We start from the raw sequence: 57,671 nt of genomic DNA on the forward strand, positions 1-57,671 counted from the left end.
TCCTGAAGACCTTCGGCATCGACCACTCGAACCCGCCGATGCCGCCGGCACAGCAGGAGGCCGAACTCAACACCCTCCTCACAGACATGCGCTGACGGGCCCGACCGGCGGCGACTTCCCTGAAGCCGCCGCCGATCACGCTCTCGTCGACATCGTGATCGCCCTCCCCGAAGGGGTCGGGGTCGTCGATGACGCAGATGCGAGCGCCGGACTCGGGCACGCGAAGCGGTGGACGTCCCCGAGAGGTCGTTGCGTTCGACCTTGCGCCACAAGAAAAGATCACGGACCGCAACTCCTCAGGTTGGGCCCGGAGCGTGAACCCCGGTACTCGCGAACCAGGGACGGCGGCACACGGTGGCAGTGGACCAACCGGTAGACCTGCGCACTGATCCCGAATCAGGGCATGAGCCCATCGGCGTCCGAGAAGGAGAGTTCCACCAGCCCGTAGTCCCGGCGCAGCGGCTCCTTACCTGGATCGTCGAGGTAGTCCGGCCCCGCCGTGGCTTCCCATGCGCCGGGCCCGGATCCGATTCAGAACCCGAGGACGTCGCAGTCAGTGGCGACGTGAGTGTAGAAGTCCTGATCAGACACCCGCTGATCTCCTTGGGTCGGGGCAGCATGCAGACCAAGCCATAGCGAGAACACCAGTGCGAAGCCGGGAAACGGGTGTGGTGGCCGATCGGGCTCAGTCGTTGCGGGACAGCACTCGCCACGGCATCCGACTGGACCCGTCGGACACGCCCTGGTTTCCAGGGGTGGTGTTCCGTCTCGCTGAAGGTTGAGCAGCCTCATCGAATCGTGCGTGCCAGATGCTGCTGAAAGTCGAAGGTAGCGGCGGGTGAGCTTGCGGCGCCCTTGGCATCGGCGGGGATCCGGGCCTGCTCTCGGCATGCCCTGGTTCTCCCCCGGCGGAGCTCGGTGCGCCCGTCCGACCCGTCTTGCCGGCGTTGATTTCGCCTGGTGCTGGTTTCCGCTCCCCGCGCGGGACGGCCGGCCCCCTGGGCGGGAGCCAGGTGCCCCGAGGCTTTTGGCTGCAGGGTCGGCCTCTTGTGTCGTGCGAGGAGTTCGGCGACCGCCCCCTTGGCGAGCCCGGTCACAGTCTGTGACGAAGCTTCCTGACTGGGGCGAAGCGGTGCATCGAGCCGACCGTGACATCAGCCCCTGACCGCAACGTATGGGCCTTGCGGTCCGAACGGCCGTGGTTCGCTCGCAAACCGGCCTGGGGCGAGGAGAGTTGGAGCGCGGTCGTACGTGCCGGCGGGCACAGGGGGCCGACGGCGGCGACCCGGCCGGTTCGCTCCGGGCCGACGGCTGATAGAACGTTGCAGGTCACACCGGAAGACCTCGGGGCGGCCGGTTGCCCGGTCGGTCCGGATCGTTCACCAAAGGATCGAGCATCGTGTCTTCTCGTCGAGTCGTCGTCATCGGTGGCGGGGTCATGGGCTCGTCCGCCGCGTGGCGGCTTGCTGCCCGGGGTGACCGCGTCACCCTGCTGGAGCGCTTCCCGCCCGGCCACGACCGGGGCAGCTCGCACGGCACCTCGCGGATCTTCCGGCTGGCCTACGCGGACCCCTTCTACGTCGGTCTCGCCGTGCGGTCGCTGCCGCTGTGGCGGCGGCTGGAGCAGGAGACGGGACGGCAGGTGCTCACCCTCACCGGAGCCGTCGACCACGGCCCGGCCGCCACGACCGAGGCACTGTACGAGACGCTGACCGCCGCCGGACGCCCCGCCGAGCGGCTGGCCCCGGAGGAGGTCGCCGAGCGCTGGCCGGGGCTGCGCGCCGACACCGGTGCGGTCTTCCACCCGGAGGCCGGACGCCTGCACGCCGACGAGGCGGTCACCGCCTTCCAGCAGGCGGCGCGGGCGCACGGAGCCGAGGTCCGGCACGGCGTCCGGGTGACCGGGCTGTCGGTGCACGGCGACGCCGGGGTCCGGGTGGTCACGGACACGGAGGAGGAACTGCGCGCCGATGCCGTCGTGGTCGCGGTCGGCGGCTGGGCGCCCGGAATGCTGGGCGGCGGTACCGCTCCGCTGGTCGGCGGCGTGCCGGTGCTGCGTGTCACCCAGGAACAGCCCGCGCACTTCCCCGCCAAGGACGCGCTCACCTGGCCCAGCTACATTCACCACCCGGGCGCCGCGCTGCCCATGGACGGCCTCACCGCGGACGGGGTGTACGGACTCGGCAGCACCGACGGCGTCAAGGCGGGCTTCCACGGCGTCGGCCCGGTCGTCGACCCCGACCGGCGCGACCGCACCCCGGACGCCGCGATCCTGCGAGAGCTGGCGGCGTACGCCGAGCGCTGGCTCCCCGGCGTGGACCACACCGCGCCCGAGGCCGTGACCTGCTTGTACACCACCACCCCCGACCATGACTTCGTCATCGACCGGCAGGGCCCGGTCACCGTGCTCGGAGGGTTCTCCGGGCACGGCTTCAAGTTCGCGTCGGTCATCGGCGAGCTGGCGGCCGCGCTGGTACGCGGAGAGCCCGGACCGAGCCGGTTCGCACTCGGACGCCCGCGTCCCACGAGCCACTGAGCCGTCCCCGAGGAAGGGGCACCTCCCACCGCTTTTCTCCGGCGCAGGGCAGGACGAACCGGCCACTTGTCCCGTCCCGCCGCGCCCGCGCACCGAGGATCTGCCCTCGCCACGGTGTCCGGTCATGGCGACAGGCGTTGTGACCTGCGGTGTGGCAAAGTGCCAACCGTCTTGCTGATTTCGTGTCTCCAGCTGCTGGAGCTACTTGGCACAGGTGCAGGTCACGAACGTTGTCCCGGTGTCAACCACCGAGCCTGGTCACACGCGTGCGGCGAAGACCGGCAGGACCTGGTCACAGCCGTGCGGCCGTGCGGACCAGGCCGGCCAGGGCGACGGAGCGGCTGTGCGCGGGCCAGACGATGTGGGTCACGACGGGAGGCGCGTCGGTCAAGGGCACGGCCGTGTGCTCGGCCCACAGCCAGGAGCGGGCGGAGTCGGGGACGACCGCCACGGTGCGTCCGAGGGCGATCAACTGGGCCAGTTGCGTCTGGTCGTGGATCTCGGGGCCCGGGCCGGGTGCGTAGGTGCCGTGGCTGGGCCAGCGGGCGAGCGGCAGATCGGGGACGTCCCCGACATCGGCCAGGGACAAGGTCTCGCGGGCGGCGAGCGGGTGCCCGGCGGGCAGGACGGCGACCTGCCCCTCGGTCGTCAGCGCCTCGCTGTCGAACCCCGCGAGGGAGTTCCACGGCGTGTGCATGAGCGCGACATCGGCGCGTCCGTCGCGCAGCAGCTCCTCCTGCTCGCAGATGCCGCACGGCAGCACCTCGATCTCGGCACCGCCGGGCTCGGCCGCGTAGGCGTCGAGAAGCTTCCGCAGCAGTTCGTGCGACGCGGCGGCCTTCACCGCGAGGACCAGCCGACCGCGGGAGCCGCCAGGACTGTCGGCACCGCCGGCGCGCCGGGTGCGGCGAGCGGCGGCAGCGGTCGCGTCGAGGGCCGCCCGGCCCTCGTGCAGCAGCACCTCTCCGGCACCGGTCAGGCGGACACCACGGCGGTTGCGCTGCAACAGGCAGACCCCGAGGCGCCGTTCGAGCTGCTGGATCGCCCGCGACAGCGGCGGCTGGGCCATGCCGAGGCGCTCGGCGGCGCGCCCGAAGTGCAGTTCCTCGGCGACGGCCACGAAGTACCTCAACTCGCGGGTCTCCAGGGCGTCCACGGCCGCAGCATACGCGGTGATACCCGGCAGGTATGACAGGACACCGTATCGGTGTTGGCCGCGCCACTCGTGCGCGAGCCAACATCGTCAGCATGAGCGAAACGATGATCGCGCTGGTGACCGGCGCGAACAAGGGCATCGGGTACGAGATCGCGGCCGGGCTGGGCGGCCTCGGGTACCGCGTGGGCGTGGGAGCCCGCGACGCCGCCCGACGCGAGACCGCCGTCGGGAAGCTGCGCGCCGCCGGCGTGGACGCGTTCGGGGTACCGCTGGACGTGACCGACGACCGGAGCGTCACCGATGCCGCGGAACTGGTCGAACGGCTGGCCGGGCGCCTGGACGCCCTGGTCAACAACGCCGGCGTCTCGGGCGAGATGGACCCGGGGTGGGTGCAGGACCCGACCGCGCTCGACCTGGAGGTGCTCCGCGCGGTCGTCGACACCAACGTCATGGGTGTCGTCCGGGTCACCAACGCGATGCTGCCACTGCTGCGGCGCTCGGCCTCGCCGCGCATCGTCAATGTCTCCAGCAGCGTCGGTTCCCTGACCCGGCAATCGGACCCGGACATCGAGATCGGCCCGATCATGGCGGCCTACGCGCCGTCGAAGTCGTTCCTCAACGCCCTCACCGTGCAGTACGCCCGGCAGTTCGCCGGTACGGACATCCTGATCAACGCCGCCTGCCCGGGCCTGGTCGCGACCGACTTCACGGGCTTCCAAGGGCCCCGTACCCCTGAACAGGGCGCGGCCACGGCGATCCGGCTCGCCACCCTGCCCGACGGCGGCCCGACCGGTTCGTTCTTCGAGGACGACGGCGTCGTCCCCTGGTGAGCACGGACCCGCCGTGGCTTCCGCGGAAACCGGATGCACCGAGAACCCCGGGCCGAACGTTCTCATCGAACCCGGCAACCCCGCAGCTCAGCACGGGATCCACGGATCGCCTCACCTCACCGCCGCCTCCCCGAAGGGGATATGGGCGATATCTGCCGTAAACCCTTTTTGACTCCTCCGCGCCGCCCGACGCACCGAAATGCAACCGTCAGTTGATCCCCAACACCATGGCGAGGGACACTGTCCGGCGGATGCGTGTTCCCGACCGAGCGGCACTCGCCTCGGTATCCTCCCGTGCAGGTCGTCGGAGGCCATTTGCCCAAAGATTACTGGGCAGTTGACCTCGGGGTTTCGTGGTAGCGTCCTTGTTCGGAGGGACAGTGCAACCTGAAAGGGAAATCGTGAACACGGAGAAGATCGCCGCTCGCCGCCTCTCGCTGGAAGAGGTGACGAAGCTCGGCGTGAAGGACAGGCTCTTCATTTCCGCCGACACGGCAGAACTCAAGCTTCCCGGCTGCTATGTCCCCGCTTTTCTGACCAAGTCCGGTGAGGATTTCGAGGGCGGCTCGATCACGGCGAGAACCGTATTCCAGGAAGAGGTCTCCTGCCTTCCCGACGACGAGAACGAAGCCGGAATCTACTTGGCCGACGAGAACGGCTCGGTGACCATCGAGGTTCTCCAGTCCGCCGGTGTCGTGCTGGACCTGGCGCTTTTCGTCCCCGGTGGGGACAAGGGGGCCCTCACGGCCCTTTACGCTGCGGCCCGGCAGGCGTTCGGCGCCGACATCGTGCAGATCTGGCGCCAGGGCCTCAAGGAGGTTCCCGACGTCAAGGTCGACATCTTCGAGGAGCAGATTCCCCGGGGGCGCAAGGCGGGCGAAAGTCCCAAGCGTGACCGTCGCGCGATCGACACCTACCCCACCCGTGCGGACTTCATCGAGTTCTCCGCGGGATGGAAGCCGGTCGTCGAGATTCACAAGCCGGTCGTCGACGACACCCCGACCATCTGAGGCGGCGTCATCTCTCGTTCTCTGCCTGAGAGATCGCCGAGAACGCGTGCGCCGGACCCGGTCGACTCCTGAGTGGCCCAGGGAGCCGTCGGAAAACAACTCACGAAAGCCGAAGCGCAGGGCTTCGGCGTAGTCGAGTGACGTCCACCGCGCACGCGGTCGGGCCGAGGACGACGCCCAGCGCGTGCCGCACTCCTCGCCAGCCGGGTCCGGGCCGGGGAAGGACGCGTCCGGCCGGCCGGCTGGTGTCCGGCGACCGCGCGGGGCACACTTCGGGCATGGCGTCCCGAGGCACACCCGACCCCGGGCTCTTCGGCCCCGCGTCCGTGACCTGGCAGATGCACGGCGACCCCATGATGTGGGTGGCCGGCGTCCGCGCGCTCTACCTCCAGGCACTGCATCCGCGCGCGGTGCGCGGGGTCATGCAGAACTCCACTGTGTTCGATCGTGAAAAGAGTGGCCGGCAGGACGCCTGGGGCCGGCTGATGCGTACCGCCGACTTCGTCGGCATCACGACGTACGGCACCACCGAGGCCGCCGAGAAGGCCGGCGCCCGGGTCCGGAAGATCCACGCCAGGCTGACGGCGACCGACCCGGAGACCGGCGAGCGGTACGGGGTCGACGAGCCCGCGCTGCTGCTGTGGGTGCACTGCGCCGAGATCGACTCCTATCTCCACGTCCTGCGCCGCTCCGGCTTCCCGCTCACCGACGCCCAGGCCGACCGCTACATCGGCGAACACCGCGTCGGCGCCCGCCTGGTGGGCCTGGACCCCGACGCCGTACCCGCCGACCGGGCCGAGCTGGCCGCGTACTTCGCGCGGGTGCGGCCCGAGCTCGCCGCCGGGCCCGAGGCGCGCACCGTGGACGACTTCCTGCTGCGCCCGCCGACGCACCCCCTCCTCGTCCCGGCGCGCGAGGTGCTGTGGCGGCGCGTGGCGGACCTGGCGTACGCCTCCCTGCCGCCGTACGCCCACACGCTGTACGGCAGACCGGTCCCGCGGCCCGCCACCGTCACCCGCCGGCTGCGTGCCACCGGCACCCTCCTGCGCTGTGTTCCCGCACGTCTGCGCTGGCAACTCCCGCCCCAACACGTCCTGCGCGCCATGGCCCGCCTCGGCCCCGCCGCGCGCCCGGCACCGTACAAAGTCGGACGATAGGCCGCCATACTGGACGAGCCAGGGGAGGACGGGGCGAACGGGGGCGACCGTACGCGATGGCGGAGACCAGACTGATCCAGGGCCGGTACCGACTGCTCGACGTGATCGGGCGCGGCGGCATGGGCGAGGTGTGGCGTGCGCGCGACGAGTCGCTCGACCGGCACGTCGCCGTGAAGTGCCTCAAGCCGCGCGGTCCGGCGCACGACGCGACCTTCACCCGGGTGCTGCGCGAGCGGTTCCGGCGCGAGGCCCGGGTGGCCGCGGGCCTCCAGCACCGCGGGGTGACCGTCGTCCACGACTTCGGCGAGTCCGACGGCGTCCTCTTCCTGGTCATGGAGCTCCTGGAGGGGCGCGACCTGGGCCGGCTGCTGGAGGACGACGGCCACCGGCCGCTGCCGGTCGCGGACGTCGTGGAGATAGCCGACCAGGTGGCCGCCGCGCTCGCCTACACACACCGCCAGGGCATCGTGCACCGCGACCTGAAGCCCGCCAACATCGTCCGGCTCACCGACGGCACCGTGAAGATCTGCGACTTCGGCATCGCGCGGCTGGGCCACGACATCGGCTTCACCTCCCGGCTGACCGGCACCGGCATCGCCATGGGCACCCCGCACTACATGTCGCCCGAGCAGATCGGCGGCGACGAGGTCGACCGGCGCAGCGACCTGTACTCGCTCGGCTGCGTGCTGTACGAGATCGCCACCGGGGCGCCGCCGTTCGACCTCGACGACGCCTGGGCGGTCCTCATCGGCCACCGCGACACCCCGCCCCGCCCGCCGCGCGAGCACCGCGCCGAACTGCCCGGCTACCTGGAGCGGATCATCCTCGACCTGCTCGCCAAGGAACCCGGACAACGCCCCGGCGACGCCCTCGAAGTGGGCCGCCGGATCGCCGCGGGCCGCACCCCGGCGGTGTACGTGCCGACCGTGGTGACCCCCCGTCCGCCGCTGCGGACGCCCGAGCCGGCCGCCCGCGAGCCGCGCCTGCCGTCCTGGACCCGGGGCATGACCACCGGCCACAAGGCGACCGCGGCCGGGCCGCGTCCCGTACTCCCCGACGCCGGGGCCGCGCTCACCGGCGAGTGGATCGCGCGCCCGGTCACCGGCCGACCCGCCCAGTCCCGACAACCCGCCCCGTCCCGGCCCGCGCAGCCCCAACCCGTCCTGCCCCAACCCGTCCTGCCCCGGTCCGTGCAGCCCTCGCCCGCCCAGCCCCGGCCCGACGCGGCGCCCGCCGCGGACCGCGAGACCCTCACCGCCCTCGCCGGGCGCCACGGCACCGGGCTCGGCCTGGGCCGCCTCGGCCGCTGGACCGAGGCGGGCGAGGTGCACCGCGCGGTCGCCGCCGAACGAGAACGGCTCCTCGGCCCCGACCACCCCGACACCCTCGCCAGCCGCTACGAGCTCGCCTTCACCCTCAGCCGCACCGGCCGCGCCGCCGACGCGCTGCGCGAGTACAAGCAGGTCGCCGCGGCCCGCACCCGGGCGCTGGGCGCCGACCATCCCGACTCGCTCGCCGTGCGCCAGGAGATGGCCTACGTCCTCGGACAACTGGGCCGTCACTTCGACGCGCACCAGGTCTACCGCGCGGTGCTCGCCGCCCGGGAGCGGACCATGGGCCCGGACCACCCCGACACCCTGCGCTGCCGCCACAACCTCGCCTTCAACCTCAGCCGGCTCGGCCGTCCGCAGGACTCCTACCGCATGGCCCACGAGGTCGCCGCCGCCCGTGCCCGGGTGCTCGGCCCCGACCACCCGGACACCCTGGTGACCCGTTACGAGGTCGCCTACGCGCTCGGTCAGCTCGGCCGCTGGCCGGAGGCGCTCCAGCAGTACCGCGAGATCGCCGAGGCCCGTGCCCGGGTGCTCGGCCCCGACCACGCCGACACCCTCGCAGCCCGGCACGAGATCGGCATCAGCCTCGGCCGGCTGGGCCGCAGCGCGGAGGCGCTCGTCCTCTACCGCGAACTCGCCGAGGCCCGCGCCCGGGCGCACGGCCCCGCCCACGCCGAGACCCTCCGCGCCCGCCACGGCCTCGGCGTCAACCTGGGCCGCCTCGGCCGCTGGGAGGAGGCCCTCGCCGAGGCCCGGGACGTGTGCGCGATCCGCGAGCGCGCGCTGGGCCCGGACCACCCCGACACCCTGGTCAGCCGGCGCGAGGTCGCCGTGGGCCTGGGCTGGCTCGGCCGCTGGCCGGACGCGCTGGCCGAGTACCGGCAGGTGGCGTCGGCCCGCGAGCGCGTCCTCGGCGCGGACCACCCCGACACCCTCGCCAGCCGCAACGACGAGGCCCACTGCCTGGAGCAGCTCGGACGCTCCGCGGAGGCGGTGGAGCTGTACCGGAGGGTCGCGGTGCTGCGTCAGCGGCAGGCCTCGGACGGCCGCTGACCCCGGCGTCCGCCCTCTGGCCGACCGGGATCACCTCGTGTTTCCTGGGATCATGCCTGCTCTCGAGGGACATCACAGCGGACGGCGCGGTTACGACGCCGTGATCGTCGGCGGAGGACACAACGGCCTGGTCGCCGCCGCCTACCTGGCCCGGGCCGGACGCTCCGTGCTGGTGCTGGAGCGACTGGAGCGCACCGGCGGCGCCGCCGTCTCCACCCGCCCGTTCACCGGCGTCGACGCCCGGCTCTCGCGCTACTCCTATCTGGTCAGCCTGCTGCCGAAGAAGATCGTGCGCGATCTGGGCCTGGACTTCCGGGTGCGCGGGCGGACCATCTCCTCGTACACCCCCGTCGAACGCGACGGACGGCCCACCGGGCTGCTCGTCGGCGGCGGCGAACGGCGCAACCGCGAGGCCTTCGCCCGGCTGACCGGCGGCCCGCGCGAGTACGAGGCCTGGCGGCGCTTCTACGCCATGACGGGCCGCGTCGCCGAGCGGGTCTTCCCGACCCTGACCGGCCCGCTGCCCACCCGCGAGGAACTGCGCCGCCGGGTCGACGACGAGGACGCCTGGCGGATGCTGTTCGAGGAGCCCATCGGGGTCGCCGTCGAGAAGCACTTCGCCGACGACCTGGTCCGCGGGGTCGTCCTGACCGACGCGCTCATCGGCACCTTCGCCGACGCCCACGACCCCTCGCTGAAGCAGAACCGCTGCTTCCTCTACCACGTGATCGGCGGCGGCACCGGAGCCTGGGACGTACCCGTCGGCGGCATGGGCGCCCTGACCGACGCGCTGGCCGCGGCCGCCCGCCAGGCCGGCGCCGTCCTCGCGACCGGGCACGAGGCGCTGCGCATCGCCACGGACGGCCGGACGGCCCAGGTCACCTACCGCACGGCGGACGGCGAGGGGGTAGCCGAGGCCCGGCACGTCCTGGTCAACGCATCCCCGCAGGCCCTCGCGGCCCTCACCGGCGACACCCCGCCGACCCCCGCCGAGGGCGCCCAGCTCAAGGTGAACATGCTGCTCAAGCGGCTGCCGAGACTGCGGGACAGGTCCGTCGACCCGCGCGAGGCGTTCGCCGGCACCTTCCACATCGCCGAGGGCTACGAGCAACTGGCCGCCGCGCACGCCCAGGCCGCCGCGGGCGAACTGCCCACCGTCCCGCCCTCCGAGATCTACTGCCACTCCCTCACCGACCCGACGATCCTCGGCCCGGACCTGGTCCGGCAGGGCTACCAGACCCTCACCCTCTTCGGCCTCCACACCCCGGCCCGCCTGTTCCAACAGGACAACGACGCCGTACGGGCGGAGCTGCTGAGGTCGACACTGGCCCAGCTCGACGCGCACCTGGACGAACCGCTCACCGACTGCCTCGCCGTCGACGCCGACGGACGCCCGTGCCTGGAGGCGAAGACCCCGTTGGACCTGGAGCGCGACCTGCGGCTGCCCGGGGGCAACATCTTCCACCGCGACCTGTCCTGGCCGTACGCCGACGAGGGCACCGGCCGCTGGGGTGTGGCGACCCGGCACGCCAACGTGCTGCTCTGCGGGGCCGGCGCGGTGCGCGGCGGCGGAGTGAGCGGGGTGCCCGGCCACAACGCGGCGATGGCCGTGCTGGAGGAGGGGACCGACTGACCGCCTCGACGGCAGACATTAGGGTCGGCGGATGGACCTGACAGCCTTACGACTGGAGGCGGCCGCCGACGCGACGGCTCCCGCGCTCCTGCTGCGCCCCTGGACCGCCGCCGACGCGCCCGCCCTGGTCGAGACGTACCGGGACGCGGCACTGCGCCGCTGGACCACCGGCGCGGTGGACGACGAGGAGGGCGCGGCGAGCTGGGTGCGGGAGCAGGGACGCGGACGGGTGACGGGGGAGCGCCTCGCGTTCGCCGTCGTCGAGCGCCGGCCGGACGGCACCGAAGGCGCGCCCGCGGGCCATGTCGTGCTCAAGCGGCCCGTGGCCGGCGCGCCCGGTGCCGAGGTCGGCTACTGGACCGCGGCCTCCGCCCGGGGCCGGGGCCTGGCGCCCCGGGCCCTGGCCGTACTGGTGGACTGGGCGTTCGCCGCCTTCGCCGAGGACGGGCTGACCCGGCTCGAACTCCTCCACCAGCAGGACAACACCGCCTCCTGCCGCGTCGCCGAGAAGGCCGGGTTCGCCTTCACCGCCCTGCTGCCCGCGGCTCCGCCCGCCTTCCCCCTCGACGGCCATCTGCACACGGTCGTACGCGCGGCCCGGCAGGAAGACCGGGAAGCGGCGCGGCCGGACGACCGAGAAACGGCGCGGCAAGAAGCCCGAGAAGCGGACCGGCGAGAAGCCCGAGAGATCTGACGGGAAATCAGGCAGGGATCCGGCAGGGCTCCATAGAGAACTGACGGAGCATCAGAAAAGGTCTTCCGTCGGCAGGGCGACTGCGGCATCCTGCGCCCATGCAGACGGAGCTGAGCAGGAAACTGGGAGTCGAGCACGCCGTCTTCGGCTTCACGCCGTTCCCCGCCGTGGCCGCGGCCATCAGCAGGGCCGGCGGCTTCGGGGTGCTCGGCGCGGTCCGTTACACCGCCCCGGACGACCTCAAGCGCGACCTCGACTGGATCGAGGCGCACATCGGCGGCCGGCCCTACGGCCTCGACGTGGTCATGCCCGCCAAGAAGGTCGAGGGCGTGACCGAGGCCGACGTCGAGGCGATGATCCCCGAGGGGCACCGCCGGTTCGTCACGGACACCCTCGCCAAGTACGGCGTGCCCGAGCTGGCCCCGGGCGAGCCCTCCGGCTGGCGGATCACCGGCTGGATGGAACAGGTCGCCCGCACCCAGCTCGACGTCGCCTTCGACTACCCGATCCGGCTGCTCGCCAACGCCCTGGGCTCACCGCCCGCGGACGTCGTGGCCCGCGCCCACGACCGGGACGTGCTCGTCGCCGCGCTGGCCGGCAGCGCCCGGCACGCCCGCAAGCACCAGGAGGCGGGCATCGACATCGTCGTCGCGCAGGGGTACGAGGCCGGCGGCCACACCGGGGAGATCGCCACCATGGTGCTGACCCCCGAGGTCGTCGAGGCCGTCGCCCCGCTGCCCGTGCTGGCCGCCGGCGGCATCGGCAGCGGCGAGCAGGCCGCCGCCGCGTTCGCGCTCGGCGCCCAGGGGGTGTGGCTGGGGTCCCTGTGGCTCACCACCACCGAGGCCGACCTCACCTCGCCCGCCCTGACCCGCAAACTGCTGGCCGCCGGCTCCGGCGACACCGTCCGCTCCCGGGCCCTGACCGGGAAACCGGCCCGTCAGTTGCGTACCGAATGGACCGACGCCTGGGACGCCCCGGACGGACCCGGCACCCTCCCCATGCCCCTCCAGGGGCTGCTCGTCGCCGAGGCCGTCTCCCGCATCCAGAAGTACGAGGTCGACCCGCTGCTCGGCACGCCCGTCGGCCAGATCGTCGGCCGCATGAACAGCGAACGCGCCGTCCAGGACGTCTTCGACGACCTCACCCGCGGCTTCGAACGGGCCGTGGACCGCATCGACCGCATCGCCGGAAGGAGCGGCCGGACATGAGCACACCTCCCGTCGGATTCTGGGCCCAGGCCACCGCCGACCCCGACCGCACCGTCCTCGTCGCCCCCGACGGCGAACAGTGGACCGCCGGCCGTCTGCACGCCGCCGCCAACCGGCTCGTACACGGCCTGCGCGCCGCCGGACTCGGACGCGGCGACTCCTTCGCGGTCGTCCTGCCCAATTCGGCCGAGTTCTTCGTGGCCTATCTGGCCGCCTCCCAGGCCGGGTTCTACCTCGTCCCGGTCAACCACCACTTCGTCGCACCCGAGATCGCCTGGATCGTCGCCGACTCCGGCGCCAAGGTCCTCATCACCCGCGAACGGTTCGCCGGCCCCGCCCGGCAGGCCGCCGACGAGGCCGGGCTGCCGGCCGCGGGCCGGTACGCCCTCGGCACGGTCGAGGGCTTCCGCCCGTACGCCGAACTCCTCGACGGACAGCCGGAGTCGGCGCCCACGGACCGCACCCTCGGCTGGGTCATGAACTACACCTCGGGCACCACGGGACGCCCCCGCGGCATCCGGCGCCCGCTGCCCGGCAAGCTCCCCGAGGAGTCCTACCTCGGCGGCTTCCTCGGCATCTTCGGCATCCGGCCGCACGACGGCAACGTCCACCTCGTCTGCTCACCGCTCTACCACACGGCCGTCCTCCAGTTCGCGGGCGCCTCCCTGCACATCGGCCACCGGCTGGTGCTGATGGACAAGTGGACGCCCGAGGAGATGCTCCGCCTCATCGACACCCACCGGTGCACCCACACCCACATGGTCCCGACCCAGTTCCACCGGCTGCTCGCCCTGCCCGAGCAGGTCAGAAGGTCGTACGACGTCTCCGCCATGCGGCACGCCATCCACGGCGCCGCGCCCTGCCCCGACCACGTCAAGCGCGCGATGATCGACTGGTGGGGGCACGCGGTGGAGGAGTACTACGCGGCCAGCGAGGGCGGCGGCGCCTTCGCCACCGCCGAGGACTGGCTGAAGAAGCCCGGGACCGTCGGCAAGGCCTGGCCGATCAGCGAACTCGCGGTCTTCGACGACGACGGCAACCGGCTGCCGCCCGGCGAACTCGGCACCGTCTACCTGAAGATGAACACCGGCGGCTTCGCGTACCACAAGGACGAGGCCAAGACGCGCAAGAACCGCATCGGTGACTTCTTCACCGTCGGCGACCTCGGCTACCTCGACGAGGACGGCTATCTCTTCCTCCGAGACCGCAAGATCGACATGATCATCTCGGGCGGGGTCAACATCTACCCGGCCGAGATCGAGTCCGCCCTCCTCGCGCACCCCGCCGTCGCCGACGCCGCCGCCTTCGGCATCCCGCACGACGACTGGGGCGAGGAGGTCAAGGCAGTCGTCGAACCGGCCCCGGGCCACGAGGCCGGCCCCGACCTCGCGGCCGCCCTCCTCGACCACTGCGCCGGGCGGCTCGCCGGCTACAAACGCCCGAAGACCGTCGACTTCGTCGCCGAGATGCCGCGCGACCCCAACGGCAAGCTCTACAAACGACGGCTGCGGGACCCCTACTGGGAGGGGCACGCGAAGAAGATGTGACCGGCCCCGGCTCCCGCCCCGGACCGCGGGTCCGGGAGCGGACCGGGGCCGGGCGCTTGACCTCCTTCTTCCGCCGACCGAGGATCAGGTCCCATGACGCCTGGACATGGGAGCACGGTCGACGGGGTGCTGCGGCGCAGCGCCCGCCGCACCCCGGCGCGCGTCGCGGTGGGCTACCGCGACCGCACCTGGACCTACGAAGAACTCGACACGGCCGTCTCCCGCGCGGCGAGCGTCCTGCTCGACCAGGGCCTCGCCCCGGGCGACCGGGTCGGCGCCTACGGCCACAACTCCGACGCCTACCTGATCGCCTTCCTCGCCTGCGCCCGCGCGGGCCTGGTGCACGTACCGGTCAACCAGAACCTGACCGGCGACGACCTCGCCTACATCGTCGGCCAGTCGGGCAGCGCGCTGGTCCTCACGGACCCGGACCTGGCCGCGCGCCTGCCCTCGGGCGTACGCACCCTGCCGCTGCGCGACAGCGACGACTCCCTGCTGGCCCGGCTGGCCGCGGCGGCCCCGTACGACGGCCCCGAGCCGCGCGCCGAGGACCTGGTGCAGCTCCTCTACACCTCGGGGACGACGGCGCTGCCCAAGGGCGCGATGATGACCCACCGGGCGCTGGTCCACGAGTACCTGAGCGCGATCACCGCCCTCGACCTGAGCGCGGGCGACCGCCCGGTGCACTCCCTGCCGCTCTACCACTCGGCGCAGATGCACGTGTTCCTGCTGCCCTACCTGGCGGTCGGCGCGACGAACGTCATCCTCGACGCGCCCGACGGCGACGAGCTGTTCGACCTGATCGAGTCGGGCCGCGTGGACAGCCTGTTCGCGCCGCCGACGGTGTGGATCGGCCTGGCCAACCGCCCCGACTTCGCCACCCGTGACCTCGGCGGTCTGCGCAAGGCCTACTACGGGGCGTCGATCATGCCCGTCCCGGTCCTGGAACGGCTGCGTGAGCGCCTGCCGAAGCTCGGCTTCTACAACTGCTTCGGCCAGAGCGAGATCGGCCCGCTGGCCACCGTCCTCGCCCCGGACGAGCACAAGGGCCGGATGGACTCCTGCGGCCGTACGGTCCTCTTCGTGGACGCCCGGGTCGTCGACGAGGACGGCAAGGACGTGCCCGACGGCACGCCCGGTGAGATCGTCTACCGCTCCCCGCAACTGTGCGAGGGCTACTGGGACAAGCCCGAGGAGACCGCGGAGGCCTTCCGCGACGGCTGGTTCCACTCCGGCGACCTCGCGGTCCGCGACGCCCACGGCTTCTTCACGGTCGTCGACCGGGTCAAGGACGTCATCAACTCCGGTGGCGTCCTGGTCGCCTCGCGGCAGGTCGAGGACGCCCTGTACACCCACGACGCCGTCGCCGAGGTCGCCGTCGTCGGCCTGCCCGACGAACGCTGGATCGAGGCGGTCACCGCGATCGTGGTGCCGCGCGGCGAGGTCACCGAGGCCGAGCTCGTCGCCCACGCCCGCGAGAAGCTCGCCCCCTTCAAGGCGCCCAAGCGGGTGCTGTTCGTCGACAGCCTGCCGCGCAACGCCAGCGGAAAGATCCTCAAACGCGAGCTGCGGGACCGCTTCCACGCCCCCGTCACAGCCCCGGCAAATTCTTCGACAGACGGCCGGCCGGCTGGCAGACTTCACACATGATCTACGGAATCGAGTCCCACCTCACCCGGTGAGCGCGCACGAAGAGCGCAACGCGCTCACTCCGCCGACCGCCCTGTACGACCGACTGCTGCACCTGCTGCGCGAGTCCGCCGACGGGGTCCCGTCCCGGCGCGGCTACTCCCTGGCCCGGGAGACCGTGACAGGTGAGGACCCGCTCTCCCGGGAAGAGGCGCCGAGTGCCGTCCGGGAAGCACTCAGCCCGCTTCCGGACGACCCCGCCACCCTGCACCGCCGCTTCGAACGACTCGGCGTCCAGGATCGCGACAGGCACCTGATCGAGTTCATCGTGGTCGGGCTGCCCCTGCCCGCCGAACAGATCGATGCGGCCCGCACCCTGGCACGGCGGCTGACCCGCACCGGTACCACGGTGTCCACCGTCACCGCGGGCATCGCCCTGCTGGGCCGCGTCGGTGAGCCCGAGGACGTCCCGTATCTCTCCGTTCTCGGCCTGTCGCGGGATCTCACCGGCTCGGCGGTGAAGGTGCTCGACATCCTCGATCGCCGGTCCGCCGCCGTCCTGTGGCTCGCGGTCCGCGCCGGCCGCGACCAACTGCGACCACTCGTCCGCGCCCTGTGGACGGACGACCGGCAGGCCGTGCTGCCGGAGTTGATCGCGCTGCCTGTCTCGCCGCGCTTCGTCGGCAGCGCGATCGCCCGCCGGATCGCGGAGGCCTCCCGGCTGTCCGGCCTGCTCGACCAGCACCCCGCCGACACCCGCCTGCTCGCCCGCGCGGGTCGGCTGCTCGTCCGGATGGGGTGCTCGTGCGACGATCCGACCGAACTCCTCGCCTACCGCGACGCGCTCCGCGTGTACGACGGCGTCGTCGGCCGAGCCGGTCTGCTGCCGCCCACGCTCGACAACGCAGCCCTGCTGCTGTCGCTCGCCCTGGACCTGAGCAGCGGCACCGGCCTGCTGTTGGAGTGGCCGCCCGGGCGGCGCGAGGCACTGCTGGAATCGCTCGGACGGCTGCTGGCCGAGCCCCGATGGACGTCGGCGGGCGCCACCGGAGGCGAGGCGGTGCAGCGGCGGCGAGCCGACTGGATCCTCCGCACCGGACGACGGCCGTTCAGGCACCCGGCCACGCCCGACAGGTTCCGCATCGAGGTGGTGACGGGTGACCCCGCGGACCGGGGATCTGTCGAGACACGTGTGCTCATCGACGGCCGTCCGGTGGTCCCGGCCGTGTTCGGCCACGGTCCCGCCCACAGCCCCGATCATCTGCTGGACGAAGGCCGGCTGCGGGCGGGGGAGGAACCCCGGGAGGTGCAGCTCGCGGAGGCCGGCTGCACGGAGGGGTGCTGCGGCGCGCTCTACGTCACCATCCGGCGCGACGCGGACCAGGTGGTCTGGGAGAACTGGCGGCAGACCATGACGGGCTCCCGCGATCCCGCGGCCGAGCTGCCCACCTACCGGTTCGACGGCGCCGCCTACGACACGGAGATCGCCAGGGCGGAGACCGACTGCGCCTGGTCCTGGCGGGCCCGCACCGTCGCCCGCCTGATCAAGACGGGGCTGATCGAGGACCCGGAGCTGCTGAGCCGATGGGACGCGAGCCGCGGCTGGATCAGCAGCGGCTTCGACGACCCCGACACCGCCGTGGTCACCTTCTCCTACCTGCCGGGGTCGGCGTCCGGCCGACCGGAACGACCCGACAGTGCCCTTCAGTTCCGCTGGGTCATCCCGGACGACGGCACCCCGCCCGAGGCACAGGCCGCCGCCGCGCTGCGCCGCCTGGCCGAAGAGGACCCGAAGTCCTACGCACAGGTGTGCGGCGGCAGCCGCCAGCGTGCCGAAGAACTCGGATTCCCCTGGCCCGACAGCACCTGACCGACCGCCCCCGTCCCGGTGGGCGACGGGTCGAGCGTGGTACCCGGGCATGGAGCTGCCCGGCCCTGGGGGGAGTACCGAGACCCCTCGCGTTCGGCGGTCAGGACGGCTGGACCCGGTCGAAGACGGCGAGGGCTTCGGCGGGGTCCGTGCTCACGAGGCGTTCCAGGCCGGCCGTCGTGATCTCCGCCCACCTGCCGGCTCGTGCCCACATCCGTTCCTCGAAGGCGCGGACGGCGTCGTCCGGATCTCCGGGACCGGTGACGATGGCCTCGGCGAGTTCGGCGCCTTCCAGCATCGCGAGGTTCGCGCCCGCCCCCAACGGGGGCATCAGGTGGGCGGCGTCGCCCAGCAGCGTCACCCCGGGGACGTGGGTCCAGGTGTGGGACACGGGCAGGACGTGGATGGGGCGGTGGACGAAAGCGGTGCCGCGGCGGAGGAGGTCGAGGACGGGAGCGGCCCAGCCGTCGAACAGCGCCAGCAGGCTCGATCGCACGGCTTCGCCGTCGGCCGGGTCCAGGTTCGTGTGCCAGTCCAGTGGCGCGCGGAACTTGGCGTACACCTTGACGTGGCCGCCGCTGTTGCGCTGGGCGACGAGGGAGCGGTTCACGCCGTACACCGCCACGGAACCGTCGCCGATCAACCGGGCGAGGTCGGGGTGGCGGGTGTCGACGTCGTCGAGGGAGGTCTCGACCGAGGTGACGCCCGTGTAGTGCGGCGTCACCGGCGAGACCGCCGGGCGGGTCCGCGACCAGGCGCCGTCCGCGCCGACCACGAGGTCGAACGTCTCCTGTCGCCCGTCCGGGAAACGGACCAGTACGCCGTCCCGGGTCCCTGGCACCACCTGTGTCACGCCCCGCCCCCACCGGACGTCGAGAGGGCCGAGCAGCAGGTCACGGAGCTGCCCGCGGTCGATCTCGGGATTGGCCCGGTCGTCCGGCCGGGGGCGCCAGTCGCGCAGGACGGTCCCGTCCGCGTCCAGGATGCGCATGGCCTGCCCCTCGGGACGGGACAGCGCCTGGAATTCCGCCAGCAGTCCCGCTTTGTCCAGCGCGAGCTGGCCCAGCCCTTCGTGCAGGTCCAGCGTGCCGCCCGGGGGGCGCGCGTCGGGGGAGGGATCGCGTTCGAGGACGGTGACGGGGTGATCGTGGCGGTGCAGGACACGGGCGAGGGCAAGGCCGGCGGGGCCGGCTCCGACTACGGCGATACGGCATCTCATGTCGATACACTGTATTGATCCGATGCGCTGCATCGCAACAGTACGATGTGCCCATGACTGTGTGGGACCGCCCGGAGCCGCCGACTCGCCCCGTGCCGCTCGACCGGGAGCGGATCGTGGCCGCCGCCGTCGCGCTGGCCGACGAGGGCGGGCTGGAGGCGGTGTCGTTGCGCAAGGTCGCCGCGCGGCTGAACGCCGGCCCGATGCGGCTGTACGGATACATCGCCACCAAGGAGGAGCTGTTCGACCTCATGCTGGACGAGGTCTACGCCGAGATCCTCCCCGCCGAGCAGCCCGGTGACTGGCGGGAGGCGCTGCGCGTCCTCGCCCACCGCACCAGAGGGGCCGCTCTCCGCCACGAATGGCTGGCCGACCTGCTCGGCCGCCGCCCGGCCATGGGACCGAACGCCCTCGCCGTGGCCGAGGCCACACTGTCCGCCCTCGACGGCCTCGCCGACATCGACACCGGCATGCGAGCCGTGGAGACCGTCAGCGCCTACTACATCGGCGCGATCAGGCGCGAGATCACGAACCTGCGGGCCGAGCGCGCCACGGGTCTGTCCAAGCGCGACTTCCAGCGCGCCTCCGGCCCACATCTGACGAAGATGCTGGCCACGGGCCGCTTCCCGGCACTGGCCAAAGCCGTGTACGACGGCACGGACGTGGACGCCGAGACATCCTTCGCGACCGGTCTGGACTGGGTCCTCGACGCCGTGGCCGCCAAACTCCCCGGGCCACCGGCGTGACGCCCGGTTCTTGCGGCATGTGGCCCCAGACCCTCTCCGTGACGGATCGGGGCACCGGGTAACGGGAAATGCCTTGCGTCCGGCCGCCGCACAGGATGAGGATCCCGGCCATGCCGACCTTCGCCGCGCCCGACGGGACCGAACTCGCCTACCACGTAAGGGGCGAGGGCGAACCGCTCGTCGTGCTGCCCGGCGGGCCGATGCGGGCGTCCGGGTACCTCGGCGACCTCGGCGGGCTGACCGAGCACCGCCGTCTGATCCTGCTCGATCTGCGCGGCACCGGAGACTCCGCGGTGCCGGCGGACCCCGCGACCTACCGCTGCGACCGCCTCGTGGACGACGTGGAGGCGCTCCGGGTCCATCTGGGACTGGAGCGGATGGACGTGCTGGCCCACTCGGCGGGCGGCAGCCTGGCGATGCTGTACGCGGCCCGGTACCCGCGGCGGGTGGCACGGCTCGTGCTCGTCACCGCCACACCGTGGGCGCTGGGGCGGCCGGCGACCGTCGAGCACCGCCTGGCCGCGGCCCGGCTGCGCAAGAGCGAACCGTGGTTCGACCGGGCGTACCCGGTGTTCGAGGCATGGCTCGGGGGTGACGAGGCGGCCGACGAGGACCTGACGGCGTTCGCCGGGTTCTTCTACGGACGCTGGGACGACACCGCCCGTGCCCATGTGGCCGCACTGGACGGCCAGGTGAACGACGCCGCCGGGGACGTCTACTTCTCCGACGGCGCCTTCGATCCGGTCGCCACCCGGCGGGCGCTCGGCGGGGTCACCGCGTCCGTCCTGGTCCTCGCCGGCGAGGTCGACGGCGGCCCCCGCCCCGAGCTCGCCAGGGAGGCCGCCGAGGCCTTCGCGGACGCCGAGTTCGCCGTACAGCCCGGCGCCGGGCACTATCCGTGGCTGGACGACCCGGAGTGGTTCACGGGCCGGGTCACGGCGTTCCTCGACGGCCGTCGGGCCGCCGGGCCGTCGGCGCGGCGGTGAAGCCGGGGGTGTGGTGGGTTCACCGGTCTTCCGCCACCGCCACCTCGCGCGCCCAGCGGTAGTCCGCCTTGCCGCTCGGTGAGCGGCGGACGGTTTCGGTGATCACCAGTTGGCGCGGGATCTTGTACCCGGCGAGATGGGCGCGGCAGTGGGTCTGGATGTCCTCCAGGGACGGCCGTGGTGCCCCGGCGCGCAACTGCACCACCGCCGCCACGTGGCTGCCCCAGCGCACGTCCGGCACCCCGGCCACCAGCGCGTCGTACACGTCGGGGTGGGACTTCAGCGCCTGCTCGACCTCCTCCGGATACACCTTCTCGCCCCCGGTGTTGATGCACTGCGAGCCGCGGCCGAGCACGGTGACCACGCCCTCCTCGTCGACGGTCGCCATGTCGCCAAGGAGCACCCACCGTTCGCCGTCCTTCTCGAAGAAGGTCTCGGCGGTTTTCCGCGGGTCGTTGTAGTAGCCGAGCGGGACGTGTCCGCACTGGGCGACCCGGCCGATCTCGCCGACGGCGATGGGCTCGTGCGTCGCCGGATCCACCACCTGGGTGCGGGAGTTGACGCGGATACGGAAGCCGCGCCCGGGCCCCGAGTCGGCAGTCGCCGTGCCGTTGAAGCCGGACTCGGAGGAGCCGAAGTTGTTCAGCAGCATGACGTTCGGGACGAGTTCGGTGAACTGCCTGCGCACGGTGTCCGACATGATCGCGCCCGACGAGGAGACGCTGAACAGCGCCGAGCAGTCCGTGCCCTTCATGGGCCCGCCGAGGGCGTCGATGAGCGGGCGCAGCATCGCGTCGCCGACCAGCGACATGCTGGTGACCCGCTCCCGCTCGACCGTCCGCAGCACTTCCTCGGGCACGAACTTGCGGTGCAGCACGATGCGTTGGCCGAAGTTGAAGCCGATGAACGCGGTCAGGGTGGAGGTGCCGTGCATGAGCGGCGGGGTGGGGAAGAACGTGATGCCCGCGCTGCCCGCCGCGACGCGCTCCGCGAGCTCGTGCGGTGCGCGCACCGGCTCGCCGGTCGGCGCCCCGCCGCCGAGCCCGGCGAAGAACAGGTCCTCCTGGCGCCACATCACGCCCTTGGGCAGGCCCGTGGTGCCGCCGGTGTAGATGATGAACTGGTCGTCGCCCGACCGGGCGGGGAACCCGCGGCCGGGGTCGCCCGCGGCCTCCGCCTCGCCGAACGGCACGGCCGCCGGGTCCGTCCCGGGCGCTCCGTCCGCCGGCGCCCCGACCCGCAGCAGGTGCCGCAGCCCCGGCGCCCGGGGCAGCGCCGCAGCCACCCGGTCGGCGAACTCCGCGTCGAAGACCAGCGCCACCAGGTCGGCGTCCCGGTAGAGGTAGGTCAGTTCCTCCTCCACGTACCGGTAGTTGACGTTCACCGGCACGATCCGCGCCTTGAGGCACCCGATCACCGTCTGGAGGTACTCGACGCCGTTGTAGAGGTGCAGCCCGAGGTGCTCGCCCGGGCGGATCCCGGCGGCGACGAGATGGTGGGCGATCCGGTTGGCCGCCGCGTCCAGCTCCGCATAGGTCAGCCGGCGTTCCGCGCCCGTGCCCGGGTGGTCGACGTACACCAGTGCCTCGCGGTCCGGCACCACGTCGACGACCGACTCGAACAGGTCGGCAAGGTTGTACTCCACCGTTCCTCCTGACCCCGGGGGTGCCTGGCATCCGACGGTTCGCCGGTCATCAGAGCAAAGGGCGGGGCAACTGGGAAGGGCTCGCACCAAGAAATCTGACTACCTGTCAGAAAACCCTTGAAGTGCCTCCTCCGCTCCTGCAACCTGTTCTCGTTCTCGAGAGGGGAGATGGGCGATGGGTGGGACGGAACACCTCACCGTGCGGCGCGAGGGCGCCACACTCGTGCTCACGCTCAACCGGCCGGACGCCAGGAACGCGCTCTCGCTGGGGATGCTCGTCGGCCTGTACGACGGCTGGATCGAGGCCGACGAGGACGACACCGTCCGCTCGGTCGTGCTCACCGGCGCGGGCGGCTCCTTCTGCGCCGGGATGGACCTCAAGGCCCTGGCCGGGCAGGGGATGGACGGCGAACGCCACCGCGACCGGCTCACCGCCGACCCCGACCTGCACTGGAAGGCGATGCTGCGCCACCACCGCCCGCGCAAGCCGGTGATCGCCGCCGTCGAGGGCTACTGCGTCGCGGGCGGCACGGAGATCCTCCAGGGCACCGACATCCGGGTGGCCGGCGAGTCCGCGACCTTCGGGCTCTTCGAGGTCAGGCGGGGCCTGTTCCCGATCGGCGGCTCCACGGTCCGGCTGCAACGCCAGATCCCGCGCACCCACGCCCTGGAGATGCTGCTCACCGGCCGCCCCTACACCGCCCGGGAGGCGGCCGCCATCGGCCTGATCGGACACGTCGTCCCCGACGGCGCCGCCCTGGAGAAGGCCCTGGAGATCGCCGAACTGGTCAACTCCTGCGGCCCGCTCGCCGTGGAGGCCGTCAAGGCCTCGGTGTACGAGACCGCCGAGATGACCGAGAGCGACGGGCTCGCGGCCGAACTCAAGCGCGGCTGGCCGGTGTTCGACACCGCCGACGCCAAGGAAGGCGCCCGCGCCTTCGCGGAGAAGCGGCCGCCCGTCTACAAGCGCGCCTGACCCGCGCCCCCGTCCTGCGCGCCCCACCCGTGCGCCCGACCTGCGTGCCCGGTCCGTGCGTCCGACCCCGCCGAGGAGAGAGCCGCCATGCCCGAAGTCCTCAAAGCCCCGCTCGCCGTCGAGTTCCCCTTCACCCGCTCCCTCGGCCCGGTGCAGAGCGCCTTCCTGACCGGACTGCGCGAACGCGTGGTCCTCGGGGTGCGCACGGTCGACGGCCGCGTCCTGGTGCCGCCCGTCGAGTACGACCCCGTCACCGCCGACGAGATACGCGACCTCGTCGAGGTCGGCGCCACCGGCACGGTCACCACCTGGGCCTGGAACCACGAACCCCGCCGCGGCCAGCCCCTCGACACCCCCTTCGCCTGGGTGCTGGTCCGCCTGGACGGCGCCGACACCGCCCTGCTGCACGCCCTGGACGCCCCCGGCCCGGACGCCGTGCGCACCGGCATGCGGGTCCGGGTCCGCTGGGCCGCCGAACGCACCGGCGCCATCACCGACATCGCCTGCTTCGAGCCGTACGACGGCCCCGCCGAGGAGGCGAGCACACAACCGGCGCCGCACACCGGGGAGTTCGAGGACGCTGTCACCGGCATCGTCGCCCCCGCCCGCCTCGACTACACCTACACCCCCGGCCGCGCCCAGGCCGCCTACCTCGACGCGCTCGGCGGGCGGCGGACCGTCGGCGAGCGCTGCCCGTCCTGCCGGAAGGTGTACGTCCCGCCCCGGGGCGCCTGCCCCACCTGCGGCGTCGCCACCGCCGAACGCGTCGAGGTCGGCCCGCGCGGCACCGTCACCACCTTCTGCATCGTCAACATCAAGGCCAAGAACCTCGACATCGAAGTCCCCTACGTCTACGCCCACATCGCCCTCGACGGCGCCGACCTCGCACTGCACGGCCGCGTCGGCGGCATCCCCTACGACCAGGTGCGCATGGGCCTGCGCGTCGAACCGGTGTGGACGCCCGACGCCCGCTTCCCCGACCACTACCGGCCCACCGGCGAACCCGACGCGGACTACGACACCTACAAGGAGCTGCTGTGACGCGCGCACCGGGCCCGCGAGGCCGCGAGATCGCCGTCGTCGCCTTCGCCCAGACAGACCACCGGCGCACCACCGACGAGCTCTCCGAGGTGGAGATGCTCATGCCCGTCCTGCACGAGGTGCTGGACCGGACCGGCCTGAAGACCGCCGACATCGACTTCACCTGCTCCGGCTCCTGCGACTACCTGGCCGGCCGCGCCTTCTCCTTCACCCTCGCCCTCGACGGCGTCGGCGCCTGGCCGCCGATCTCCGAGTCGCACGTCGAGACGGACGGCGCGTGGGCGCTGTACGAGGCGTGGACCAAGCTGCTCACCGGGGAGGCCGACACCGCACTGGTGTACTCGTACGGCAAGTCCTCGCCCGGCTCGCTGCGCGACGTGCTGACCCGGCAGCTCGACCCGTACTACGTCGCGCCGCTGTGGCCGGACTCCGTGGCCCTGGCCGCCCTCCAGGCGCAGGCGCTCATCGACGCCGGCGACACCGACGAGTCCGCGCTCGCCGCCGTCGCCGCCCGCAGCAGGACCGCCGCCGGCGCCAACCCGCACGCCCAGCTGCGCGGCCCGGTGCCGCACGGCGGGCACACCGTGCGTCCGCTGCGCACCGGGGACTGCCCGCCCGTCGGGGACGGCGCCGCCGCCGTGATCCTCGCGGCGGGGGAGCGGGCGCGGGAGCTGTGCGCGCGGCCCGCCTGGATCCGCGGCATCGACCACCGCATCGAGGCGCACGGCCTGGGCGTGCGCGACCTGACCGACTCGCCCTCCGCCCGGCTCGCCGCCGAACACGCCGGGGCCTTCGAAGCCCCGGTCGACACCGCGGAGTTGCACGCCCCGTTCACCTCGCAGGAGGTGGTGCTGCGCAAGGCGCTGCGGCTGGACGAGCGGGTGCGCGTCAACCCCTCCGGCGGGGCGCTCGCCGCCAACCCGATGATGGCCGCCGGACTGATCCGCATCGGCGAGGCCGCCGCCGCCGTCCACCGGGGCGAGTCCGACCGGGCGCTCGCCCACGCCACCTCCGGCCCCTGTCTGCAACAGAACCTGGTCGCCGTACTCGAAGGGGATCCGCGATGAGCAAGGAGCCCGTGGCCGTCGTCGGGATCGGCCAGACCAAGCACGTGGCGGCCCGCCGGGACGTGTCGATCGCCGGACTGGTCCGCGAGGCCGCCCTGCGCGCCCTCGCCGACGCGGAACTGACCTGGGCCGACATCGACGCCGTCGTCATCGGCAAGGCGCCCGACTTCTTCGAGGGCGTGATGATGCCCGAGCTGTACCTCGCCGACGCGCTCGGCGCGGTCGGCAAGCCGATGCTGCGGGTGCACACGGCCGGCTCCGTCGGCGGGTCCACGGCGCTGGTCGCCGCGAACCTCGTCGCGGCCCGGGTGCACACCACCGTGCTGACCCTCGCCTTCGAGAAGCAGTCCGAGTCGAACGCCATGTGGGGCCTGTCCCTGCCGATCCCCTTCCAGCAGCCGCTGCTGGCCGGGGCGGGCGGGTTCTTCGCCCCGCACGTACGGGCGTACATGCGCCGCAGCGGAGCCCCCGACACGGTCGGCTCGCTGGTCGCCTACAAGGACCGGCGCAACGCGCTGAAGAACCCCTACGCCCATCTCCACGAGCACGACATCACGCTGGCGAAGGTCCAGGCCTCGCCGATGCTGTGGGACCCGGTCCGCTACTCGGAGACCTGCCCGTCCTCCGACGGCGCCTGCGCGATGGTCCTCACCGACCGGGCCGGCGCGGCCCGCGCGCCCCGGCCGCCCGCCTGGATGCTCGGCGGCGCCATGCGCAGCGAACCCACCCTCTTCGCCGGCAAGGACTTCGTCTCCCCGCGGGCCGGCCGGGACTGCGCCGCCGACGTGTACCGGCAGGCCGGCATCGCCGACCCGCGCCGCGACATCGACGCCGTCGAGATGTACGTACCGTTCTCCTGGTACGAGCCCATGTGGCTGGAGAACCTCGGCTTCGCCGAGGAGGGCGGCGGCTGGAAGCTCACCGAGGCGGGCGTGACCGAACTGGACGGCGACCTTCCGGTGAACATGTCGGGCGGGGTGCTGTCCGCCAACCCCATCGGCGCCTCCGGCATGATCCGCTTCGCCGAGGCGGCCCTCCAGGTGCGCGGCCAGGCCGGGGAACACCAGGTGGACCGCGCCCGCAGAGTGCTCGGCCACGCCTACGGGGGCGGATCCCAGTTCTTCTCCATGTGGCTGGTGGGGGCGCGACCCCCGGACGCCTGAGAACGGGACCGCGGGCAGCGGCCGAAAGGCGCCCGAAGGTCCCTCTTGCGTGGCCTGTCGGCCGTGGGAACCGGTCGCTAGGCTGGCCCGCGGACGACGAACCGGGAGGAGCACGGACGTGGCCGAGAGCACCATCCAGATGCAGCCGCTCGCGGGCTGGGACAAGCCGGAGCTGGACCTCAGCAATGCCGAGTGGCAGTCCAGCAGTCGAGGCCGAGGGGATGTTCAGATCGCTTTTGTCGAGGGATTCATCGCCATGCGCAACAGCGGCCGCCCGGAGAGCCCTTCCCTGATCTTCACACCGGCCGAGTGGGGCGCGTTCGTGTCCGGCGCGCGGGAAGGGGAGTTCGACCTCACCTGAACCGCGGGCCGATCCGGGCGTGTCGCACCCGTTTTTCCGGACACGCGACCTGCTGTGCCGTCCTGGGGCCGATGCCTGAGCCAGGCTGGCCCCAGGAACGGGAAGGTCGTATTCCGGAGGTGAGGAACCATGAGCGCCCTGCCGGTCATCGCGGCGGTCGACGGCTCGGACGACAGCATGCGCGCCCTGGAATGGGCCCTCGACGCGGCCCGCAGACGGGCGGCACCGCTGCGGGTGGTCCATGTGCGGGAGTTCGCCGCCTGGGTGCCGGCCGCCGTCCCGGTGGCCGCCCCGCCGACGGCGGAGGACCCCGTTCTGGCCCAGGTCCGGGACTTCCTGGCCGAACGCGCCGACCTGCCGGAGACGGAGTACGTCGCCGTCGACGGCGCCACCGGGGCCACGCTGCCCGAACTGGGCTCGACCGCCCAGCTCCTGGTGCTCGGCTCCCGGGGCCGCGGCGGCTTCGCCAGCCTGCTGCTCGGTTCCAACGGGCTGGCCGCCGCCCGCGACGCCGCCTGCCCGGTCGTCGTGGTGCCCCGGCCCGACCGCCAGGTCGACGACGCGCCGCCGACCGCCCCCGGGCCCCGGGTGGTCGTCGGCCTGAACGTGGACGGCCCCGACGACGCCACCCTCGCCTTCGCCTTCGCCGAGGCGGAACTGCGCGCGGCCCGGCTCCAGGTGGTCGCCGCCTACGCCTGGCCGATCCAGATCTGGGGGACGCCCGGCGAGATCCTTCCGGCGGTGGTCGAGCAGGGGGCCGTGGAGAGCGAGACGCGCACCCTCGCGGAGGGCTTCCTCGCCCCGCACCGCGAACGGCACCCCGACGTCAGGGCCGAGACGTACGTACCGCCCGGCGACGCGGCCGGGCACCTCGTCGCGGCCTCCAAGGACGCCGACCTCCTGGTCGTGGGACGCCACCGCCGCCGTCTCCTCGTCCCCGGCCATCTGCTGGGCTCCGTCACCCACGCCGTCCTGCTGCACGCGGCGAGCCCCATCGCGGTGGTGCCGCCCGCGCCCGCGGAGGAGTGACGCGGGCCGCGTACGGGTTTGGTGCGAACGTACTCTCGATCTCCCCCCCCGTACGGGTGTCGGTCCGGCGGCCGGCCCCGCCCCGTACGGAGGTCGGCCCGGCGGCCGGCCCCGCCCGGTACGCACCGTCCGGCCTCGCCCGCCCGCCGTCCACGACCTCCCCCGACGCCCTTCCCGGACGGCCTCCCCGACGGTCGCCGCGCCGGGCGGCCCGGAGGCTCGAACGAGCCGATCGGGCCGCAGTCGTGCAGCGTCCGTACACCATCCCGCGCGACACCGCCCGGACACCGCGACGGCTTCCACGGGTAATGCTCAAGGGCGGGCCGTACCCGCCCCGCAAGGCGTACGCTGAGCTGCCTGTAGGTCACGGTGCGCGCCCGCTCCCCGCGCGGGTAGATCATCGTGACAGGGGGTGCAACCATGGGGCAGTACTTCGCGCGCGGCAGAAGGACTCTCTTCGAGCGTGAGAGTGAACTCGCCGCCGTCGACGAGGCGTTGGGAGAGCTGACCGGCCTGCGCGCGGACGGTGCCGAACCGTCCGACCGGCCGCGTGGCGCCCTGCTTGCTTTCGCCGGACACGCGGGCATCGGCAAGACCACCCTCCTCGCCGAGGTACGCCGCCGAGCCGTCGCCCGCGGCTGCACGGTGCTCTCCGCCCGTGGCGGGGACCAGGAACAGCGCGTCGCCTTCCACGTCGCCCGGCAACTGCTCCAACCGCAGTTCGCGGGCATGGCGGAGACCGAACTGCGGTCCTCGCTGGGCAGTTGGTACGACATCGTCGGACCCGCGCTCGGAATCTGCGCCCCCACCGAAGGCGCCCCGCCCGACCTCCAGGGTCTGCGCGACGGGCTGGACTGGGTGCTCACCCACCTCGCCGTCCAGCGTGCCCCGATGGTCCTCCTGCTCGACGACGCGCACTGGGCCGACCCCGAATCCCTGGGCTGGCTGGCCGCGTTCGCCCCGCGCGCCGAGGAACTCCCGCTCCTGGTCGTCGTCGCCTACCGGCCCGACGAACTCCCCGAGCACGCGGAGTCGTTCCGCCGACTGCCCGGCCGCGCCGGCGGCCGCCCGCTCGATCTGGAGCCGCTGAGCGCCGCAGCCGTCGCAGGACTGGTCCGCGAGGCGGTCGGCGGCCACGCCGACGACGCGTTCTGCCACGAGTGCTGGGCCGTCACCGCGGGCAACCCGTTCGAGACCGTCGAACTGACCGCCAAGGTGCACGACCGCGGGCTCAACCCGACCGAGGACGGCGCCCACCTGCTGCGCGACCTCGCGGCCGCCGCCAAGGGCAGCGGCCTGATCTCCCGTATCGAACGGCTCGGCAGCTCCACCGTCCGCTTCGCGTGGGCGTGCGCCGTGCTCGGCACCGAGATCCCCCTGGACCTCGCCGCCGCCGTCGCCGGACTCGGCCACGAGGAGGCCGCCGACGCCGCCGACGCCCTGCGCGGCGCCCGTGTCCTGACCGGTGAGAGCACCCTGGAGTTCGTCCACCCCCTCATCGCCACCTCCGTCTACCGCAACATCTCCGCCAGTTTCCGGGTCGCCCTGCACGGCCAGGCCGCCTGGTGCGTCATCGACGCCGGGCTCGGCCCCGCGGCCGCCGCCCGCCACCTCCTGGAGACCCATCCCGAAGGCGACCCCTGGGTCGTCCAGCAACTGCGCGCCGCCGCCGGCGAGACCCTCAGGGCCGGCGCCCCCGACGCCGCCCGCAGCTACCTGGCCCGTGCCCTGCGCGAACCCCCGCCCGCCGGCGACCGGGCCGCCATCCTGTACGAGCTGGGCTGCGCCTCCCTGCTCACCGAACCGGCGACCACCGTCAACCATCTGCGCGCCGCCCTCGAAGAACCCATCGCCGACCCCGAACTGCGCCACCACATCGTCTACCGCCTCTCCCAGGTCCTCGCCCACAGCGACCGCCTGGCCGAGGCCTGCGACACGCTGGCCGGCGCGATCCGCGTCACCGACGACGCCCGGGTGAAACTGCGCATGGCCTCCGAGGAGTTCATGTGGAACGCCTTCCGAGCCGACGAACCCGACCACCCCGCCCGCTCCCGCCGCCTCGCCCGGCTCGCCGACCGGCTCAAGGGCCGTGACCTCACCGAGCGGTACATCATCGGCCTGCGCACCTGGGACGCCATCCAGCGCGGCGAGCCCGCCCAGGTCGCCTTCCACCACGCCGAACGCGCCCTCGCCGGCGGCCTCGGCTGGGCCGAGCCCGACCGCGGCTTCGAGGTGCCCGTCCTGGTCGCCGTCGCCTTCATGTACGCCGACCGTCCGGGCCGCACCGAGGAACTCTTCGCCGCCGGCATCGCCGAGTTCGAACGCCAGGGCTGGCGCGGCGCCCACCTCTCCTTCGCCTACACGATCCTCGCCTACGTCCGTTACCGGCGCGGCCGGCTCGCCGAGGCCGAGGACTTCGTCCGCGCCGGGCTGCGGCTGGCCGAACGCGTCGGTCCCGGCACCCCCGCCCACTGGTACGCGGTCGGCACCCTCGTCGAGGTGCTGATCGCCCGTGGCCGGGTCGCCGAGGCCGCGGAGGTCGCCGACCACCACTGCTTCTCCGCGCCCTTCCCGGCGGCCGTCGTCTTCCCCGACGCCCAGACCGTGTACGGCGAGCTGCTCCTCGCCCGCGGGCTGACCGAGGAGGCGGCGGCCGAGCTGTCCGCCGCGGGCCGCCGCCTCGACCCGCGCGGCATCCGCAACCCCGCCTGGTGCCCCTGGCAGCTCCATCTCGCCCGCGCCGTGGCCCACGACGACCCCGAGCGGGCCGTGGCCGTCGCACACGAAGCGCTCGCCCGCGCCCGCCAGTTCGGCGCCCCCTCCACGATCGGCCAGGCACTGCGTACCGCCGCCGAGGTCTCCTCGGGCTCCGTCCGCGTCAAGTACCTGGAGGAGTCCGTCTCCCACCTGGAGCGCTCCCCGGCCGCCTACGAGCTCGCCTGCGCCCTGGTCGCCCTGGGCACCGAACTGCACCGCGCCGGCCGCGCCGAGGAGGCCGCGGACCACCTCTACCGAGGTCTCGAGACCGCGGCGCAGTGCGGTGCCGACGGCCTCGTCCGGGCCGCCCGCGACGGACTGGCCGCCGCCGGGCTGCGCCCGCGCCGACTGCACACCGACGAGACCGACACGCTCACCGCGCGTGAGCGCACCGCGGCCGGGCTGGCGGCCCGGGGCCGCAGCGACACCGAGATCGCCGGCGAACTGGACACCGACGAGCCGACCGTCGTACGGCTGCTCTCCGCGGTCTGCCGCAAGATCGGCACGGACCGTACGGGACTGCCGACGGCCCTGGCCGACCACAGTCCGGGCTGAGAGCCACCGGGACGCGACCGCGGAACGACCGGGGACCGACCGGGGGAGCGGCCGTGGGACCGGTCGCGTCACGCGGCCGGGGACCGACTCGGCGGCGACCGGGAAACCGGCCACTCGGAGCGGCCGGGAAACCGGTCGGGAAGTCGGGCGGCAGGCCTGCCGGGAACAGCCGAGAGAGCGGCCGGGAACGGGAGCAGGTCGGGACGCCGGGCGAGAGACCGGCCGGGAGCAGGCCGAGAGACCGGCCGAGAGACCGGCCGGGAACAGGCCCGGGAACCGGCCGGCGCGAGGTCGGGCGGTGCCTGCGGCACCTGCGGCACCTGCGGCACCCGAACGGATCACGGCGAGCGGAGATCCACCGGCCCCCCCGCTCGCACGGTCGGCCGGCCCCGCCGCTCGCACGGCCGGCCCCGCAGGCCCCGCCGCTCACACGGCCGGCCGACCCCATCGGTACGGCCGCCCGGCCGCCGCCGCCCCCGCCGCGCCCCGCGCACTTGCGCGGGCCGAGGCGCCGCCACGGGGAACGGTCCGCCCACACGTCGCCGAACACGCGCGGGCACGTACCATGGCCGCATGTCGTTCCTCCGCCGCCGCAGCGCCACCCCCGCCGGGCCCGACTTCGACGTTCTGGCCATGGACCCGGGCGACTGGCCCGGCAATCTGGGCGCGGGCCTGCTGCCCGCCCCCGACGGCAGCTGCCAGGGCGTCTTCCTGCGCTACGACCTCTTCGGCGGCCGTGGCCCCGCGATGATCATCGGCAATCTGCCCGAGGGCTCCCCGGCCCGCGAGGTCGCCGAGGGCGAGATCCCCTTCGAGGTGGCCCAGCTCCTGCTGGCGCTGGAGAACGACGAGGAGGTGACCGTCGTCGGCACCGAGGACATGCCCGTGATGCAGGGCGACAACCTGCTGATCGTGCGCCGGCTGAAGCTGTCCGAGGGCCGGATCTCCTGCGTGCAGTTCGACCGCAGCGACAACGTCCTCGTGACCATCGCCGCCTGGGACCGCCCCATCACCGACGACCTGTACGCCCTGCTGAAGCCGCTCCCGGCGGAACTTTTCCAGCAGGGCTGACCCGTCAGGGCCGACCGGCACCGGTTTCGACCGGCACCGGTCGGGCCCCGACGCCCGTCAGTGGGACGACGGGACGGCGTCGACGTCCGCGGCGCGCACGAACTCCACCCGGTGGCCGTACTGGATCTCGTAGTACTGGTCCGTGCCGACGACCACCTTGTGCGAGTCGGTGGCGAAGGTGACCGCGTAGAAGTACTCGCCCGGTACCTTCTCGCCCGCCGCGTACCGCTGGCCCGCGAGGATCCGGTACGGCAGCGGTGACACCGTCTGGGCCGGGACCCCCGCCGGATAGGCCTCCTTCTCCGGGTAGGCACGCCCGTAGACCGGGATGCTGTCGAGGCCCGCCTTCGGCGTGATCACGAGCCCGGTCGCGTCCACCGCGGTCGGCTGCTTCCTCGGGTTCTGGAACCAGGCCTTCTGGCCCAGGAACCAGATCGCCGTCCAGTCGCCCCAGTGGTCGGCGACCGCGTACCGCTGACCGGTCGACGCCCGCGAGGACAGGTCGTTCACGTTGTCGGTCGGTGCCGTCCCCAGGCCGATGTCCTTGATCAGCGCCGAGTTCGTGTCGTGGTCGGAGTACAGCCGCACCGCGCTGGAGCCGTGCGCGTCGCACGGCACGCCCTTGGTCACACAGCCCGTGTACACCGGCTGGTTGGCCGCGTACCGGGGCAGGATCGTCACCAGACCGCCGCCCTTCCTCGCGGTGCGCTTGAAGGGGTGGTCCAGGAGCTCGAAGTAGTGGCGCCAGTCCCAGTAGGGCCCGGGGTCGGTGTGCATGCCGGGCACGGTCGCCGTGGTCGGGCCGGGCACGGTGTCGTGACCGAGGATGTGCTGCCGGTCCAGCGGGATGCCGTACTTCGTGGCGAGGTACTTCACCAGGCGGGCCGACGACCGGTACATGGCTTCCGTGTACCAGGTGTCCGGCGCGGCGAGGAAGCCCTCGTGCTCCAGACCGATCGACTTCGCGTTGATGTACCAGTTGCCCGCGTGCCAGGCCACGTCCTTCGCCTTCACGTGCTGGGCGATGTGGCCGTCGGTGGAGCGCAGCGTGTAGTTCCACGACACATAGGTCGGGTCCTGGACGAGGCTGATGGTCCCGTCCCAGGCGCCCTCGGTGTCGTGGATGACGATGTAGCGGATGCTCTGCGACGCCGGGCGGTCGCCCACGTCGTGGTTGCCGTAGTCGTTGTCGCCGAACTCCGCGTACGGCGCCGGGATCCACTCGCAGGAGACCGTCTTCGGGCACTCCGTGCCGTCGGCGGAGACCGTGCGCAGACCCGTGCGGGCCAGCTGACCGGTGTCGGGCACGAGGCCCGGCCGCGCGGTCAGGGCGACCACCTGACCGGCGTCGGTGGTGCGCTTCTCGCCGGTGTGCAGCACGTCGTACACGTCGTTCGCGTACGCCGCCGCGGTGGCGGTGTCGTCCGCGCCGGAGAACCGGGCGACCGCCCCGTACCATTCGGCCGGATCGGCGCTCAGCGGCTCGCCCAGGTCCCGCTGGGCGGCGGCGAGCAGCGCGGCGCCGCCCGCCACGTTGGCGGCGGGGTCCGTGCGCAGGGCCTCGGCGCTCAGGCCGGTCAGTTCGGCGGCCTTCGGCAGCGTCTTGAGGCGGTCGGGGAGCTGCGCGTCGGTCGGCACCTCGGCGGTGCGCACCAGGGCGGGCCGGGCGCTGTCGCCGCGCGCGTCCTCCGTGCCGTCGCTGTGGTGCGACGCCTGCGCGAGGGCGGTGCGGGCGTCCGTGAGATGCATCGGGCCGTAACCGCCGGTGACGCTCGGGGCGCCGTCGTGCGCGTCCCAGCGGGACTGGAGGTAGGAGACGCCGAGCAGCACGCTCTGCGGTACGTGGTAGGTGGCGGCGGCGTCGGCGAACGCCTGCTGGAGGCGGTCCGTGGAGTTCGTGGCGCCCGCCGACGGGGCGGCGCCGAGCAGGGGGAGCAGCAGGGCCGCGCAGGCCACGGTGCCCGCGGCTGCGCGGACGCGTCTGCGCCCGGTGGGTCGGTCGGGGGCGGTGGCGTTTCCGGGCAATGCAGCCTCCTGGGGCGATCGGGCGCGATGAGACGTGCGGGGCCGGGCGTGTCAGTGGTACCGGCTCTCCGACGATCCGTCAATCATGCCCAGAGGGAGGCGATTTCCCATGTCAGCAGGGGGTGCGGCGAGTTTCGTGGCGACGGCTCGCGGGCCTGCGGGGCGTCAGTGGAGTACACCAATGGCCGTGCGGGGCGGCCGGTGACGGCCGCGGGAGCGCACCGGGGAAGCGGGGCAGCAGGCGCGAGGGGGCAGGGGCGACGGGACCCGTGGTGGGAGGGGCGGGTAGGACGAGGGTCCGCGGTGTGCGTCGTCGCTCGGACACGCGCCGCGGACCGTCGTTCGCGTCAGCGAGTGCCGACCGCCGCGCGTACGGCCCGGCGGGCCAGTTGGCAGTCGTCGTGCAGTCGCCTCAGCAGCAGCCGCTGTTCCTCGCCGGACGGCGCCCCACTCGGGGCGGTCGCGCCCGGTGCCGCCGGGGCCGGCTCGTTCAGCGAACGCTGCACGGCGGTCTCGTAGGTACGGATCTCGCGGGTCAGGACGAGCATCAGGTTCACCAGGAACGCGTCCCGGGACGCCGGTCCCGCCTGCTGGGCGATCTGGCTGATGTGCCGACGGGCCACCGGCGCGTCCCCGAGCACCGACCACAGCGTCGCCAGGTCGTAACCCGGGAGGTACCAGCCGGCGTGCTCCCAGTCCACCAGTACTGGACCGGCCGGTGAGAGCAGGATGTTCGAGAGCAGGGCGTCGCCGTGACAGAACTGGCCCATGCCCTGCCGGCCCGCGGAGAGCGCGATGCCGTGCAGCAGCTTCTGGAGGTCGCCCATGTCCCGGTCGGTGAGCAGGCCCAGCTCGTGGTCGCGGGAGATGCGGGCCGCGTAGTCCAGCGGTGCGTCGAAGGTCCCCGGCGACGGACGCCAGCGGTTGAGCTGGCAGATCGCGCCGAGCACCGCCTTGATGTCGGTACGGGCCGGGGCCTCGGCGGGGTGCCGCTGGAGGGCCGCCACCCGGCCGGGCATCCGCTCGATCACCAGGGTGCAGTTGTCCGGGTCCGCCGCGATCAGTCTCGGCACGCGCACCGGGGGGCGCTGCCGGACGAACGTGCGGTACGCAGCTATTTCGTGGCGGTACCGCTCGGCCCATACGGGCGAGTGGTCGAGTAAGCACTTGGCGACGGCCGTGCTGCGTCCCGTCGTACCGACGAGGAGGACCGAGCGGCCGCTGCGGCGCAGCACCTGCACCGGGGAGAACTCCGGGCAGATCCGGTGCACCGACGCGATCGCCGCGCGCAGCTGGGCGCCCTGCGGACCGGACAAGTCGAGTCTCCCGCTGAGCGGTTGCGTACCGACGCCCGGGGCCCGCCGCGGTCGGCCCGCACCGATGACGGGGGCCGCGGTCGACCGCGCGGGGTCGAGGTAGGGGCCGCTGCCGCCCGGGCGGGGGTGCAGGAGCCGGGGCGGGGCGGACACGGAGGACGATGCTGCGTACATGGGCGAGACAGATCCCTTCGTGTGCCTGCGACGTCAGTGCGCTGCCCGGCCCGGCCGCCCGGGTGCATCCTGGGGAATGTCCCTCGGCGACCGGGTCGGGGTGGCGCATTCCTACCTGACACCCGTCGTCCCGTGGCACACCATCTGGCGAACCCTGGCGAAGCCTGGCGAATAGTCGCCCGGCAACTCTCACCGGGCTACATTCAAGTCAGCCGAGAACCTGGGGGCTTGACGTGAGCGGAGAACCCAACACCCGTCTTTCGGACCTGTTCGGCCTGGCCGGCTGGTCCAAGGGCGAACTCGCGAGGCTGGTCAACCGGCAGGCGGCGGCCATGGGCCACCCCCAGCTGTCGACCGACACCTCGCGGGTGCGGCGGTGGATCGACATGGGAGAGATCCCGCGTGATCCGGTGCCGCGGGTGTTGGCAGCCCTGTTCACCGAGCGACTCGGCCGTGTCGTGACCATAGAGGACCTAGGTCTGGTCCGGCACGGGCGTGCGGGGAAGCGGCAGGGCGCCGGGAGCGTGGAACATCCCGACGGTGTGCCGTGGGCGCCCGAGCGGACTGCCGCGGTCCTCACCGAATTCACGGGAATGGACCTCATGCTCAACCGACGCGGCTTGGTGGGCGCGGGTGCCGCGCTCGCCGCCGGATCCGCCCTCAGCAGCGCCATGTACGACTGGCTGCACACCGATCCGACCCTGACCGCCGATGCTCCTCGACTCGACCACCCCCTGCACGCCGATCCCGCCGGGTTCGACCGCTACGAGGCCGCCCCCGTCGGGGCGCAGGAGGTCGAGGAACTGGAGCGATCCGTCGAGGTGTTCCGGGCCTGGGACGCGGCCCGCGGTGGCGGCCTGCAACGCAAGGCCGTGGTGGGTCAGCTCAACGAGGTGGGAGGCATGCTCGCCTATCACCATCCTCCGCATCTCCAGCGGCGCCTGTGGGGTGTCGCCGCCAACCTCGCCGTCCTCGCCGGCTGGATGTCGCACGACGTCGGCCTGGAGCCCACGGCCCAGAAGTACTTCCTCATCGCGGCCCATGCCGCCCGCGAGGGCGGTGACCGGCCGCGCGCAGGGGAGGCGCTGTCCAGGGCGGCCCGCCAGATGGTGCATCTGGGGCGGCCCGGCGACGCGTTGGACCTGATGAACCTCGCCAAGTCCGGTGTGGGCGACGAAGTGCTGCCGCGCACCCGGGCGATGCTCGACACCGTGGAGGCCTGGGCGCAGGCGTCGATGGGCAAGGGGCAGGCGATGCGCCGCACGCTGGGGCAGGCGGAGGACCTCTTCGTCTCCGACCGGGCGGACCGGGAGACCCCGGACTGGATGCAGACGTTCAAGGAGGAGGACCTCTACGGCATGCAGGCACTGGCCTACCGCACGCTGGCCGAGCACGATCCGGCGGCGGCCGTGCACGCCCAGTACTACGCGGAGAAGGCGCTGGCCCTGCGGGTCGACGGACGGCAGCGGTCGAAGATCTTCGACTTCCTGTCGATGGCCTCCGCGTGCTTCATCGCGGACGACCCCGAACAGGCCGACCGCTACGCCCGGCTCGCGCTGGTCTCGATGGGCTCGAACTCCTCGCTCCGCACCTGGGACCGGCTGCGCCAGATGTACCGGCTCACCGCGGAGTACGCCGCCTATCCGAGGATCAGCGAACTGCGCGAGGAAATCCGGCTGGCGCTGCCGAAGCCGGCGAAGAGAAGCGGCAGCGCGCAGGCCTGAGGGCTTCGTGCGGCCGCTGTCGTGAGCCGAACCAGAGGTGACGACAGAACACGGCCGGCCCACCGGCTCGACCGGTGACCGACCACGGGCCCGACCGACGACGACTATGCGACCACAATCGACGACAGCCGCACGGCCACAGCCGACGCCGGCTGTACGACCACGACCGGTGACACCCGGACGACCACGACCGGTGACAGCCGACCGATCACGAGGCCACGCGGGCCAGGAGCACACACGCGTCGTCCTGCCGCTCGGCCCCGCCGAACTCCTCCACGACCATCCGTACACCGTCCTGCGCGGTGCGCGCCTCGCCGAACCGCGGTGCCAGGTCGAGGAGTCGGTCCACGGCTGTGTCCCGGCTGCGCCCGGGGACCAGTCCGTCGGTGTGCAGCAGGAGCAGGTCGCCGACCTGGAGGGTCACTTCGGCCTGCCCGTAGACGGCGCCCGAGGTGGCGCCGAGCAGTACCCCGTCCGGGGAGTCGAGCCTGCGCCCCGTCCCGCCGCGGTACAGCAGCGGGGCGGGGTGTCCGGCCTGCGCCCACACCAGGGTGCGGGTGTCCGGGCGGTAGCGGCAGCAGACCGCGCTGCCGAGGGCCGGCTGGACGGTGGCGTCGATCAACTGGTTCAGCCATGCCATCAGTTGGGCGGGTCCGGTGCCCGCCATCGCCATGCCGCGCAGGGCGCCGAGGAGCATCGCCATGCCGGAGGTGACGGTGGGGCCGTGCCCGGTGAGGTCGCCGACGCTCAACAGGGTCTCGCCGTCGGACAGTTCCAGCGCGTCGTACCAGTCGCCGCCGATGAGTGTGCTCGTCGAGGCGGGCAGGTAGTGGGCGGCCAGGTCGAGCGCGCGGGGTCCCTGGTGCGGCAGTCGCAGGGCGCCGCGCCACGGGGGCAGCACGGCCTCCTGGAGTTCGACCGCGAGCCGGTGCTCGGTCCGGGCGCGGTGCTGGTGGTGTCGCAGCGAGTCCCTGGACTCGGTCACCGCCCGCTGTGTGCGCCGCAGTTCGCTGACGTCGCGCAGGACCGCCCACATGGAGACGGTGCCGCCGTCGGCGTCGAGGACGGGCTCGCCCATCATGTGGACGGTGCGCAGCCCGCCGTCCGGGCGCCTGACGCGGAACTCCCCGTCGATGGGCCTGGCGTCGACGAGACAGTCGGTGACCATGGCGGTCAGCAGCGCACGGTCCTCGTCGAGCACCAGGGAGGGCAGTTCGTCGAGGGTGAGCGGGGGAGCGGCCGGGTCCCGGCCGAGGATCGCGAACAGCTCGCCCGACCAACTGGCCTCGTCGGTCAGCAGGTTCCACTCGGCGCTGCCGACCCGGCTGAGCAGGGAGTCGCCGCGGGGTGCGACGGGTGCGGGCGGCGGCACGGGTGCCGTCCCGGGAGCGGGCGGTGCCGGCGGGCCGTCCCTGAGCTGCGCCAAGTGCGCGTCCAGGTCGTCGAGTTGGTGCAGCGCCAGGTCGTACAGGGCGCGCTGCCAGCGTTCCTCCGGGTGGGATCCGTCGCCCGGCGCGTCACGCCGTACGGCGTCCACCTCGCCCTTGAGCCGTCGCGCCTGCGATATCAGCGCGTCGACCGAACCGCGTCCGGGCGGCTGCGCGGCGGGGCGGTCCGCAGAGCGAGGGGACGGCATGACGCACTCCGATGCGGGAACGGTACGACCAAGGCTGACGGAAGGACCGTTACGACTGTTGCACAGCCCGCGACTCCGTGTAAGGGATTCGGCAACACCCGATCCGGTGGTGCTTCTGGCATGTGTCAGGGTCTTCAAGGCGCGGTGGGGTGGGGTGAGTGACGTACGTGGTCCGATGGGGCAAGGCGTAGACGGAGTACGTGGCTTGATGGATCGATGAGTTCTATTGACCGCGATCAGCTGTGCGTTCGACGTCTCTTTGTTCTATGAATGAGCGCATCGCATATCGAGTGATGCGAGTCACACCAAATTGTTACCGGCTTCGCGTAATGCGAAGGCCCGCTACGGGGTCGTAAAGACAAGAACCGCGATCCGGCCGAGCGAACAGCCAACCATCCCGGGGGAGAACGACCATGGACGTCACCGTCGAGCAGCCCAGCCACGGCCGCCTGATCACCGCGGAGCAGCGGGAGCTTCCCGTCCCCGCCGTCTTCCGCTACACCGCCACCGACCCGCTCGCCGTCCACGTCGACTTCCCGCCCGAGGTCTCCCTCGACGGCGCGGGAGCCACCTGGACCTTCGGCCGGACGCTGCTGGAGGCCGGCCTCCAGGGCCCGGCGGGCGGCGGCGACGTGCACATCTGGCCGTGCGGGGGGTCCCGTACCGTCCTGGAGTTCCACTCCCCGCACGGGATGGCGCTGCTCCAGTTCGACACCCCCGCGCTGCGTCGCTTCCTGGTCCGCACCTACGCGGTCGTGGCGCCGGGCGAGGAGGACCTCGCCGCCGCCGTCGACGAGGGGCTGCGGGCCCTCTTCCCCACCGCCTGAAAGCAAGTCGCGTACTGAGCAACACATTTGACAGCTATTCACCTCGGTCTCGCCGCGCGGGCAGGGAGCTCGACGACTGCCCCGTGCAGCCTTGCGACGGTGTGCCGCAAGGGCACTCCGCTGACGAGGGCGGGGCGAATGACACCGATCAGCCGAAGAGGTTTCGTGGGACTGGGCGCTTCCATGGCGGCGGGCATCGCGACGGGCACGGGCCCCCGGACGGCCGCCGCGGCCGGGGCGGCGGCCACCGGCACGATCTCGGACGTACGCCACGTGGTGATCCTCATGCAGGAGAACCGCAGCTTCGACCACTACTTCGGGCGCCTGCGCGGAGTGCGCGGCTTCGACGACCGCAGCGGCATCACCCTGGCCGGCGGTCACGGCGTCCTCGACCAGCCGAACGGCTCCGGCCGCCAGTACCCGTGGCGGCTGAGCGCCACCCCGGCGGCGGGCGGCGCGGACGGCGAGACCCTGGCGCAGTGCAACGGCGAACTGCCGCACTCCTGGTCCTCGCAGCACGCCGCCTGGAACAAGGGCCGGATGGACAAGTGGGTCTCGGGCGTGGGCAACGTGCGCTCCCTCGGCCACCTGGACCGCGCCGACATCCCCTTCCACTACGCGCTCGCCGACAACTACACCGTCTGCGACGCCTACTTCTGCTCCACGCTCAGCGCGACCGGCCCCAACCGCACCTACCTGTGGAGCGGCAAGGTCGACGCGGCCAGCTACGACGGCGGCGACGAGTCCGGTCTGACCTGGCAGAACTACGCCGAGGCGCTCCAGGGCGCCGGGGTGACCTGGCGGGTCTACCAGAACGCCCGGGACAACTACGGGGACAACGGCTGCGCGTACTTCAAGAAGTTCGCCGCCGCCAGGGCGGGCGACCCGCTGTACGACCGGGGCATGTCCTCCGTGCCGGCGGTCACCGGCTCGACCCCCGACGACATCGCCGCCGCCATCAGGGCGGACGTGGTCGCGGGCACGCTCCCCCAGGTCTCCTGGGTGGTGGCCAACCAGGCCTTCTCCGAGCATCCGTACGCCCCGCCCGGCGACGGCGCCCACTTCGTCGACCTCGTCTACCGGGCGCTGGCCGCGGATCCCCAAGTCCTCGACTCCACCGTCCTGTTCCTCAACTACGACGAGAACGACGGCTTCTTCGACCATGTGCCGCCCCCGGTCCCGCCCGCCGGCACCGCCGGGGAGTTCCTCAACGGGGTCCCGTACGGCTTCGGCTTCCGCGTCCCCATGATCGTGATCTCGCCCTGGACCCGCGGCGGCTGGGTCTCCTCCGAGGTCTTCGAGCACACCTCGGTCCTGCGCTTCCTGGAGACCTGGACGACGGCCCTGGGCAAGCCCGCCGCCTGCCCCAACATCAGCGCCTGGCGCCGCAGGGTGAGCGGCGACCTCACCGGCGTCTTCGACTTCGCCGCCCCGGTGTACGGCGCGGTGGACCTGCCCGCCACGAGCGTCATCGGCTACGCCACCTGCGGGCCGCTGCCCAACCCGGTCCCCACCACCAACGCGCCGCCCGCCCAGGAGCCCGGCACCAGGCCCGCCCGGGCGCTGCCCTACCAGCCCGGCGGACAGCTGGACCGGCTGGAGTTCGGCGCGAGCGGCCGGATCCTCGCCTGGTTCACCATGGCCAACCAGGGCGCCCCCGCGACCCGGGCGGCGCACTTCTCGATCCATCCCAACGCCTACCGCGACACCACGCCCTGGCAGTACACGGTCGACGCGGGCGCCACCGCGACCGACTCCTTCAACATCGGCGCGGGGTACGGCGACGGCAAGTACGACCTGACGATGCTCGGCCCCAACCGCTTCCTGCGCCGGTTCCGGGGCGACGCGACCAGGGCCGGCAAGTCGGCAGAGGTGAGCGCGCGTTACGCGGTGGAGTCCGGTACGGGCCGCGAGGCCCTCTGGCTGCGGATGACCAACTCGGCCGCCGCCGCGGTCACGTTCACGATCACCGCGAACCACTACCGCGACGACGGTCCGTGGACCTACCGGGTCGCGGCGGGCGGGTCGACGGAGGACTTCTTCGACGTGGTCGCCCACCAGAACGGCTGGTACGACCTCACGGTCACCGTCGACTCCGACACCACCTGGTCGCGCCGGTTCACCGGCCACCTGGAGACCGGCGCCCCCAGCGTCAGCGGCTGACGCCCGCGTACAGGTCCGGGCGCGGGGCGAGTTCCACGGTCACCCGGCCGCCGCTCTCCAGCGCCCGGACCCCGGCCTCGGCGACGACGGAGGAGGCGTAACCGTCCCAGACGCTCGCCCCGGTGACGTGGCCCCGCCGGGTCGCGTCGACCCAGGCCTGCACCTCACGGTCGTAGGCGTCCGCGAACCGCACGAGGTAGTCCGCCGGGACCTCCCGGCTCGCGGCGCCCGCCGCCGTCACGGCCATGGCGTGCTCCTCGCCGATCCGGGCGCTGCCCTGCTCGCAGACCGCCTCGCAGCGCACCTGGTAGCCGAAGCCGCAGTTGACGAAGACCTCCACGTCGACGAGAGCGCCCCCGGCGGTCTCGAAGAGCACGAACTGCGGGTCCAGCAGGCCCTCGGGGGCGCCCGAGGCGGCCCGGGGCCGGAACACGCTCACCGCGGTCAGCTCCTGGTCCAGCAGCCAGCGGGCCGCGTCGATCTCGTGCGACACGGAACTGTCGATCAGCATGGCGCTGGTGAAGCCGGGCGGCGAGGAGACGTTGCGATGGGTGCAGTGCAGCATCAGCGGCCGCCCCAACCGCCCGCTGTCCAGCAGGGACTTCAGCCGCCGGTACTCGGCGTCGTAGCGGCGCATGAACCCGATCTGGGCGAGCCTGCGGCCCAGCCGCGCCTCCGCCTCGACCACCCGCAGCGCTCCCGCGGACCCCGGCACCATCGGCTTCTCGCACAGCACCGGCAGACCGCGGTCGAAGGCCGCCAGCAGGGCCTCCTCGTGCGCCGGACCCGGCGACGCGATCAGTACGGCGTCGACGCCCGGCGCCGCGAGGGCGGCCTCCACCTCGGTGTGCACCACGACACCGTCGAGCCCGGCGACCGCTTCCTTGGCGCGTCCCGCGTCGGGATCGGCGACGGCGGCCACTCGCGCACCGCTCACCACCTGAGCGAGACGTCGTATATGGTCGGCACCCATGTGGCCGGCTCCCAGAACAGCTACCCCCAGCAGGTCGGACACGACTCCCAGACTCCTTTCCGGGGCCCGCGGCGGGCAGCGGTGCTGCCCGGGCGGGTCCTCGGCGACCAGCGTTTCATGGTCGTCAAGGGGACAGGAGAGCGCGGACGCGTGCCGGTCCGTGTGCGGGGGGGCGTGCCGGCGGGACCCGGGGGAACGGGACCGCGGGGGAGCCGCGTCAGTAGCGCAGCACGCCCGCGATTCCCTGGGAGTCGCCCAGCGTGCCGTCCGGGACGAAGCGGACGTCCGCTCCCGTCTCCAGACACTGTTCGACGATCTCGTCCACGATGTCCTCGCGGGCGTCCAGGTCGCCGCTCAGGGCGGGGATCAGATGGTCGCCGTCGTCACGGACCGTGATCCGGTAGTTCTCCTCGACGGCGAGCAGCCGGATCCGCGCCTCCACCGCGTTGCGCCAGATCTCGTCCACGCCGGCCGCGAACTCCTTGCGGCCGCGGGCGGATTCGAGCTCCCGGCGGACGGACTCCACGTTCCTGCGGGCCTCGGCGGCCAGCACGGGCCGTACGGCCTGCCACACCGCGTCGGGGGAGCCGTTCGCGAGTCCGCCGTGCGGGATGTGCACCGCGTTCCTGCTGGTGGCCCCGCCCACCTCGGACAGCGTGGACAGCGCCGCCGGTTCGCCGGTGACGTACAGGGCCCGCGGGCTGCCCCGCAGGATCCGGCTCATCGCGATGTCGGCCTCGCGCAGGAAGTGGCGGGTTCCCTCGTCGCGGAAGGTGCTGGCATGGTCACCGATGCGCTGCTGGCGCTCGGCGTCGAAGTTGTCGAGACCGCGGGTCATCGGGAACGCGCCGATGTGCTCCTCGGCCACCCGGTCGGCGCCGCCGTTCCAGAGCGTGACGCGATCGGCGGAGACCGACAGCACCCAGAACGGCCGTTCGGCCGCCTGCGCGGAGACCAGGTTGCGGGTCAGGAAGGTGTCCGAGAGTACGACCCGTTCCGGTACCGGACGGGCCAGCGACCACACCTGGTGCTCTCCCGGAGCGGCGAAGATCACCAGACCGTCCTCGGCGTGCGCGAGGTCGACCTCGGCCAGCGCGCGGTCCAACTGGTCGACGACCGCGGTGCGTCCTGCCCGGGTGACCGCGGGATCGGACTCCAGCTGTCGCTTGGCCTCGGCGACCGCGTTGCGCAGCCGGACGGGATCCTGTGCGTTGTCGGGCTCGCGGCGATGCGTCGGGGTCAGCACGGACACCGCCGGATAGGGGCGCGGTCGCCGCAGCTCGGCGAGGGTCGTTGGACTGAGTGCGTGCTCCATACCAGAACGATATGACTGATTCTTCCGTCAGGCATTTGGGGCAGTTCATCCGGTTGTTTCCGGTATTTCACTATTAGTGTCACACGCGTGGCTGTCGCGAAACTGAGCCTGCCGACCCTCACCACCATGGTCGTCGGATCCATGGTCGGGGCGGGCGTCTTCTCCCTCCCGAGCCGCTTCGCCGCGCACACGGGGGTCGCCGGCGCGCTGATCGCGTGGGCCGTCGCCGGTACCGGCATGCTGATGCTGGCGCTCGTCTTCCAGACGCTCGCGGTGCGCCGCCCGGACCTCGACGCCGGCGTGTACGCGTACGCCAAGGCGGGCTTCGGCGAGTACCTGGGCTTCTTCTCGGCGTTCGGCTACTGGGCCAGCGCCTGCGTCGGCAACGTGACGTACTGGGTACTGATCATGTCGACGGCCGGTGCCGTCGCCCCCGGCCTCGGCCACGGCGACACGGTGCTCGCCGTGGTGCTGTCCTCGGTGGGCCTGTGGCTGTTCTTCCTGCTGATCCGCCGGGGGGTGAAGGAGGCGGCGGCCGTCAACCGGATCGTCACCGTCGCCAAGGTCGTGCCGATCATCGTCTTCGTCCTGCTCGCGCTCTTCTACCTCGACCCCCAGGTCTTCGCCGACAACTTCGCCGGCGCCGACTACGCCGGATCGCTCTTCCACCAGGTCAAGGGCACCATGCTGGTCACGGTCTTCGTGTTCCTGGGGGTCGAGGGCGCCAGCGTCTACTCCCGGCACGCCAGCCGCCGGGAGGACGTCGGCCGTGCCACCGTCCTCGGCTTCCTCAGCGTCTTCGCGATCTTCGCGTCGGTGACGATCGTGTCGTACGGCCTGCTGCCGATGGGTGAGATCGCCCGGCTCCGGCAGCCCTCCATGGCGGGCGTCCTGGAGTCCGCCGTGGGCACCTGGGGCCAGGTCTTCGTCAGCGTCGGGCTGGTCGTGTCCGTCCTCGGCGCCTATCTCGCCTGGACCCTGATGGCCGCCGAGGTGCTGTTCGTGGCGGCCCAGGACGACGACATGCCGCGGTTCCTGAAACGCTCCACCGCGGCCGACGTGCCGGTGCCCGCGCTGGTGATGACCACCCTGCTGAGTCAGGTCTTCCTGATCGTCACCCTGTTCTCGGACGACGCGTTCGACTTCGCGCTCGATCTCACCAGCGCGCTGACGCTGATCCCGTTCCTGCTGGCCGCCGCCTTCGCGGTACGGGTCGCGCTCGCCGGGCGCCGGGACAGGGGGCGCGTCGCGGTGGCGAGCGGACCGGGCGCCGGCGGCGGTACCGGGCCGCCGACCGGACCCGGCGGTCCTACCGGGAGCGAACGTCCGGGAGACGGGCGCGGCGGGCCGGGGGGTGAGGCCGGCCGGGGGCCGACGGGCGGGACGGGCGCGGCGGCGGGGGGCGGCGCGAGCAGGCGCGGGAACGGGGAGTTGCTCGTCGCCCTGCTGGCCACCGTGTACACGGCGTTCCTCCTCTACGCGGCCGGCCCCAGGTTCCTGCTGCTCTCGCTCATCGTCTACGCACCCGCCACCGCCCTGTTCGTGATGGCCCGCAGGGAGCAGGGCCGGCGGGTGTTCTCGGGCCGTGAACTCGTCGTCCTCGCCGTGTCGGTGGTCGGCGCGGTCGTCGGGATCGCCGCCCTGGCCCTCGGCTGGATCAGCCTCTGACCCCGGAAGGTGCACCATGACCGGTCAAGACATCCGCCCCGCGTACGGCGTCCACTCCGAGGTCGGCAAGCTGCGCAAGGTGCTCGTCTGTGCCCCCGGGCTCGCCCACCACAGGCTCACCCCCACGAACTCCGGCGATCTGCTCTTCGACGACGTGATGTGGGTGGAGAACGCCCAGCGCGACCATGCGGACTTCGTCAACAAGATGCGCGAACGCGGTGTCGAGGTGGTGGAGTTGCACGACCTGCTCGCGCAGACCATGGCGATTCCCGAGGCCCGGGAATGGCTCCTCGACCGGAAGATCACCGCGAACGAGGTCGGGCTGGGGCTCATCGACAGCACCCGCGCCTATCTGGAGACCCTCGCCCCGTCCCGGCTCGCCACGTTCCTGCTCGGCGGCCTGGCCACCACCGACCTGCCGGAGGAGTACCGCACCGGCTACCTCGCCCTCGCGCGGGAGTCGACCGGTGTGCGCGAGTACCTGATGCCACCGCTGCCCAACACCCTCTACACCCGGGACACCACGTGCTGGCTGTACGGCGGCCTCACGCTCAATCCGTTGTACTGGCCGGCCCGGCACGGCGAGACCCTGCTGATGAAGGCGATCTACCAGTTCCATCCCGAGTACGTGGGGTCCACCGTCTGGTGGGGCGACCCCGAACGCGACTGGGGACAGGCGACGTTCGAGGGCGGCGACATCATGCCGGTCGGCAACGGCGTCGTGCTGATGGGGATGAGCGAACGCACCTCGCGCCAGGCGGTGTCCCAGGTCGCCACGGCCCTGTTCGAGCAGGGCGCCGCCGAGCGGGTGGTGGTCGCCGGGCTGCCGAGGCTGCGCTCCGCGATGCACCTCGACACCGTGTTCACCTTCGCCGACCGTGACCTGGTGACGCTGTATCCGGCCATCATGGAGGCCGTGCACACCTTCTCCCTGCGGCCGTCGGACAAGGAGGCCGTCGGCGTCGAGATCACCGACGAGGGCTCGAAGGCGTTCGTCGACGTGGTCGCCGAGGCGCTCGGCCTGCCGGAGCTCCGGGTCGTGGAGACCGGCGGCGACGTCTACGCCTCCGAGCGGCAGCAGTGGGACAGCGGCAACAACGCGGTCGCCCTGGAACCGGGGGTGGTGTTCACGTACGACCGCAACACCCAGACCAACACGCTGCTGCGCAAGGCCGGCGTCGAGGTGGTCACCATCGTCGGTGCCGAACTGGGGCGCGGGCGGGGCGGCGGGCACTGCATGACGTGTCCGATCGTGCGGGACCCCGTGGACTTCTGACGCCGGACGCCGGACGCCGGACGCCGGACGCCGAAGGCCGAGAACAGAACCCTGCCCGACCGGTCGGTATCGGTTTAATGCGCAATCAGTCCTGGTCATCGACACCTTGTCGGACATCCAGGGTTTACGTGAGTCCGTCCTGTGAAGCGAACGGACTTGCTATGGTCTACCCGTTGGTAGCACGCCGAGCGGGGGACGCCGGGTGTGGGCGGCCGCGGTGCCGCGACTTCCCGGGCAGGTCGGCGGTGCGCGCGATCCGGCAAGGGGGCCGGTTCGTCGGCGGATTCCGCGCATCAGCGGGACCTGAATTTCGAACTCCAGTTCCCTTTCTCTTAGATTCGGACAGGTGAAACTCGTCTCATGGCTCGTTCCCTGGTTGATGTCCTGACCACGCACGCCTCGCAACAGCCGGACCGCGTCGCCTACCGCTATCTCGTCACCGGTGACTGTGACGGAGCATTACAGGAGATCACCTACGCCCGGCTCGCCCGTCGCTCCCGGGCCGTCGCCGCCTGGCTCCAGGACCGCGGCCTGGCCGGATCCCGTGCCCTGCTGCTCTACCCGTCCGGCCTGGAGTTCATCTCCGGATACCTGGGCTGCCTCTCGGCCGGCGTCGTCGCCGTACCGGGCGTCCCCCCGCAGGGCCGGGCCCACAACCACCGTGCCCTGACCCGGATGCGACGGCTGATCGCCGACGCGGAACCCGCGGTCGTCCTGGGCGGGCGCGAAGTCGTCGCGGCACTGGACGAGTTGGCGCAGCACCTGCCCGAACTGGGCGGCGTCACCCGGGTCGTCACCGAGGACATACCCGACGACGCGGCGGACGGCTGGCGCGCACCCGACCTCACCGCCGACTCGGTCGCCTTCCTCCAGTACACCTCCGGCTCCACCTCCGCCCCCAAGGGCGTGGTCGTGACCCACGGGAACCTGCTCGACAACGAACGGGTCATCACCGAACGGATGGGCCACACGCCCGACACCATCGAGGAGTACGGCGGCGAACTGGTCCTGAGCTGGCTGCCCATGTACCACGACATGGGCCTGATCGGACCGGTCCTGAACACCGTCCACCTCGGCCTGACCACCACGCTCTTCTCACCGCTGCACTTCCTCCAGCGGCCCGAGCGCTGGCTGACCGCGATCAGCCGGTTCCGCCCGCACACCAGCGGCGGCCCCAACTTCGCCTACGAGCTGTGCCTCAAGCACGCGACCCCCGAACTCGTCGACAGCCTCGACCTCAGCTCCTGGAAGGTCGCCTTCAACGGCGCCGAACCGGTCCGCGCCGCCACCCTGCGCCGCTTCACCGGCACCTTCGCACCGGCGGGCTTCCGCCGCGAGGCCTTCTACCCCTGCTACGGCCTGGCCGAGGCCACCGTGATGGTCACCGGCGGCTCGGTGGACACCCCGCCGGTCCTGCTGGAGCCGGCCGACGCGGGGGCGCACACCGGTGCGGCGGACGCGGCCGCGATCGGCTGCGGACGGCCAGGACCCGGCGTCACCCTCGTCGTCGCCGACCCCGAGCAGGGCGTCGAACTCCCCGAGGGCGAGGTCGGCGAGATCTGGGTGAGCGGCGCGAGCGTCGCCAAGGGCTACTGGCGCAACGCCCTCGCCACCCGGCAGACCTTCCGCGCCACAACGGCCGGCCACGAGGGACGCTTCCTGCGCACCGGCGACCTCGGATTCCTGCGCTCCGGCGAGCTGTTCGTCACCGGCCGCCTGAAGGACCTGATGGTCGTCGACGGACGCAACCACTACCCGCAGGACCTGGAGCTCGCCGCCGAGATGTGCCATCCGGCGCTGCGGCCGGGCTGCACCGCCGCGTTCTCCGTCGACGCCGGGGTGGAGGGCGAACTGGCGGTCCTGGTCGCCGAGGTGGCCCCCGAGGCCGCCGACGAGGCCGAGAAGATCACCGATCTGGTGCGCGCCGCGATCGGCGACGCCCACGGGCCGGCCGTGCACGATGTCGTCCTCGTCCACCCCGGCACCATCCCCAAGACCTCCAGCGGCAAGATCCAGCGCCGCGCCTGCCGGGACGCGTACCGCGACGGCACCCTCTCGACGGTGGGCGTGCCCGCCACGGGATGACGCCGGGCACGGGCACGTCCGTCGCCGCGGGCGGTACGGGACCGACGACGGTCCGTCGCCGACGGTTCGGCGCCGGTCGTGGGTGCGTCCGTCGGCGCCACCGGTCCGCCACCGGCGGCGGGTCGGGCGTCGGTCCCGACGGCGACGCACCTGCGGCGGGCAGGCCCGGGCGTGCCGACGGGTGCACGTCCGTCACGGGCGCGCCCGTCCGCGCCGACGGTCCGGCTCCCGCGTCCAGGGCCCGGCACCCGGCGCGGGCCCGGGAGCACGGTGCCGCCCACGCCCGCGCCGACGCCCGTCCGACCCCGCTCCGCGGCCCGTGCCCGCCCGCAGCCGCCGTACGGCCGTGCCCGGTACGTACGGCATTCCGCCCGAACCCCAGTTCCCGAGGACACCTTTTCCCGATGCCTGCGAACGAGTCCCCGAAGCGAACCCCCGAGCCGTCCCCCAAGACCGCCGAGGGCCTACGGGCCTGGCTGGCGACGGCCGTCGCCGAGGCGGCCGGACTCGACCCGCTGACCGTCGACCCGCACCGGCCGATCGCCGAGTTCGGCCTGGGATCGCGTCAGTTGGTCGCCCTGACCGTCGAACTCGCGGAGCACGTCGGCCGGCCGCTGGAGCCGTCCTTCCTGTTCAACCACCCCACCGTCGCGGCCCTGGCCGACGCGCTGCTCGCCGACCCGGGGCCCGGGGGAGACCGGCCGGGGGACGGGCCGCCCGCGCGGCGGTCCGCACCGGCCCACGACGACATCGCCGTCATCTCCATGGCCTGTCACTTCCCCGGTCACGCCGACGACCCCGACGGCCTGTGGCGGGTGCTGACCTCGGGCGAGGACGCCATCACCGAAGTCCCCGCGGGCCGTTGGGACACACGGCGGCTCCTCGACCCCGATCCCGAGGCCGTCGGCCGGGCCTACACCCTGCGCGGCGGGTTCCTCGACCCCATCGACCGCTTCGACGCGTCCTTCTTCGGCATCTCCCCGCGCGAGGCCGCGGCGATGGACCCCCAGCAGCGGCTGCTCCTGGCGACCGGCTGGGAGGCGATCGAGCGCGCGGGCATCCTCCCCGCCGACCTGAACGGCAGCAACACCGGTGTCTACGTGGGCCTTTACGACAGCGGCTATCTGTCCGCGGCGTCCCTCGGACAGCTCGACGGGCACGTGGGCACCGGCTCGGCGTCCAGCGTCGCCTCCGGGCGCCTGGCCTACACCCTCGGCCTCCAGGGCCCCGCCGTCACCGTCGACACCGCCTGCTCCTCCTCCCTCGTCGCCCTGCACCTCGCGTCCCGGGCGCTGGCGGGCGGGGAGTGCGACCTGGCCCTCGCGGGCGGTGCGAGCCTGCTGGTGACCCCGCGTGGACACGTCGAGTTCAGCAGACTGCGCGGGCTGTCGCCGTCCGGGCGGTGCCGGCCCTTCTCGGCCGACGCGGACGGCGTGGTGTGGGCCGAGGGCTGCGGCCTGGTGCTGCTCAAACGGCTCGCGGACGCACGCCGGGACGGCGACCGGGTGCTCGCCGTCGTCCGCGGCTCCGCGATCAACCAGGACGGGCGCAGCCAGGGGCTCAGCGCCCCGAGCGGCCTCGCCCAGGAACGGGTGCTGCGTGCCGCCCTGCACACCGCCGGGCTGCGCCCCGAGGACATCGACCACGTCGAGGCGCACGGCACCGGAACACGGCTCGGCGACCCCGTCGAGGGCAACGCGCTGGCCGCGGTCTTCGGACCGGACCGCCCGGCCGACCGGCCGCTCGGCGTCGGCTCCCTGAAGTCCGTCATCGGCCACACCCAGGCCGCGGCCGGTATCGCCGGGGTCATCAAGACCGTACTGTCGCTCGGGCACCAGCGGATACCGGCCTCCCCGCACACCGGGGCTCCGACCGAGCACGTCGACTGGGCGCGCGGCGGTCTGCGCCTGCACCACGGCGACGAGGAGTGGCCGCGTCGCACGGACCGGGTGCGACGGGCCGGGATCAGCGCGTTCGGGATCAGCGGGACGAACGCGCACGTGGTCCTGGAGGAGGCACCCCGGCCGGTATCCGCGGAGGCGCCGGCGGATGCGTCCGACGCGGTGCCCACGGATGCGTCCGACGCGGCGCCGACGGATGCGTCCGACATGGTGTCGAGGGACCTCCTCTTCCCCCTCTCCGCCCGCACCCTCCCCGCCCTGCGGGGCCAGGCCGCCCGTCTCCTCGAAACCCTGGACGTCCGACCCGGGTTGCCGCTTCCGGTGGTGAGCGCCACGCTCGCCCACCACCGCACCCACTTCGAGCAACGCGCCGTGGTCCGCGCCGGTGACCGCGACGCGCTGCGGACCGCGCTGCGCGCCCTGGCCGTCGAGGACGAGCGTGGAGACCTCGGCACCGAGGGCGGCCAGACCGTCGGGCCCCGGCAGAGCCGCCCCGCGGGCAAGCTGGCCTTCGTCTTCCCCGGCCAGGGCGCCCAGTGGACCGGTATGGCCCGGGACCTGCTGGTACGGGACCCGGTGTTCGCGGACGAACTCGACCGCTGCGACGGTGCCTTGCGCCCGTTCACCGGATGGTCCGTCGCGGCCGTCCTGCGCGGTGACGCGGGCGCTCCCGGCCTGGACCGCGTCGACGTCGTACAGCCGGCGCTCTTCGCCGTGATGGTGTCGCTGGCCGCGGTGTGGCGGGCCCGTGGCGTCCGCCCCGACGCCGTGATCGGGCACAGCCAGGGCGAGGTCGCCGCGGCCTGCGCCGCCGGGGCGCTCAGCCTCAACGACGCGGCAGCCGTGGTCGCGCTGCGCAGCCGGGCCCTGACCGGGCTGTCCGGCTCCGGGACCATGGCCGTCGTCGGCCTCCCGCACACCGAGGTGGAGGTCCGTCTCGCCGGGCTCGACGGCCGCGTCTCGGTCGCCGCCGTCAACAGCGGCCGCTCCACGGTGGTCTCCGGCGCCGTCGAGGCACTGGAGGCGCTGCTCGCCGACCTCGACCGGGAGCAGGTCTTCGTCCGCCGCCTCGACGTGGACTACGCGTCCCACAGTGCCCAGGTCGAACCGGTTCGCGCGAGCGTCCTGGACGAACTCGACGGGGTCGTCACCACCCCGACCTCCGTCACCTGGTACTCCACGGTCACCGGCGAACCGGTCACCGGGGAACTCGAGGCGGACTACTGGTACACCAACCTGCGCGCGCCCGTGCGCTTCGGACCCACCGTGGCGCGCATGACGGCCGACGGATACCGCTGCTTCGTCGAACTCGGCCCGCACCCGGCCCTGTCGACCGCGCTGCGCACGGTCGGCGACGAAGTGGGCGAGGACCTGGTCGTCGTCGGCTCGCTGCGCCGGGACGAGGACGGACCGGCCTGCCTGGACCTGGCCACGGCCGAACTCCACGCCCAAGGAAGGCCGGTCGACTGGCGGCGGCTGGTGCCCGACGCCGCGCCCGCCGAGCTGCCCACCTACGCCTGGGACCCGCAGCGGTACTGGATCGAGCCCGAGTCCGCCGAAGGCGGTTCCGGCCTTCTCGACCGGGCCGCACACCCGTTGCTGGGCATCCAGCTCCAGTCGGCCGACCAGGCCCGCTGGACGTTCCGCAACGAGTGGTCCACGGCCACCGCCGACTGGCTGCCCGACCACACGGTGTTCGGGCGGACCGTGGTGTCCGGCACGACCCTGCTGGAACTGTGCCGCGCGGCGCTGGCCACGGCCCGCCCCGACCACCCGGCCGACCTCGCCGACCTGCTCGTCGTCAGCCCGCTCACCCTGCCGTCCGCCGGTACTGTCGAGGTGTCCGTCGAGGTCGGCACGGAGGGACCGGTACCGGAGGTCACCGTCCACAGCCGTACGCGCGACGGGGACACCACCGGCTGGACCCTGCACGCGACCGCGACCGCTACCGTGGCTGATGCCCCGACCGGTGCGGCGGACGGGCCGCCGCCCGGATGGCCGGAGGCCGCCGTACCCGCCTGGAGCCCGGACGCCTACGACCGGCTGACCGGCCTGGGCCTCGGCTACGGCCCCGCCTTCCGGGGTGTCCGGGAGGCCGTCCCGACCGGCGACGGCGAGCTGCTGGCCCGGCTGTCGCTGCCCGCCGCCGCCCGGGACGTGAGCGACCCCTACCCCGTCCACCCCGCGCTGCTCGACGCGGCGCTGCACGTGGCCGCCGCGCTCGACCCGTCCGACGGCCGGGTGCTGCTGCCGGTCTCGGTGGGCCGCTGCGTGCTGCCGCCCGGCGACGGCGCGACCGAGCTGACCGCTCGTGTACGACGGACCGGCGGCGCGGCGGACGACCGCACGCTGGAGGTGACCCTGTGGGACGCCGACGGCTTCCCGGCCGGACGGCTGGAGAACGTACGACTGCGGGCGGTGGCGCCGGCCGACCTGGACCCGGCGTCCGAGCACGCCCGTCACCTGTACGAGGTGACATGGACACAGGTGGACACGCAGCCCGAAGCGGGGACGGTCGCTCCGGGGGCGACCGAGTCGGGGACGGCGGTGCCCACGGTGAGTCCGGGCACCGGTACCTGGACCGTCCTCGGCGAGTCGTCGGACCCCGCGGTCGCGGCGATGGCGCACGACCTCGCCGCGGCGGGCGTCCCGATGGCCGGTGCGGACGCCGACATCGTCGTACGGATCTGGCCGCGCCCGGCGCGAGGGGCGGAACCGGCGGCCGCGGCACAGGAGTCGGCGGCCACCGCGCTCGCCGAACTGCGCGCCCTGGCGACGCTCGCGCCCGACGAGGCGCCCGCCCGGACCGTCTGGGTCACGCGCGGCGCCGTCGCCGCCGCCGAGGGCGACGCCGTGACCGGGCTCGCCCAGTCCGTGCTGTGGGGCCTGGCCCGCAGCGCCCGCGCCGAGCACCCCGCCCTCGGGCTGACCCTGCTCGACCTCGACGACGCCTCCGCCGGGAGCTCCGCCGAGTGGCTGAGTGCCGCCCTCGCGCACCCCGGCGAGCCCGAACTCGCCCTGCGCGAGGGGGTGCTGGTCGCTCCACGGCTGGTGCGGGCCCGTGCTGCCGAGCCGGTCGACGGCCTGCCCGCCGACGGCACCGTGCTCGTCACCGGCGGACTGGGCGCCGTCGGCCGCCACCTCGCCCGGCTGCTCGCCGAACAGGGCGTACCGCGACTGCTGTTGACCTCACGTCGGGGACCGGCCGATTCGCGCGCCGCGGACGTCACGGCCGAACTCGGCGCGCTCGGCGCCGAGGTGGAGGTGGCGGCCTGCGACGTCGCCGACGCGGACGCCTTGGCCGACGTGCTCGCCGGAGTGGGCGATGAGCTGCCGCTGCGCGGTGTCGTGCACTGCGCGGGCGTCCTGGACGACGGCGTCGTCGCCGAGCTGACCCCCGAACGCCTCGCCCGGGTCCTGCGCCCCAAGGTCGACGGCGCCGCCCATCTCCACCGGCTGACCGCCGGCCTGCCGCTCACGATGTTCCTGCTGGTCTCCTCGGCCGCCGGAGTCGTCGGCAACGCCGGGCAGGGCAACTACGCGGCGGCCAACGTCTTCCTCGACCAACTCGCCCACCACCGGCGGGCGCTGGGCCTGTCCGCCACCTCCGTCTCCTTCGGCGCCTGGTCCGGCGAGGGACTGGCCGCCGAACACGCCGACCTGGCGCGGATGGCCCGGTCCGGCCACCGAGCCCTCACCCCCGCACAGGGCCGCGGACTCGCCGCGCTGGCTCTGCGGCGCGGTACCCCGCACCTCGTCGCCTGGGCGCTGGACCTGCCCAGGCTGCGCACGGGGCCGGCGGCCGACGCGGCGCTCTGGCGGTCCTTGCTGCCCGCGCCCCGCACCGCCGGGCGGTCCACGGGCCTGGCGGCGCGACTGGCCCGGCTGCCCGAGAGCGAACGAGCGGGCCGCGTCCTCGCCCTGGTCCGCGAGGAGGCCTCACGCGCCCTCGGGCTGCGCTCGGCCGAATCCGTCCGCCCCGACCAGCCGTTGCGCGAACTCGGCATGGACTCGGTGACCGCCGTGGAGCTGCGCAACCGCATCGCGGGCCGCCTCGACGCCCGGCTCCCCGCCACCCTGCTCTTCGACCATCCCACCCCCGACCGCCTCACCGCCTACCTGCTCGCCGGCCCGCTCGCGACGGAGACCGGCGGGCCGCACCGCACCGGGCCGGGCCGCGCGGCCACGACGGCCCCGGGCGGCACCACAGCGGTCCCGGGCGCCGACGAGCCGATCGCGGTGGTGGCCATGGCCTGCCGCCTGCCCGGCGGCGTCGGCGACCCGGAGGACCTGTGGCGGCTGGTCGCGGACGGCCGCGACGCCGTCGGCCCGTTCCCGGCCGACCGCTGGGACGTGGAGTCGCTGTACGACCCCGATCCGGACGCGGCGGGCAAGACCTATGCCCGTGAGGGCGGCTTCCTCGACGACATCGGCTCCTTCGACGCCGGGTTCTTCGGCATCACCCCGAGGGAGGCCGCCGCCATGGACCCGCAGCAGCGCCTGCTGCTGGAGACCGCGTGGGAGGCCCTGGAACGGGCCGGGATCGTGCCCGCGGAACTGGCGGGCAGCACCACCGGTGTGTACGTCGGCATGTTCGGCAGCGACTACCTCTCCGGCTCCCGGCTCGACCAGCTCGACGGGTACGTCGGCACCGGGTCGGCGCTGAGCGTGGCCTCGGGCCGGCTCGCCTACGCGCTCGGACTGCACGGCCCGGCGCTGACCGTGGACACCGCCTGCTCGTCGTCCCTGGTCGCCACCCACCTGGCGGCCCAGGCGCTGCGCTCCGGCGAGTGCGATCTCGCCCTCGCGGGCGGGGTGACGCTGATGGTGACACCGCAGACCTTCGTCGAGTTCAGCCGGCTGCGCGGCCTGTCCACGACCGGCCGCTGCCGCTCCTTCTCCGACGACGCCGACGGCGCGATCTGGGCCGAGGGCGCAGGTCTGCTCGTACTGAAGCGGCTGACCGACGCCCGCCGGGACGGCGACGAGGTGCTCGCGGTGCTGCGCGGCACGGCCGTCAACCAGGACGGCCGCAGCCAGGGCCTGTCCGCGCCGAACGGCCCCGCCCAGGAACGCGTGATCCGGCGGGCCCTGGAACTGTCCGGACTCGAACCCGCCGACATCGACCACGTGGAGGCGCACGGCACCGGCACCACGCTGGGCGATCCGATCGAGGCGAACGCCCTCGCGGAGGTCTTCGGCGCCACACGGCCCGCGGACCGCCCGCTGTACCTGGGCTCGCTGAAGTCCAACATCGGCCACGCACAGGCGGCTTCCGGCGTCGCCGGACTCATCAAGGTGGTCCAGTCGCTGCGTCACGGCCGACTGCCCGCCACCCTGCACGCGGACACCCCCAGCCGCCACGTCGACTGGGGCGACAGCGGACTCGAGCTGCTCCGGCGGTCCGTGGACTGGCCCGCCGCGACCGGGCGGCCGCGGCGCGCCGGGGTCAGCGCCTTCGGCATCAGCGGCACCAACGCGCACGTCGTCGTCGAGGAGGCCCCGCCCGCCGCGCCCTCGTCCCGGACCGACCCTTTGCCGCGGTCCGAGCTGGCGCCGGGGTCCGAGCCTTCGATCCGGCCCGAACGGAGCGCGGGCAAGCGGCTGTTCGTACTGTCCGGGCGGAGCGAGGGCGCGCTGCGCGGGCAGGCGGCCCGGCTGGCCCGGCACCTCACCGACGACGCCCGCCTGCCGGACGTCGCCCACACCCTCGCCCGGCACCGCGGCCACTTCGAGCGGCGCGCGGCGATCGTGGCGGGCGACCGGGACGAACTACGCGCCCACCTGGATGCGTTGGCCGCCGGCCGGGCGCCGCTCGCCGCGCCGCGCGAGGACCCGACCGGCAAGGTCGCCTTCGTCTTCGCCGGACACGGCGGCCAGTGGCCCGGCATGGCGGTGGACCTGCTGGCCGAGTCGGAGGCCTTCCGCGCCGAACTGACCCGGATCGACCGGGCGGTGCACCGCCGGGACGGCTGGTCGGTGCTCAACGTGCTGCGGGCACCGGAGGAGTTCTCCCCGCTCGACCGCACCGAGTACCTGCAACCGGTGCTCTTCGCCGTCAACGCCGCGCTCGCCGCCGCCTGGCGGGCGCTCGGGGTCGCCCCCGACGCCGTGCTCGGCCACAGCCTCGGCGAGATCGCCGCCGCCTACAGCGCGGGCGCCCTCACCCTGGACGACGCCGTGACCGTCGTGACCGGACGCGCCCGGACGGTCGTCCCGCTGGCCGGACGCGGCGGCATGCTCGCCGTGGACCTGCCGTCCGCCGAGGCCGCGACCCTTCTCACGCCGTACCCGGACCGGTTGTTCGTCGCC

Annotated in this window: 36 protein-coding genes (1 of these 36 running past the window's edge); 28 read left to right on the forward strand and 8 right to left on the reverse strand. The window is 73.2% G+C overall.

Annotation, left to right across the window (positions count from 1 at the left end):
• Positions 1 to 1,399 precede the first annotated feature (1,399 nt).
• Positions 1,400 to 2,536, forward strand: coding sequence for an FAD-dependent oxidoreductase (locus ACWC24_RS17595; protein WP_450663713.1), 1,137 nt, complete (start codon positions 1,400 to 1,402; stop codon positions 2,534 to 2,536).
• 292 nt (positions 2,537 to 2,828) lie between these two features.
• Here ACWC24_RS17595 and ACWC24_RS17600 read toward each other — a convergent pair whose 3' ends face one another.
• The gene (locus ACWC24_RS17600; RefSeq protein ID WP_450663714.1) at positions 2,829 to 3,692 is read right to left on the reverse strand and encodes a LysR family transcriptional regulator; all 864 of its coding nucleotides are present in this window, start codon (positions 3,690 to 3,692) and stop codon (positions 2,829 to 2,831) included.
• A 92-nt stretch (positions 3,693 to 3,784) separates the two neighbouring features.
• Here ACWC24_RS17600 and ACWC24_RS17605 point away from each other — a divergent pair, with 92 nt between their 5' ends.
• The 10 genes from ACWC24_RS17605 (at position 3,785) to ACWC24_RS17650 (ending at position 17,660) form a co-directional block, all read left to right on the forward strand.
• Positions 3,785 to 4,522, forward strand: coding sequence for an SDR family oxidoreductase (locus ACWC24_RS17605; protein ID WP_450663715.1), 738 nt, complete (start codon positions 3,785 to 3,787; stop codon positions 4,520 to 4,522).
• Between the two features lie 401 nt (positions 4,523 to 4,923).
• Positions 4,924 to 5,532, forward strand: a complete 609-nt coding sequence (locus tag ACWC24_RS17610; RefSeq protein WP_450663716.1) for a hypothetical protein — start codon at positions 4,924 to 4,926, stop codon at positions 5,530 to 5,532.
• A gap of 278 nt (positions 5,533 to 5,810) precedes the next feature.
• Positions 5,811 to 6,689 carry an oxygenase MpaB family protein gene (locus ACWC24_RS17615; RefSeq protein ID WP_450663717.1) on the forward strand — a complete coding sequence of 293 codons (879 nt, stop codon included), beginning with the start codon at positions 5,811 to 5,813 and terminating at the stop codon, positions 6,687 to 6,689.
• A gap of 56 nt (positions 6,690 to 6,745) precedes the next feature.
• Positions 6,746 to 9,076, forward strand: coding sequence for a tetratricopeptide repeat protein (locus tag ACWC24_RS17620; protein ID WP_450663718.1), 2,331 nt, complete (start codon positions 6,746 to 6,748; stop codon positions 9,074 to 9,076).
• Positions 9,077 to 9,128: 52 nt separating this feature from the next.
• Entirely contained in the window at positions 9,129 to 10,709 is a 1,581-nt protein-coding gene (locus ACWC24_RS17625; protein ID WP_450663719.1) for a phytoene desaturase family protein, read from the forward strand.
• Between the two features lie 31 nt (positions 10,710 to 10,740).
• The gene (locus tag ACWC24_RS17630) at positions 10,741 to 11,403 is read left to right on the forward strand and encodes a GNAT family N-acetyltransferase (RefSeq protein ID WP_450663720.1); all 663 of its coding nucleotides are present in this window, start codon (positions 10,741 to 10,743) and stop codon (positions 11,401 to 11,403) included.
• Positions 11,404 to 11,501: 98 nt separating this feature from the next.
• On the forward strand, positions 11,502 to 12,614 hold the full coding sequence (locus ACWC24_RS17635) for an NAD(P)H-dependent flavin oxidoreductase (RefSeq protein WP_450663721.1): 1,113 nt from the start codon (positions 11,502 to 11,504) through the stop codon (positions 12,612 to 12,614).
• The gene (locus ACWC24_RS17640; protein ID WP_450663722.1) at positions 12,611 to 14,161 is read left to right on the forward strand and encodes an acyl-CoA synthetase; all 1,551 of its coding nucleotides are present in this window, start codon (positions 12,611 to 12,613) and stop codon (positions 14,159 to 14,161) included. Before ACWC24_RS17635 ends, ACWC24_RS17640 begins: the two co-directional genes overlap by 4 nt.
• Positions 14,162 to 14,254: 93 nt before the next feature.
• Positions 14,255 to 15,811: an acyl-CoA synthetase gene (locus ACWC24_RS17645; RefSeq protein ID WP_450663723.1), complete on the forward strand. Its 1,557-nt coding sequence runs from the start codon at positions 14,255 to 14,257 to the stop codon at positions 15,809 to 15,811.
• Positions 15,812 to 15,839: 28 nt separating this feature from the next.
• Positions 15,840 to 17,660 carry a hypothetical protein gene (locus ACWC24_RS17650; protein ID WP_450663724.1) on the forward strand — a complete coding sequence of 607 codons (1,821 nt, stop codon included), beginning with the start codon at positions 15,840 to 15,842 and terminating at the stop codon, positions 17,658 to 17,660.
• A gap of 100 nt (positions 17,661 to 17,760) precedes the next feature.
• On the opposite strand, the gene ACWC24_RS17655 is transcribed toward ACWC24_RS17650, so the two are convergent.
• Positions 17,761 to 18,879: an FAD-dependent oxidoreductase gene (locus ACWC24_RS17655; protein WP_450663725.1), complete on the reverse strand. Its 1,119-nt coding sequence runs from the start codon at positions 18,877 to 18,879 to the stop codon at positions 17,761 to 17,763.
• A 53-nt stretch (positions 18,880 to 18,932) separates the two neighbouring features.
• Between ACWC24_RS17655 and ACWC24_RS17660 the strand changes: the two genes are divergently transcribed.
• Positions 18,933 to 19,625 (forward strand): TetR/AcrR family transcriptional regulator, encoded by a 693-nt coding sequence (locus tag ACWC24_RS17660; protein WP_450663726.1) that lies wholly within the window; start codon positions 18,933 to 18,935, stop codon positions 19,623 to 19,625.
• Between the two features lie 110 nt (positions 19,626 to 19,735).
• Positions 19,736 to 20,611 carry an alpha/beta fold hydrolase gene (locus ACWC24_RS17665; protein WP_450663727.1) on the forward strand — a complete coding sequence of 292 codons (876 nt, stop codon included), beginning with the start codon at positions 19,736 to 19,738 and terminating at the stop codon, positions 20,609 to 20,611.
• 19 nt (positions 20,612 to 20,630) lie between these two features.
• Here ACWC24_RS17665 and ACWC24_RS17670 read toward each other — a convergent pair whose 3' ends face one another.
• On the reverse strand, positions 20,631 to 22,256 hold the full coding sequence (locus ACWC24_RS17670) for an acyl-CoA synthetase (protein WP_450663728.1): 1,626 nt from the start codon (positions 22,254 to 22,256) through the stop codon (positions 20,631 to 20,633).
• 175 nt (positions 22,257 to 22,431) lie between these two features.
• Here ACWC24_RS17670 and ACWC24_RS17675 point away from each other — a divergent pair, with 175 nt between their 5' ends.
• The 8 genes from ACWC24_RS17675 (at position 22,432) to ACWC24_RS17710 (ending at position 32,276) form a co-directional block, all read left to right on the forward strand.
• Positions 22,432 to 23,232: a crotonase/enoyl-CoA hydratase family protein gene (locus ACWC24_RS17675; RefSeq protein ID WP_450663729.1), complete on the forward strand. Its 801-nt coding sequence runs from the start codon at positions 22,432 to 22,434 to the stop codon at positions 23,230 to 23,232.
• An 87-nt stretch (positions 23,233 to 23,319) separates the two neighbouring features.
• On the forward strand, positions 23,320 to 24,273 hold the full coding sequence (locus tag ACWC24_RS17680; protein ID WP_450663730.1) for a Zn-ribbon domain-containing OB-fold protein: 954 nt from the start codon (positions 23,320 to 23,322) through the stop codon (positions 24,271 to 24,273).
• Positions 24,270 to 25,340, forward strand: coding sequence for a thiolase domain-containing protein (locus ACWC24_RS17685; protein ID WP_450663731.1), 1,071 nt, complete (start codon positions 24,270 to 24,272; stop codon positions 25,338 to 25,340). The genes ACWC24_RS17680 and ACWC24_RS17685 overlap by 4 nt, the downstream gene beginning before the upstream one ends.
• Positions 25,337 to 26,503: a thiolase domain-containing protein gene (locus ACWC24_RS17690; RefSeq protein ID WP_450663732.1), complete on the forward strand. Its 1,167-nt coding sequence runs from the start codon at positions 25,337 to 25,339 to the stop codon at positions 26,501 to 26,503. Before ACWC24_RS17685 ends, ACWC24_RS17690 begins: the two co-directional genes overlap by 4 nt.
• Before the next feature lie 118 nt (positions 26,504 to 26,621).
• Positions 26,622 to 26,864: a DUF397 domain-containing protein gene (locus ACWC24_RS17695; protein ID WP_351606108.1), complete on the forward strand. Its 243-nt coding sequence runs from the start codon at positions 26,622 to 26,624 to the stop codon at positions 26,862 to 26,864.
• Between the two features lie 129 nt (positions 26,865 to 26,993).
• Positions 26,994 to 27,893 carry a universal stress protein gene (locus ACWC24_RS17700; RefSeq protein ID WP_450663733.1) on the forward strand — a complete coding sequence of 300 codons (900 nt, stop codon included), beginning with the start codon at positions 26,994 to 26,996 and terminating at the stop codon, positions 27,891 to 27,893.
• 420 nt (positions 27,894 to 28,313) lie between these two features.
• Entirely contained in the window at positions 28,314 to 31,205 is a 2,892-nt protein-coding gene (locus ACWC24_RS17705) for an ATP-binding protein (RefSeq protein WP_450663734.1), read from the forward strand.
• Positions 31,206 to 31,778: 573 nt separating this feature from the next.
• The gene (locus ACWC24_RS17710) at positions 31,779 to 32,276 is read left to right on the forward strand and encodes a hypothetical protein (protein ID WP_351606116.1); all 498 of its coding nucleotides are present in this window, start codon (positions 31,779 to 31,781) and stop codon (positions 32,274 to 32,276) included.
• Between the two features lie 57 nt (positions 32,277 to 32,333).
• On the opposite strand, the gene ACWC24_RS17715 is transcribed toward ACWC24_RS17710, so the two are convergent.
• A complete protein-coding gene (locus ACWC24_RS17715; protein ID WP_450663735.1) occupies positions 32,334 to 34,301 on the reverse strand; it encodes an N-acetylmuramoyl-L-alanine amidase in 1,968 nt (655 codons plus the stop codon).
• 347 nt (positions 34,302 to 34,648) lie between these two features.
• Positions 34,649 to 35,791, reverse strand: a complete 1,143-nt coding sequence (locus tag ACWC24_RS17720; RefSeq protein ID WP_450663736.1) for an aminoglycoside phosphotransferase family protein — start codon at positions 35,789 to 35,791, stop codon at positions 34,649 to 34,651.
• Between the two features lie 233 nt (positions 35,792 to 36,024).
• On the opposite strand from ACWC24_RS17720, the gene ACWC24_RS17725 reads away from it, so the two are divergent.
• Positions 36,025 to 37,515 carry a DNA-binding protein NsdB gene (locus tag ACWC24_RS17725; RefSeq protein ID WP_450663737.1) on the forward strand — a complete coding sequence of 497 codons (1,491 nt, stop codon included), beginning with the start codon at positions 36,025 to 36,027 and terminating at the stop codon, positions 37,513 to 37,515.
• Positions 37,516 to 37,723: 208 nt separating this feature from the next.
• Here the strand turns inward: ACWC24_RS17725 and ACWC24_RS17730 are convergent, their stop codons facing one another.
• Positions 37,724 to 39,151, reverse strand: coding sequence for a PP2C family protein-serine/threonine phosphatase (locus tag ACWC24_RS17730; protein ID WP_450663738.1), 1,428 nt, complete (start codon positions 39,149 to 39,151; stop codon positions 37,724 to 37,726).
• A gap of 413 nt (positions 39,152 to 39,564) precedes the next feature.
• Here ACWC24_RS17730 and ACWC24_RS17735 point away from each other — a divergent pair, with 413 nt between their 5' ends.
• Together ACWC24_RS17735 and ACWC24_RS17740 are read left to right on the forward strand one after the other, a co-directional pair.
• Positions 39,565 to 39,978 carry an SsgA family sporulation/cell division regulator gene (locus ACWC24_RS17735; RefSeq protein ID WP_450663739.1) on the forward strand — a complete coding sequence of 138 codons (414 nt, stop codon included), beginning with the start codon at positions 39,565 to 39,567 and terminating at the stop codon, positions 39,976 to 39,978.
• Between the two features lie 138 nt (positions 39,979 to 40,116).
• Positions 40,117 to 42,141: a phosphocholine-specific phospholipase C gene (locus ACWC24_RS17740; protein ID WP_450663740.1), complete on the forward strand. Its 2,025-nt coding sequence runs from the start codon at positions 40,117 to 40,119 to the stop codon at positions 42,139 to 42,141.
• Here the strand turns inward: ACWC24_RS17740 and ACWC24_RS17745 are convergent.
• Together ACWC24_RS17745 and ACWC24_RS17750 are read right to left on the reverse strand one after the other, a co-directional pair.
• Entirely contained in the window at positions 42,131 to 43,156 is a 1,026-nt protein-coding gene (locus tag ACWC24_RS17745) for a Gfo/Idh/MocA family protein (RefSeq protein WP_450663741.1), read from the reverse strand. The genes ACWC24_RS17740 and ACWC24_RS17745 overlap by 11 nt on opposite strands.
• 175 nt (positions 43,157 to 43,331) lie before the next feature.
• Entirely contained in the window at positions 43,332 to 44,429 is a 1,098-nt protein-coding gene (locus tag ACWC24_RS17750) for a baeRF3 domain-containing protein (RefSeq protein WP_450663742.1), read from the reverse strand.
• 87 nt (positions 44,430 to 44,516) lie between these two features.
• Here ACWC24_RS17750 and ACWC24_RS17755 point away from each other — a divergent pair, with 87 nt between their 5' ends.
• The 4 genes from ACWC24_RS17755 to ACWC24_RS17770 form a co-directional block, all read left to right on the forward strand.
• A complete protein-coding gene (locus tag ACWC24_RS17755; RefSeq protein WP_450663743.1) occupies positions 44,517 to 46,097 on the forward strand; it encodes a basic amino acid/polyamine antiporter in 1,581 nt (526 codons plus the stop codon).
• Between the two features lie 16 nt (positions 46,098 to 46,113).
• Complete coding sequence (locus tag ACWC24_RS17760; protein WP_450663744.1) at positions 46,114 to 47,373, forward strand: arginine deiminase; 1,260 nt, start codon at positions 46,114 to 46,116, stop codon at positions 47,371 to 47,373.
• Between the two features lie 360 nt (positions 47,374 to 47,733).
• Positions 47,734 to 49,458: a fatty acyl-AMP ligase gene (locus ACWC24_RS17765; protein ID WP_450663745.1), complete on the forward strand. Its 1,725-nt coding sequence runs from the start codon at positions 47,734 to 47,736 to the stop codon at positions 49,456 to 49,458.
• Between the two features lie 404 nt (positions 49,459 to 49,862).
• Positions 49,863 to 57,671, forward strand: the 5' portion of a protein-coding gene (locus tag ACWC24_RS17770; protein ID WP_450663746.1) for an SDR family NAD(P)-dependent oxidoreductase. The gene runs 6,186 nt beyond the window's last position; only the first 7,809 of its 13,995 coding nucleotides appear in the window; the start codon lies at positions 49,863 to 49,865; its stop codon lies off the right edge, out of view.

The organism is Streptomyces sp. NPDC001443, from assembly GCF_053597355.1.

Bases quoted from the DNA above. Each gene is read 5' to 3' on its own strand.
- ACWC24_RS17605 (WP_450663715.1), top strand. From the start codon at position 3,785: ATGAGCGAAACGATGATCGCGCTGGTGACCGGCGCGAACAAGGGCATC.
- ACWC24_RS17615 (WP_450663717.1), top strand. From the start codon at position 5,811: ATGGCGTCCCGAGGCACACCCGACCCCGGGCTCTTCGGCCCCGCGTCC.
- ACWC24_RS17620 (WP_450663718.1), top strand. From the start codon at position 6,746: ATGGCGGAGACCAGACTGATCCAGGGCCGGTACCGACTGCTCGACGTG.
- ACWC24_RS17625 (WP_450663719.1), top strand. From the start codon at position 9,129: ATGCCTGCTCTCGAGGGACATCACAGCGGACGGCGCGGTTACGACGCC.
- ACWC24_RS17630 (WP_450663720.1), top strand. From the start codon at position 10,741: ATGGACCTGACAGCCTTACGACTGGAGGCGGCCGCCGACGCGACGGCT.
- ACWC24_RS17635 (WP_450663721.1), top strand. From the start codon at position 11,502: ATGCAGACGGAGCTGAGCAGGAAACTGGGAGTCGAGCACGCCGTCTTC.
- ACWC24_RS17640 (WP_450663722.1), top strand. From the start codon at position 12,611: ATGAGCACACCTCCCGTCGGATTCTGGGCCCAGGCCACCGCCGACCCC.
- ACWC24_RS17645 (WP_450663723.1), top strand. From the start codon at position 14,255: ATGACGCCTGGACATGGGAGCACGGTCGACGGGGTGCTGCGGCGCAGC.
- ACWC24_RS17655 (WP_450663725.1), bottom strand. From the start codon at position 18,879: ATGAGATGCCGTATCGCCGTAGTCGGAGCCGGCCCCGCCGGCCTTGCC.
- ACWC24_RS17660 (WP_450663726.1), top strand. From the start codon at position 18,933: ATGACTGTGTGGGACCGCCCGGAGCCGCCGACTCGCCCCGTGCCGCTC.
- ACWC24_RS17665 (WP_450663727.1), top strand. From the start codon at position 19,736: ATGCCGACCTTCGCCGCGCCCGACGGGACCGAACTCGCCTACCACGTA.
- ACWC24_RS17675 (WP_450663729.1), top strand. From the start codon at position 22,432: ATGGGTGGGACGGAACACCTCACCGTGCGGCGCGAGGGCGCCACACTC.
- ACWC24_RS17680 (WP_450663730.1), top strand. From the start codon at position 23,320: ATGCCCGAAGTCCTCAAAGCCCCGCTCGCCGTCGAGTTCCCCTTCACC.
- ACWC24_RS17690 (WP_450663732.1), top strand. From the start codon at position 25,337: ATGAGCAAGGAGCCCGTGGCCGTCGTCGGGATCGGCCAGACCAAGCAC.
- ACWC24_RS17700 (WP_450663733.1), top strand. From the start codon at position 26,994: ATGAGCGCCCTGCCGGTCATCGCGGCGGTCGACGGCTCGGACGACAGC.
- ACWC24_RS17705 (WP_450663734.1), top strand. From the start codon at position 28,314: ATGGGGCAGTACTTCGCGCGCGGCAGAAGGACTCTCTTCGAGCGTGAG.
- ACWC24_RS17710 (WP_351606116.1), top strand. From the start codon at position 31,779: ATGTCGTTCCTCCGCCGCCGCAGCGCCACCCCCGCCGGGCCCGACTTC.
- ACWC24_RS17720 (WP_450663736.1), bottom strand. From the start codon at position 35,791: ATGTACGCAGCATCGTCCTCCGTGTCCGCCCCGCCCCGGCTCCTGCAC.
- ACWC24_RS17730 (WP_450663738.1), bottom strand. From the start codon at position 39,151: ATGCCGTCCCCTCGCTCTGCGGACCGCCCCGCCGCGCAGCCGCCCGGA.
- ACWC24_RS17735 (WP_450663739.1), top strand. From the start codon at position 39,565: ATGGACGTCACCGTCGAGCAGCCCAGCCACGGCCGCCTGATCACCGCG.
- ACWC24_RS17740 (WP_450663740.1), top strand. From the start codon at position 40,117: ATGACACCGATCAGCCGAAGAGGTTTCGTGGGACTGGGCGCTTCCATG.
- ACWC24_RS17750 (WP_450663742.1), bottom strand. From the start codon at position 44,429: ATGGAGCACGCACTCAGTCCAACGACCCTCGCCGAGCTGCGGCGACCG.
- ACWC24_RS17760 (WP_450663744.1), top strand. From the start codon at position 46,114: ATGACCGGTCAAGACATCCGCCCCGCGTACGGCGTCCACTCCGAGGTC.
- ACWC24_RS17765 (WP_450663745.1), top strand. From the start codon at position 47,734: ATGGCTCGTTCCCTGGTTGATGTCCTGACCACGCACGCCTCGCAACAG.